Consider the following 47,594-nt stretch of genomic DNA (forward strand, 5'->3'; position numbering starts at 1 on the left):
GTCGACGAACGTCACCATCTGCGTCTTGTTGGCCAGCTCCAGACCATCGATGATCTTGGCGGTCGCGCCATCGCCGAGCGCAGCGAGACGCTCGATGGCTTTCTCGGCTTCCGGCGTATCGTGATGACGCAGGGTAATAAGCTGGTTGACCAGTTTATCCGCGCGCAGACCGCTAAAAAGTTTCATCGACACCTTCAAAAGTCGGAGCTGTGTGACGCGTGGCGAGTGTCAGCGCTCGCCGCGCGCTCCCTGGAGGACCGCAAGCGCGGCCGACTGTCCATAATCTCGCGTAATAGTAACAAATATATCAACTTCTTATGGCATCGAATGTGATATTTTTTGACCTAGCGCACAGGTCGACGAGCCGCTGTCGCCGCCATGCTGGCCAGCAGGTCGCAAGGCGCGTATAACAGGTCGCCGAGTGGCCGGTGCATTTAGACCGGTTTAAGCCGTTATCGCCCGTTTTTGCTCTTTCTGGAGGTGTGCATACGCATGGAATCGTCATTGGAAACCTGGCGAGCGCCCCTGCTCGAACTCACGCTGGCACCGTTCGATGAGCCACTGTCGAGTTTGGCCACCGTGTCGGTCAATCAGACCGCTGAGGCGCCGAGGCTGGCGATTGAGTTTGGCGTACCGGTGGCGCGAAGTGAGGCGGCGCTGCGCGAGCAGATTGCCGAGAGTCTCCCCGCCCTCGATCAGTCTCAGCTCGATCTGTCCTTCCAAATCAAAACGCACGCCGTGCGGCGCAATCTCAAGCCGCTGGGCGACATTCGCAATATTATCGCTGTCGCCTCGGCCAAGGGCGGAGTGGGCAAGTCGACAACGACGATTAATCTTGCGCTGGCGTTAGCCAGCGAGGGTGCCCGGGTCGGCGTGCTGGATGCCGATATCTACGGCCCGAGCGTACCGCGCATGTTGGGCGTTGCCGACAGTCGGCCGCGCAGTGACGACGGCAAAATCATTCAACCGGTCGAAGGGCATGGGCTCAAGTGCATGTCCATCGGCTTTTTGGTCGATGAAGATCAGCCGATGGTCTGGCGCGGTCCAATGGTGACGCAGGCGCTGAGGCAGCTTTTGAACGACACGGCCTGGGGTGAGCTGGACTATCTCATCGTTGACATGCCCCCCGGGACGGGCGACATCCAACTCACGCTGTCGCAGCAGGTGCCGGTCAGCGGCGCGATAATTGTCACGACACCACAGGACATCGCGCTGCTGGACGCGCGCAAGGGGCTGAAGATGTTCGAAAAGGTGGAAGTGCCGGTGCTCGGCGTGATTGAGAATATGAGTGGTTATTTGTGCCCCAAATGCGGACATGAGGCTGACATTTTTGGGTCGGGTGGCGGTGAGCTCATGGCGCATGCGGATTCGGTGCCGTTTTTAGGTGCGGTGCCGCTCGATATTCGCATTCGTCAAGAGCTCGACGCGGGCCACCCGACGCTGATTCAAGACCCCGATGGGGAATTGGCCACTCGCTATCGACACATGGCGCTCAAAGCGGCGGCGAAACTTCGCGCGGGTGGCACCGATTACAGTCGGCTGTTTCCCAATATCGTGGTGGAGAACAGCTAGTTCCGCCGTTCGCGGCTCGATCGGTGCGTCGCCGGCACGTTCAATTTGCGCATCAAGTTAGTGTAAGATCGCGGCGGTTCGGTTACCACGCGGACCGATGCGTAATACCGGGTGTGGGATGATCTTTTCTTAACGAGGACACAGTGTGACCATTAAAGCTGACCGCTGGATACGCGATATGGCCGAGAATCACGGCATGATCGACCCCTTCGAACCGGGTCAAATTCGCACTGTCAACGATCAAAAGGTGATTTCGTATGGCACGTCGAGCTATGGCTATGACGTGCGCTGTGCGGAAGAATTTAAGATCTTTACGAATATCAATTCGGCAATTGTCGATCCGAAATCATTTGATTCGAGCAGTTTCGTCGATATGAACAGCAGCGAATGCATCATTCCACCGAATTCATTCGCCCTGGCCCGCACCGTGGAGTATTTTCGTATACCGCGTAACGTGTTGACAATTTGTCTTGGCAAATCGACGTATGCGCGCTGTGGCATCATCGTGAACGTCACACCCCTGGAGCCGGAATGGGAAGGCCACGTAACGCTCGAATTTTCCAACACCACGCCGCTGCCGGCGCGTATTTATGCGAACGAGGGTGTGGCGCAGATGTTGTTTTTTGAGTCAGACGAAGAGTGTGAGACGTCCTATGCCGACCGTGCGGGTAAGTATCAAGGACAAAAAGGGGTGACGCTGCCGCGGGGTTAGTCCCACTCTGACAGGCCTCGAAGACGGCGTGCGGGCGTGGATCGGGCGCCGGCCTAGCGCTCTGTTGGCGCTTGATTGTCGTCGTTGACCGTATCGATCTCCGCCGGCGTTTTTTCCGGTGTCTCGTCACCGTCATCGACGGTGTTCTGGCTAGACGAATGACCGCCACTCACAGCGTCGGCCACGCCAGATTGAATCCGTGTCGCCGTGAGCACCGTACGGGGTTTGTCGTTTTTAAACTGCGCCATTTTCACGGTCGCGAAATCATGCTCTTTGGCAAGCCAAATGTGATAATGACGGGACGACCCCTCGCGCTGTTGTTTAATCTTGATGGTGTGAAAGCGGCCAGCGGGCGTATCCAGCAGCTCTTCACCCAGCGGCGTATAGCGATAGACTTTGATCGCGTCGCGATCGAGAAGCCGGTAGGTCTCGCGCATAGCGTTTTCGCCTAGGTCGCGCATGAGTAGCGCTTGTAACGCCAGCCGATCCGCCAGAGGGTGATCAAGTTCTAACTCAAACGTTTCCTCCTTGTATCGGCTCACTGCGCGACCGACTTCCCAATCAAATTCGATCGCACGGTTGCGCTTACCTGAGCTTGAACCATCGTCAAACTCGTAATCGATACCCCGCATGTCGTTGTCGCCGGTAAATTCAAAACGCGAATGCTCAATTACCGGCGCACGTCTTAATAGTGCGGCGAAGCCACGTGGGTGCGTGGTTGACGACATGGAAAACGAATCGCGGTTGATGCGCGTGAGCATGACGGTCGACTCGGCAACGCGCGCGCCGGAGTAATGAACGTCGTACACCGCAATAAACGGGGTGGGGCGGTCACCCGCTAGGGTTGATGCGGCGACAAACAGCGTGAGAATGAGCAGAATGTGGCGCTTGGGATCAATCATCGCGAATCCATGAGTTTGTTTGCTCGTCGACGCGGCCACGCAATGGTACGTCCAGCGCCACGTCATCGAGCCAGGCTCTTCCTTCCTTTTGCCGCAGTCGCCCGTGTGCAAACCAGTCAATGACCGTGGGGTAAAGCACTCGCTCGGCGCGCTGAACGCGCGTGGATAACGACGCGGGCGTATCGTCATTTTCTACCGTCACGACCGCCTGTGCAATCAAAGGGCCGCCATCGAGCACGTCATTGACAAAATGAACCGTGCTGCCGTGTTCCGAACGTTGGTCGGCTAACGCCCGCGCATAGGTATCCAGTCCTGGATAAAGCGGTAGCAGTGAGGGGTGAATATTGAGAAGTCGGCCATCGAATGCGCGCACAAAGTCGGGACTGACAATGCGCATAAAGCCGGCCAACACCACCAGGTCCGGATCGGTGCGTTCAACCGCCTCGAGCAGAGCCGCATCAAACGCCGGGCGCGAAGCAAACGTGGAATACGGCACGCAATGCGTGGTGATACTGCGTTGGTGAGCGCGCTCAAGACCATAGGCGTCGGGATTATCACTGATCACGTGTGTGATGGCGACGCGTTCGTTGGTGGCGGCCTCGATCGCGGCGAACGTCGTCCCGCCGCCGGATAATAAAATAGTGGTTCGCATCGGAAGCGATGAGGTCAAGTTAAGACTCCAACATCAACGCATCGCCGTTGCGCGCCGCGACTTCTCCGATCTGCCAGGCGTGCTCGCCGGCATCGGTGAGTTGCTGGATGGCATCGTCTGCTCGGTCGCCGGGCACAAAAACAGTCATGCCCACACCGCAGTTGAAGGTGCGCAGCATTTCGTGATGCGCAATGTTGCCGGTATCTTGCAGCCAACGGAAGATATCGGGCATGGCCCAGGTCGATTCATTAATCACGGCGCAGACCGCGTCGGGTAAAACACGCGGAATATTTTCCAGCAAACCACCACCGGTGATGTGCGCCAATCCATGAACCGGCATTGCGCGGAATAAACTGAGTAACGGTTTCACATAGATACGAGTAGGGGCCAATAGCTCGGCGACGGGCGGCGCATCAAGGCCTTCATCACGTGCCATATCGAGAAGCTTGCGAATGAGCGAGTAGCCATTGGAGTGCGGACCACTTGAGCCGAGCGCAATGATCGCATCACCCACGCCAATCTGGCTGCCTGTAATGAGTTGATCCTTTTCCACCGCGCCGACACAAAAACCCGCTAAGTCGTAGTCGTCATTGGCGTACATGCCGGGCAACTCGGCCGTTTCGCCGCCGATTAGCGCCGCGCCGGCAATCTCGCATCCTTTCGCGATACTCGAGATGACCTCACTGGCGGTATCGACGTCAAGATGACCGGCGGCATAGTAATCCAGAAAAAAGAGGGGTTCAGCCCCTTGGACAATCAGGTCGTTGACGCACATGGCAACGAGATCAATGCCCACGCCGCGATGGTCGTTGTGCGCCAAGGCGAGTTTCAGTTTGGTGCCGACCCCGTCGGTGGCGGCGACCAGCACGGGTTGTCGATAGCGCGCCACATCCAGCTCAAAGAGAGCGCCAAAACCGCCGAGACCGGAGAGCACGCCAGGTCGTCGCGTGGCGGCCACGCGCGGTTTAATGCGCTCAATGAGCGCGTTTCCAGCGTCGATGTCGACGCCGGCACTTCGATACGTGACTGGGGTTTTTGTCGTCATGCTGATTGTGGTTTCGCTAGATTGGGTTGAGTGAGGCGTGAGCCGACGGGCGGTTCACGGGTTTATTGGCAAATCCGTTGCGTGCATTGTAGGCGTTTCCAAGCTCGAATTAGCGTTGCCAATGTGCGCCTCGTTGACCCATGTCATGGCGCAGTAAAACGGCAAATCCAGTGCCAGGCAGTGCCTGCTGAGCGCTTTTTTAACGCGCCGCTAGTACCCATCTTCAAATGGCGGGTAGAATGGCGTAATTGTACACTACGCGGTCGCCGCGCGCGGGACCGGGGAGCACGAACTTGTCGTATCCGAAATGCTCGATTGGCCTACGCTGGGCCGTGTGTCTGGTGCTGGCTGTCGTTGGGTCAGCGAGCGTGGCGGCACCCGCGGGCAATCTGTTTGCGGCCGAGGTGCCGATCAGCGAGCGAACGCAGGACGCTCAAAAAGCCGCAATGCGTCAGGCGCTTGCCGTTGTCATGGTCAAAGTCTCTGGTAGCCGGTCGATCGCCCGACAAGCCAATGCACAGTTGATTCTTGACGATGCTCAGGGCTTCGTGCAGCAATATCGCTACACGCCAAACAATACGCTTCTCGTTGCGTTCGATGGGCGCAAGCTTCAAGCCGATATGCGCACTGCGGGACTGCCCGTATGGGGGGCCGATCGGCCTGCCACGCTCGTCTGGCTGGCGATCGATCGCGGTGACGGCGAGCGCCAGCTAATGTCCGCCGCGGATCAGGGCGAGATCCGTACTGAAATCGAAACGCTTGCCGCCGCCCGTGGCATTCCGTTGGTCTGGCCACTGTATGATTCCACTGATCGCGCCCAAGTTGAGGTGGCGGATGTCTGGGGTGGTTTCACGGATAACATTGTGGAGGCATCCCGACGCTACGGAACGGAGGCCGTGTTGGTCGCGCGCATGAGCCAAGGCGCATCCGGTTCACTCTATGGAACATGGGCGCTGAATCTTGAGGGCGAAGCGGATAACTGGCGCGGTAACTTCGAGAACAGCATCAACCGTCTCGCTGATTTTTACGCGCAGCGTTTGGCGGTTTCGGCGGCGGATGGGCCCGCCACGCGTGTGCCGATGACGATCAGTAACCTCACGAGTGCCACCGCGTATGCCGAGGCGATTAATACCGTGCAGAAACTCAGTGCGGTGGAGCGCATCGATGTGGTTCAGGTCATGGGCGATCGCGTGGTGCTAGAGCTCAGTCTGCGCGGCGACGCCAACCAGGTTAGTCGGGCACTCGGCCTCAGTCGATCTTTGCGACCGGATCCGGACAGTGCCGGTACGCTCGCGTATCGCTTCGGTCGCTGATGCTCAAACATATCCCAAATCTGTTATGTGTGGCCCGGATTTTTTTGGTGCTGCCGCTGCTCATGCTCATGTTGGAGGGCGAGTACTTTTGGGCGTTCGTTATTTTTGCGGTGGCCGGCATTACCGACGGACTCGATGGGTTTTTGGCGCGACGCTTCAATTGGCGCTCTCAGCTTGGCGCAATCCTAGATCCGATTGCCGACAAGTTTCTGATGGTGTCTGTTTTTTTAGTACTGGCCGCGACCGACATGGTACCGGTGTGGCTCGCGCTGCTGGTGATCGGTCGCGATTTGCTCATCGTCACAGGTGTGGTGTGTTACCGCACGCTCATAGGACCGGTGGCGGCGGATGCCTCGATGGTGAGCAAGTTCAACACGCTCGTGCAGCTGGTTTTTGTGCTCGCGGTACTGGCCAACGCGGGCACCGGCGTGCCGCGCGAACTTTGGGTGACGTTTCTCGGCGCCATTGTTGCGGCAACGACCTTGGTCAGTGGACTGGATTATGTGCGCGAAGGCATTGTGCGCGTGTGGGCTAACAACGATTCGGGATTGGAAGGAAAAGGAGAAGCCACGTGAGTGACCAACGACTGATCACACTCGCGCTGATTGCGGCAGGAGGGTGGCTGCTACTGCAACTGGCGCCCATTCTAACGCCGTTTGTTGCCGCTTTTTTGTTGGCGTATCTGGGTGATCCGCTGGTCGATCGACTGGAAACCTACAAACTCAAACGCACTCCTGCGGTGATGGTGACGTTCTGTCTGACGTTTTTGTTTCTCGGCGCGGTGTTTTTTCTTCTTGTCCCAATGGTGAAGAGTCAGGGTTCTGCGCTGGCCTCAAAACTGCCCGAATACGTGCGCTGGATCGAGAGCCATTGGATGCCCACGATCGTGGAGTGGATCGGTGCGAATACCGACGGCGAATCACTGGGCCTGGCGGCGGTTTTAAGCGAATACGGCGATAAGATCGCTCAGGTTCTGACCGGTGCATTGGGCACAGTTGGGCGATCAGGTGGCGCGCTGTTTACCGGTCTGTTCAACATTATTCTTATCCCGGTACTGTCGTTTTACTTGCTTCGAGATTTTGACGTGATCGTGCAAAGAGCCGGGCGCTTAGTGCCGCCGAGTCGGCGCAAGCGGGTATTTTTGATCGCGCGCGAATCGGATGTTGCTCTGAGCAATTTTTTAAAAGGCCAAACGGTGGTCATGCTGGGCCTGGCGGTGATCTGGTCGGTTGGACTGACGATCGTCGGACTGGATCATGCGCTTGCGATCGGTGTGTTGTCCGGAATCTTGAGCTTTGTGCCGTATCTGGGTCCGGCGGTGGGTGTCATTCTCGGTGGCATCTCAGCGCTCGTGCAAGGATCTGATCTGTGGATGTTGGCGGGCGTTGCGGTGGTCTTTGTGGTGTCGCAGGGCATTGAAAATTATTTCCTAACGCCCAAATTCGTCGGTGACCGGATTGGGTTGCATCCCGTTATGGTGATTTTCTCGGTCATGGCGGGTGGGCAACTGTTTGGCTTCTTCGGTGTGCTGCTGGCGCTGCCGGTTGCGGCGGTTGTTACGGTATTCGTGCGGCATTTTTATGAGTGGTATGGCGAGACGCCCGCTGTCGCGACAGACCAACCACCACCCCGTTCCGCGGGGGTGGCAGGGAGTAATACCACTGCCCCCTTTGATGCCGCATCGGGTGCCATCGCCTCGGTCGAGTTACCGAACACCGAGGACGCCGATTTATCGAACGTGACGGAATCGCCGCCGCCGCGTAAGACGGACGCCGATCCTCCCGATGCGTGACCAGCAGTTGCCGCTACGCGTCAAGCTTCCCGACCATGCGGTGTTCGACAATTTTTATGCGGGACCGAATGAGGAGCTGGTCGCGTATCTTTGTGATCAACCGCAAGCGATGACATGGGTATGGGGCGAGCCGTCGACCGGCAAAACCCATTTGCTGCAAGCGTCGGCCGCGCGCTTTTCGCAGTCAGCGTATTTGCCGCTAGCCGACGTGCAGCACTATGGGCCGCGCATACTCAGTGGGTACGGCGCTTTTGATCAAGTGTGTTTGGATGACCTTGATCAGGTGGTAACCGATGACGCCTCGTCTTGGGAAGATGCCTTGTTCGAGCTGTTTCAAGATCTCAGCGAACGCGGCGCGACACTCATCGTGGCGTCACGCGCAGCGCCCCAGAACGTGGCGCTCTCGATGGCGGATTTGAAATCGCGCTTGTTGTCGGGGCCCGTTTATCGCCTACAGGTACTCGATGATGACGAGCGACTCAAAGCGATGCAGCTGCGCGCGTGGCGACGCGGTCTAAAACTGCCGGATGCCACAGGGGAGTATTTGCTCAAGCGCTTGCAACGCGACATGAAGAGTCTCTGTGACTTTTTGGATCATTTGGATACCGCCTCACTGGTGCGTAAAAGCAAGCTTACAGTGGCATTGGTTAAGGCGACGCTCGACGCTCGGCAAGACGCGCATTCAGCGCCTGGAGCACAAATTTAAGAATCGCTAGATAGACGAGCGCCAGGCCGAGCACGACACCGGCCATCACGCGCTCGTCTGCCACGGCAATGTGCGTGATCGCGAACGCGACGTACAGCATGAGCACCAGCGCGGCATAAAAAAACGGCTTGGGTTGCAGCGTCGCCATGCAGGCGAGCGACACGATCAGCGGTACCAGCGACACGCCAATCACGACCACCGGCCAGTCGGCCTGCCAGCCCAATACACTCCAAGTTGTTGCGACGCCGGCAAACAAAACTAGGCCAGCCGCTATCCAATGGATGGGCCTCATGATGAACGACCGGATTGCAGTTTCAGCGCGAGCGTTGCCAGTCGTTTGCCAAGCGCTCGGCAAAGGGCCTTTTCATCGTCGCTCATGTCGCTTTGCGAACTGTAAAAACTGGGTCCATACGGTGTGCCGCCGGTAATCGTTTTCATGAGCGCTTTTTCAGTGTAGGGCAAGCCGGTCATCAGCATGCCGTGATGGAGTAAGGGCAGCATCATCGACATGAGCGTGGTCTCTTGTCCGCCGTGAATGCTTGAGGCGGACGTAAACACTCCCGCGGGTTTATCGATCAGTTCGCCGCTGAGCCACAGTGACGAAGACGTATCAATGAAATACTTAAGAGGCGCCGCCATATTACCGAAACGAGCCGGTGAACCGAGTGCTAACGCACTGCACATGCGAAGGTCGTCGAGCGTGGCGTAGGGCGCGCCGGCGTCTGGAATGGCCGGTTGCGTGTCTTGCGTGTCGAGTGCCGGTGACACGGGGGGGACGGTTCGAAGACGTGCCTCTATACCCTCCATCGATTCGATGCCGCGCGCAATGAGCTGCGCCATCCGTTCTGTGGCGCCAGTGCGAGAATAGTAGAGCACTAAGACAAACGGTGTCATGGCAACAGGCGCTCGATATTCTCGATGGGTCGACCGATACGGGCTTGGTCGTTGACCACAACAATCGGTCGCTGCATTAAGGCCGGTTGCGCGATCAGCAGTGCGATTATGTCTTCGCGCGACAACGACGCCGCATCCCGCTCGAGCGCTTTGAACAAGGGATCCGATGCACGTACCAATGCGATGGCTGGCTCATCGAGTTGGTCGAGTAGACGATTGAGCGCAGCGTCGTTGAGGGGCTGGTTCAGATACTCGACGCAGGTATGCGCCACCCCGCGTTCGGCCAATAACGACTGGACCGCACGCGACTTTGAGCAACGCGGATTGTGGTAGAGCACAACAGACATAGGGATCCTTTTGTGTGAGCCGCTTATTATAGGCCGGAGCTTGACCTAATCGCGACGCGTTTGCTAGTTTGCTCGCATCTAGGTCTAGGCAGGTGGCTGTATGCGCGCTTTGGTGGCGTCAAGGTTTCGTTGGCTCAAAGTTGGGTGGTTGCTCGTGGCGCTCGGTTTGGGTGCGTGTGCAACCAATCCGCCGTACCAGGAAATGAGTGATGCCCGTCAGGCGGTGGCCGCTGCCGAAGAGGCCGGTGCTCGCGAGACAAGTCCCTATCTGTTTCGCCTAGCCAATCGACATCTTAGCAATGCGCGCACCGCGATGAAGGAACGACGGTTTAACGCGGCGCGTAATGAAGCCGTACTGGCTCACCGCAAAGCGACCGAAGCGCTTGACGAGTTGCAAACGTCGGATCGCGATTAGGGCGACGCATTCGCGACATCGCGTTGGCCGGTTTTGCATCGAAAAGGCGACCAACATGACCATTCCCTCTACTCACCAGTGCCGACGAATGCGCGTGACCGGGCGCGTGCAGCGCGTCGCTTTTCGCGCGCACACAGCGCGCGAGGCGCTTAGGCTCGGACTCGTGGGTTCGGCGACAAACCAAACGGATGGCAGTGTTGTCGTGATCGCTCAGGGATTGCCGACGCAACTCGATGCGCTGGTGGCGTGGCTCCATAAGGGGCCTGCGCTCGCGCGTGTCGAGGCGGTGGAGTGTGACACCATTGAAGTGGATCCGACGCTTGACGGTTTTGCGCGTCGATAAGGTCGGTGGACTGTCGGTGCCGCTAGCGCTTGTACCAGCGCTCGCGCAGTCGCTTGAGTACCTTGTCCGAGTACACACGTCGACCAACACTGCCATTGTAGCGCGCCAGTCCTTTGGCCAAATCACCGCGTTCGCGATCGATATACAAGCGCAGTATGGTGCAGCCAAAACGCAAATTGGTGGGCACATCGAACAGGTTGTCGTCCGGCCGCCCAATTTCTTTGAGCCAGAACGGCATGATTTGCATCATGCCGCGGGCACCCGCGTACGACAGCGCATAGCGATCAAAATTACTTTCAATATCGATCACGGCGAGAATCAACTCGGGCGGTAAATCAACGCGGTGTGCTTCCGCGTGAACGAGTTTGAGCAAGTCCAGCCGCTCTTTGTCGTCAGGCATTTTGCGTTTGAGTCGATGGGACATATCGACCAGCCACACTTGCGCGTCGTACTGGTCCTCGAACGTCGAGGAATCGTTGACCGCCTCGCGGAGTAACGCCCGGAACGACTCGTCCGGTCGCTCGGTGGTGGCTGACCACACGGGCAATGTGGCCATCAGCGCCAAACCACACACCAATGCCTTGCGTAGGCATTGGCCGGACGGCGATGGTTGGTGGGCAAGGTAGGTCATATCAGTCCAGGATGGATTTGAGCTCCGTGGCGTCAATATCCCGCGGTTTATCGTCGCTCCGTCCCTTGTACTCGAGCGTGCCGGCATCAAGGCCGCGATCGGTGACAACCAGGCGGTGTGGAATGCCCAATAATTCCATGTCCGCAAACTTGATTCCGGGACGTGCGTCACGGTCGTCCAGCACCACTTCGTACCCGTTTTCAGTAAGTTGTTGATAGAGCGCGTCGGCGGCCTCACGCACGCGTATCGATTTGTGCGCATTCAGCGGCACGATGGCGATTTGAAACGGCGCGAGTGCCTCGGGCCACAAAATGCCCTTATCGTCATGATGTTGCTCAATGGCCGCCGCCATTACTCGGCCGATGCCAATGCCATAACACCCCATCAGCATTGACACATTGCGGCCCTGCTGGTCGAGCACGGTGGCGCCCATTGATTCGGAGTATTTGGCGCCGAGCTGAAAAATATGGCCGACCTCAATGCCGCGCGCAATGCGAAGCGTGCCTTGACCGTCGGGTGACGGATCGCCGTCGATCACGTTACGCAGGTCCGCGGCGCGCGCGAGTGGCAGATCGCGGTCCCAACAAACGTTTGCGTAGTGGTAATCATCCTTGTTTGCGCCGCACACGAAATGGTCCATGGCGAGCACCGCATGATCGGCGATAATATCGATGTCCAATCCGACGGGGCCGACAAAACCTGGGCTGCACCCGGCGGCGCGCGCAAGTGCCTCAGCGCTGGCCAATTTGATCGGCGATACCACACCCTCCAGTTTGGCGGCCTTTACCGTATTCAATTCGTGGTCGCCGCGCACGAGCAGCGCCACCACCGTTTGGTCGACGCCCTCGACGAGCAAGGTTTTGACGCACTGTTCGGGGGCCACCTTCAACAGATCGCACACGGAAGCAATGGTTTTTGTACCGGGCGTTGAGACGTTTTCCATCGGGGCGTCCGCGGGTTGTCTCGCGGTCGCCGGTGGCACCGCCACCGCCATTTCCAGGTTGGCGGCGTAGTCGCTATCGGTGGAGTAGGCGATCACATCTTCGCCCGACGCGGCCAACACCTGAAACTCATGTGACACCGCGCCACCGATGTTGCCGCTGTCGGCCTGCACCGCTCGAAAGCGCAACCCAAGGCGGGTGAAGATCGCGGTGTAAGTGTCGTACAGAACATCGTAGGTGTCTTGCAGCGATGCTTGATCGATGTGAAAAGAATACGCGTCTTTCATAATGAATTCGCGCGCACGCATCACACCGAAACGCGGTCGGGTTTCGTCGCGAAATTTGGTCTGAATTTGGTAGTAGGTGACCGGCAACTGTTTGTAGCTGCGCAGTTCCCGTCGGGCGATATCGGTAATCACTTCTTCATGCGTTGGGCCATAGCAAAAGTCGCGTCCACTGCGGTCGGTCATGCGCAGTAGTTCATCGCCCATGGCGTCCCACCGCTGGCTCTCCTGCCATAATTCCGCGGGCTGAACCGCCGGCATCAGTACCTCAAACGCCCCCGACCGATTCATTTCCTCGCGTACGATGCGTTCGATTTTTTGCAGAACGCGCAAGCCTAGCGGTAACCATGAGTACAAACCGGCCGCGAGCTTGTGGATGAGACCGGCGCGAAGCATCAGCTGGTGGCTGCTGATTTCCGCGTCACTGGGGGTTTCTTTGAGCGTGCCAAGAGGCAATTTCGATAAGCGCATGGTTTCGCCGAGCATTAAGTTAATTGACCAGGGCGTGATTGTAGCGACTGCCAGACTGGCATGCACCTCGCGTGTGAGCGATGTCGCCAAATTGTGCATCAAGAGTTGATTTTGTCCACATCCGGGCGTAGCGTTAGCGCCCCGTCACCCCCGGGCGAGAATGATCCACGAAGGGGGCGGAGCACGGATAAAGAACGCTATACGAGGCTCACACCAACCAGCTCGATCGCTGTCGCGCCATCAACATTGTGAACAGTACGCTCAAAAACCATTACACCTGCCGCGCGGCGTCTGACCGCGCCGCGGCAACCCACGGGATTAACGCGCCGCGTCCGCGCTGATTGGCTATGCGTCAATTTCCGCTCATTGCTCGAGAGGGCTGGCCATTTATTCTGGCGGTGTTGTTGTTGCTGATCGGCTCATTTCGTTTGGGCGGGTTGCCGCTGGTGCTGCCGTGCATGGTTCTGCTGTTGTTATTGGTGCTGTTATTTCGCGATCCCCATCGAGATGTGCCCTCGAAGCCGCTGGCGGTTGTCTCTCCTGTAGACGGTCGCATCTTGTCGGTGGAACCGACTGATAAAGGGGTGCTTCAGCGTGAGTCGATTCGTATCGTGATCCGGATATTCGCGGTGGGGGCCTACACAGCCCGCAGTCCGACCGAAGGCAAAGTGCTCAATCTCATCGACAATCTGACCGATGGGTCGAGACTATTGGGAGTGGGTGGGCTTTGGGTGCGCACCGATGAGCGTGACGATGTCGTCGTCCTCATGAAGGGGCGAAGAGGCTGGTCTCGCCCCGTCTCGTTTGTCGGTTATGGTGAGCGTCTCGGTCAGGGGCAACGCTTTGCGTTTATGCGGTTGGCGCGACAGGCTGAAATCTATGTGCCAATTAACAGCAAACTGCAGGTTAAGCAGGGTGATCGGGTTCGTGCCGGATCAGATATACTCTCAATGTTCGTTCATAAATAACTATAAAATATAGATAAAATAGTTCTATAATTGACGTTAAGTGCCGTTTTCACACCGGCTGTGGCATTATTCGCTCTCGCCTAGGAACGACTATGAAACGCAAGCATTCTCAACGCGCATCGCGGCGCCCAGCCCGCCGGGGGCGCGGCATTTATTTACTGCCCAATCTGTTTACGACGGCCGCATTGTTCGCTGGCTTTTTTGCCGTCATTGTCGCGATGCAGGGCGACTTCCAGTCGGCGGCGATCGGCATTCTCGTCGCGATGTTTCTCGATGGCCTGGACGGGCGTGTGGCGCGATTGACGAACACGGCCACCGATTTTGGCAAGGAATACGACAGCATGTCGGACATGGTGTCATTTGGTCTTGCTCCCGCACTTGTGGTGTATCAGTGGGCCGCGCAGATGATGGCGGGCATGCCGTCGGCGTGGGGTCGCCTCGGCTGGCTGGCCGCCTTTTTCTATACCGTGGCGGCGGCGCTGCGTCTCGCGCGATTCAATAGCAACACCGACACCACCAGCGGGCACTATTTTCAGGGCCTGCCTAGTCCCTCGGCGGCGGGTTTGGTCGGAAGCTCTCTATGGCTCGCTACGGATTTAGGGTTTGAGGGGCCCATCGTGCTGGCCGGCGCGTATGCACTGACCATTTTTGCCGGTGGCTGTATGGTCAGTAATTTCCCGTATCGCAGTTTCAAAGATTACAACCTGGTTAATCGGGTCGGATTTCGGCATCTGTTGTTGATACCGGTGTTGTTTATTGTGATTGCCGCTGATCCGCCGCTCACACTGACCGGCATTTTCATGCTTTACGCCATTTCCGGACCGCTGCTCTACCTCTGGAAACGCATGCGTGGCATGCCGCTCGATTTACCAGCGGTTTCGTGGTTTCGCCGGGACTTGGAGCCTGGGAATGACAGTGATGGTGTGGACAATGATGACGACCGCACTGGCACCGTCTGACGCGGAACGATGAGTCACGACGCGCGCTCGGCCGAACGTATTCGGCGTCTGCAGCTAATGGGGATAGCCGTATGGCAGGACCGAGAGCGGATTCAGTCGATCGCCGATACGGACGCCGCCGAGCCGATTGTGGTGGCCTCGCTGGACGACAAGGCCGCGCGCCCACCATCGTCTCGCCCGCCGCCCGTTCCGTCGATGGCGACAGCCAACGCTCCCGTGTCGACAATCGATTGGCGAACATTAGACTGGCAGCAGCTTCGAGCGGCGGCCGCCGGCTCAGCGTGTGGTCAGTGCGGCAGTCGCTACGATGCGGTGTTGGGATCAGGCAATGCGTCCGCCCGCATCATGATCATCGACGAAGCAGGTGGCAGTGATGGCACGCACCGCGGTGCGGCCGCGGATGGGCAAGCAGGGCGGTTATTTGGCGCGATGCTTCAGGCGATAGGTGTGCAGACGGCCGATGTGTTTTTTGCCCAAATGCTTGATTGCGCGCAGTCGGGCGCCGACGCGGAGGCGGCCTCGACCTGTCGCGCCTTAGTCGACCGACAAATCGCCTTGGTCCAACCGGATTTACTCATCACATTGGGCCGGCTGGCGACGCAACAACTTCTTAAGACTAAAAAATCGTTGGGTCGATTGCGGGGCCAGATTCACCAATATGGTGATGCGCAAATACCGCTTGTCGCAACCTATCATCCGGCTTATCTTCTGCGCTCACCCGCGCAGAAGCGCAAGGCCTGGGAAGACCTTCTTATGAGTCAGACAATTATCGCGTCGAGCACGACGGAGCCGGCATCGTGAGCGCTGCGATGGACAGTCCTGCGCTGCACGTTCGTCCGATGACTGAGTCTGATGTGCCGCGGGTAATGGAAATTGAAGCGGATGGCTATGACTTTCCTTGGACGCCTGCGATTTTTCTGGATTGCCTGTCCGCCGGCTACCACTGCTCGGTCTTAACCTGCGATGAGGTCGTGGTGGCCTACGCCATTGTGACGGTGGCGGCGGGTGAGGCGCATTTATTAAACGTGTGCGTTCACAGTGAGCGCCGAGGCCAAGGTTGTGGCAGCCTTTTGCTCAGCCATCTGATCATGCGGGCACGTCAAGCCGGCGCCGACGATTTGTTTCTGGAGGTGCGCCCGTCCAATCGTCGCGCGCTAGCGCTGTATCAACGCTACGGTTTTCGCAACATCGGAACGCGACCGAGCTACTATCGCGCGATTGATGGGCGCGAAGACGCCCTGGTGCTGACGCGCGCACTGAGCGACGACGAGCCGTCCGTCTTCACGTCACTCAGTGCCACCGGCCGACACGCGCACTAATTTTTTCCGCTTTACGCATCCACGCTCGCGCTCCTTGGACACCCCATGACCCATCCTGTACTCGAAGAGGAAGTGAATCGGCGTCGCACGTTCGCCATCATTTCTCACCCTGACGCTGGTAAAACCACGCTGACCGAAAAGCTCTTGTTGTTCGGCGGCGCCATCAACATGGCTGGCACAGTCAAAGGCCGCAAAGCACAGCGTCATGCGACGTCCGACTGGATGGCGCTTGAGCAGCAACGCGGCATTTCAGTGACGTCGTCGGTCATGCAATTTCCCTATGGCGAGACGGTCGTTAATCTGCTCGATACGCCCGGTCACGAGGATTTTTCCGAAGACACCTACCGGACGTTGACCGCCGTGGATTCGGCGCTCATGGTGATCGACTGCGCAAAAGGTGTTGAGGAACGAACGGTTAAATTGATGGACGTGTGTCGACTGCGAGACACGCCGATCATGACGTTTATCAATAAACTCGACCGTGAGGGGCGAGAGCCGCTAGAACTGCTCGATGAGGTCGAGAGTGTGCTGAATATCGATTGCGCACCCATTACCTGGCCGATCGGTATGGGTCGCGAACTCAAAGGCGTGTATCACCTGCAAAACGATGCCGTGTATCTCTACGAGCCGGGCGCCAAAGGCGAGCAGGGCAACACGCGCGTGATTGCGGGTCTGGAATCTGCCGAAACCAAGGCGGCGCTTGGTGATTGGGCCGAGCGCGTGGCCGACGAAGTCGAGTTGGTGCGGGGCGCGAGTCATGAGTTTGACCGCGATGCGTATCTTGCCGGTCAACAGACGCCCGTGTTATTTGGATCGGCTATTCAGAATTTTGGTGTACGCGAGTTATTGGATACGTTTACCGAACACGCGCCCAGCCCGTTGGGGCGAAGTGCTGGTTCTCGCACTGTGGCGCCCAACGAAACCAAACTATCGGGATTTATATTCAAGGTTCAGGCCAATATGGATCCAGCACATCGTGACCGCATTGCGTTTATGCGCCTGTGCTCAGGTAGCTACAGTCCGGGTATGAAGCTGCATAACGTGCGCACCGGTAAAGTCGTGCGCGTATCGGATGCGCTGACCTTTCTTGCTGCAGACCGGCAGCACGCCGAAATCGCCTACGCCGGCGATATTCTGGGTCTTCATAACCACGGTACGATCAATATCGGCGATACGTTTACCCAAGGCGAACGGCTGGCTTACGAAGGCATTCCCAGTTTCGCCCCCGAGCTCTTTCGACGTGCGGTGCTCAAAGATCCGCTCAAGTCCAAGGCACTCAACACGGGGCTGGCCCAGTTGTGCGAAGAGGGGGCAACCCAGCTGTATCGGCCTCTTGTGCGCAACGAGCTAATTTTGGGTGCGGTCGGCGTGCTGCAATTTGATGTCGTGGCACACCGTCTTCAGCACGAATACAACGTGCAATGTCAGTTCGAGGCGGTCAATGTCGCGACTGCGCGTTGGGTGGAGTGCGAGGATGAAAAAATGTTCAAGCAGTTCAAGGAACGTTGCGCCGACAACCTGAGCCTCGATCATGGGGGTGATCTGGTTTACATCGCCCCCACACGAGTGAATTTGGATTTGGCGATCGAGCGCTGGCCGGATGTCCGTTTTTTGGCCACACGAGAGTTCAAGTTGTTTGACGATTGACGCGTTTGCGGCGTCTAAACCGAGGCAGCGCTGCCAACAGAGCGCTCATGTCACGCAGCCCGTCCTGAACCGGCGATCGACCGTATCGAACGTCGAGATAAAGCCGACAAAACCGTTCGATGTAGACGGCAAGGTCGGGATGCGCGGCACCGGCGCGCACCGCATAGTGGCGCGCATCTTCGGTTGGGCGCGCTTCGATGCCAAGGCGCTCGAGGCGTGATTGAAACCGGCGGTAAAGTCGTTGTGCCGGATCGATGTGGCGAGTCTCACCGGCGTGTCGCAACCACAGCGCGAGCATCAAAAGGGTGAGTGTGACGCAGACGGTCAGTACAATCACTAGGCTGGTGAGATCGCGGTCTTTGAGGCCAAGTTTTCGCAGCAGCGACCACTGCCGTTCATCCGAGTAGCCCAATACCCAGTTGTTCCAGTTGGCGTTAATGGCGTCCATGGCCTGCCGCAGTCCGGTCATTACGCCGGAGCTGCTCATCATGAGCGTCGGTAAGAACTCGCCATCTGGCAAGGCTTCGGTGATGCCTTGCTCGACACGCTCAGGCGCGACCGCTGCCGTCGGGTCTATGCGTACCCAACCGCGATCTTCAAGCCACACCTCGGCCCACGCGTGGGCATCGGATTGGCGCACGGTGAGGTGTCCGGTGAGCGTATTGATTTCACCACCCATGTAGCCGGTCACCACGCGTGCGGGGATCCCGGCGTAACGCATCAGCAACGTAAACGACGAGGCGTAGTGTTCGCAAAAGCCGCGTCGTCGGTCAAATAGAAAGCGGTCGATGGTGCGTGTGCCGTCGATCCGCGCATCGGTCAGCGAATACACGAACGGCTCCTGGTTATAGTGGTCGAGCGCCGCCTGGACAATGGCCTGTGGCTGCTTGTGTTGCGCGCGCCAGGATTCCGCTAGCCGTTGAGTTTGCGGGTTGTCTGTCGAGGCGGTATGCAAATTCAGCGCTCGCTGCGACGCATCCAGCTGCGCCGCGAAGGCGTAATCAGGGTGTGAGGTCAGTGAAAAGCGCAACCGCTCCGTCACGACTTTGCGCGACACGAGTTCGCCTGTGGTTTCGAATTCACTAAAGCGCGGCAGCGACTGTGGATTGGCAAATTCCAGTCCCAAAAGCCAGTTTGATTGATGGGGCTCTAGAACCATGGTGTAGTCGATTCCGGGTCCGTACAGCTGCACGTCGGAGGGCACGGTTTGCACCGTTCGCGGTGTCCATTCCCCGCCTTTTAGCGTCTCGAGCACCGGACCGCGCCAGTACAGCTGATGACGCGGTGGTGGCGGGTCGTCAAAGTAAACACGAAAGGCGATTTCGCTTGATTCCAATAGGTCGCTGATGCTGCCTGGTGACATGCTGTTGGACAAGCCAGTCGTGCCTGTATCAGTACTTGGTAGGGCCCAAAACGGACCGGGAATTCGGGGGAACAGTACGAATAAAATGAGCAGGAGCGGTACGGCGTGTAGCACGATTCGCCCTGCTTTTTTTGCGGCCCGCACGGGTTGCTCGGGCGTCGAGTCGCGATTGACCTGCACGAGCGTCGTGGCGCCAAACCAGACGAGCAAAATGGCAATGGCGGTGCTGGCGAGCGATTGATCGAACAAAAAGGCGGCCAGAATCATAAAAAACGACATGAACACCAGTACCAGCAAATCGCGCGCCGTGACCGTCTCGAGCAGTTTCATTGCCGCCATGACCAGCAGTAATGAGCTGCCCGGTTCAATGCCATTAAACGTGCCGAACGTGGCGTACACAACCAACGCCGCGCCGATCGTCAGCGCAAAACGAATCACGGCGTGCGGAATGCTGCCTTCCCGGCGACGCAGCCACCAGCGCCAGAGTACGGTGCCGAGCAACAGCAGAACGGGCCACACCGGCAGGTGAACAATAAAAGGCAAGCTGGCTACGCTAAGAAAGCACAACGTCCAATTGAGTTTGATGGCGTCGATCTTTGGGCTAAGCCGACGTTGGTCGCGCAGTGTCAGTCGTCGTTTGGCCATCACGACGACGCCACGCCGTACAAGGCGAGCGCTTTTAGGCAGCGATTTCGATGGGCCGCACCCGTGTCAGGTCGGTGTTCGGTACCGGGTAGTCGAAGGCCGTAGTTGAGTTGGCGTTCATCTGCGTCCATTACCCATACGCACAGCTGCGAGAGCCGCTCTTCTGGGTCATGAGCGGCGACCGCCGACCAGTCGAGCCACAATTCGACACCGGCACTTCCCTCAAACGACTTGCTGTGTAGTTGGCCGGTTCGCGCATAGTGCTTCCACGCTACGCGATTGAGCGGATCGCCGCGCTGGTAGCTGCGCAATTCCGCAAAGTCTTCGTCGCCCGCGCCGGGTGTCGACGACGATTCGTCGCCGTAACCGGTGCCGGGAAACGGCTGGTCACCGATGGGTTCTGGGTAGACCAATAATTTGGCATCCCAGTAAATCCAGGTCCACGTCCGAAACAGTCCAGCTGGATAGCGTGAGCGAATGCTTAGGCGCGGCAAGGTGTGCACACCGCGTGTGATGGCAGGAACATTGAGCGTCACACACGTGCTTTGCTGAGGCTCGACATTGACGGCGCGCTCATCGGTGTGCTCAAGATGGGCCACGATGTCGGAACGCGTGTGTGTCAGCGTGTTGTGCAAGGCCACGTGAACCTTCGCGTGTTGTTTTGCGAACACCGGTGCGGGCACTTGGTAGGTCACCGACAGGCCCAGTAGATTACGATGACAGTGATGCATGGTGACCAGCATGATACTGCCAAGAAAAAAAGACAGACCCAGGCCCATGCTGTTGTTGTAGTTCATCGAGCCTAGCAGCATGACCAGCAACATCAATGCAAACACCAAGCCTGAGCGAGAAGGTAAGATATAGAGTCGGTTGTTGCCGAGCTTTACCGGGCTACGTTGAACACCGTGGCGTCGTCGCGCCCAGGCGTTCAGTCTTGGTGCAAAGAAGCCGGATTTGGCTGACATGCGGAGGCGAGCTCGATTATGGGATGGGTACCGCGCCGAGCAAGTACTCTGCGGCGCTGGTCGTGTCAAGATCGGCCGAAGTGCGCAGCGTCAGCCGATGATCCACCACTGGCCCCATCACATCTTGCACATCTTGTGGTATCACGGCGTCGCGATGATCGACCATCGCCCAGGCGCGGGCGGCGTGAAGCAGCATTAACGACGCACGCGGTGAAATACCGTTTAGAATCGTGCCATCCACACGCGAGAATTCGACCAGATTCTGCACGTAGTCCAGTAACGGCTCCGCGACGTGCACATCGTGCACTCGGCGTTGCAGTTCACTGAGCCGATGCGCATCCAGCACGGCATTCAATGTGGCAAGCGCGGCGCGACGATCCCCGCCAGTGAGCAGCTCGCGCTCGAATGCTCGATCGGGATAGCCCAGGCTTAGTCGCATTAAAAAACGATCCATTTGCGATTCGGGTAGCGGATAGGTACCGACCTGCTCCGATGGGTTCTGCGTCGCGATAACAAAAAACGGAGCAGGCAAGGTGTGTGTAACGCCGTCGATACTGATCTGTCGTTCTTCCATTGCCTCAAGCAGTGCGCTTTGGGTTTTGGGTGTGGCTCGATTGACTTCGTCGCCCAGAACAACCTGGCTGAACAACGGCCCTTTGTGCAGCTCAAATTCACCGGTGTCCTGTTTGAGAATCGACACGCCAATCACATCTGATGGCAGCATGTCTGACGTAAATTGGATGCGGGTGAAGTGAAGCCCAAGGGTCGCCGCCAGCGCGTGTGCCAACGTGGTCTTGCCAACGCCGGGCACATCTTCAATCAGCAAGTGGCCATTGGCTAACAAGCACGACAGAGCTAGGCGCAATTCGTGCGGTTTGCCGAGTACGACCTGGTCGAGTGTGTTGAGCACACGATCGATGGCCTTGTGGGAATTAAGTTCGGGCGGCGCCGATACGCTGAGCTGGCTCATAGACATCCTTTGACGGGCAAATTACGCATGCTTATTCACAGACTCGTCGCGTCGCGTTTAGTTGCGCACGACAAGTACGTCGTCAAATGTGACGGTAGGCGCGGCCGCGACACGCGGTCGACCGAACCACGCCGCGCCATTGGAACGGCAGCGTGTCGGTCAGAGCGAGTCTACCGTCGCGATCTGAGTGTCGAGCTGCTCGATGGCCAACGTGAGCTCGGAAACGCGTTGTCGCACGGTTTCCACCACCTCGGCTGGGGCATTATTGACGAACTTTTCATTGCCGAGTTTATTCTGATTTTGGGTCAAATCCTTGCGCAGCTTCTCAATTTGGCGGTTCAATCTCGCCTTTTCGGCGTCCGGATCGATCAATCCGGCCATCGGCACCAACACCTTCATATTGCCGAGCAGCGCCGTCGAGGCGGCTGGTGGCTCCTCCTCCAGTACCGTAATGCTCTCCAGGCGCGCCAAACTGATCAGCAAATTGCTGTGTTTCTCGATGCGCTCACGATCTGAGGCGGACGCGTTTTGACACAGAACCGGCACAGGTTTGCCCGGCGAAAGGTCCATTTCCCCACGAATATTTCGAATGCCAACGATGAAGCCCTTGACCCACTCGATGTCGTGTTCGGCCGCGTCGTCACGTGGCCAGTCGCCGGTCTCGGGATAGCTGGCGTTGATAATCGAACCGTTCGCTTGGGGTTGTACGCGTGCCCAAATTTCAGCGGTGATAAACGGCATCACGGGATGTGCGAGTCGAAGCACCGTTTCGAGAACCTGTACCAGCGTATAGCGCGCAGCCTGCTGGGCCCCCGTATCCTCGTCGTTTTGCAGGACAGGCTTAGTGAGTTCGAGATACCAGTCGCAATACTCGTGCCAGATAAACTCATAGAGCGTTTTGGCAGCGAGGTCGAAGCGATACGATTCCATGTGACTGCGCACGTCGGCGATGGCGGCACTCAGACGTGACTGAATCCATCGATCAGCGAGCCCCACGGCGTCACCATTCATGGGTTGGTCTTCGCAATTCATGAGCACAAAACGCGACGCGTTCCACAGCTTATTGCAAAAATTTCGATAGCCTTCCACCCGCGCTAAGTCAAAGCGAATGTCGCGACCGGTTGTCGCCAGCGCTGCGAACGTAAACCGCACCGCGTCGGTACCGAACGCGGGAATGCCGTCGGGAAACTGCTTGCGCGTCGATTTTTCCACGCGCTTTTTCATGTGGGGTTGCATCATCGATGCAGTGCGTTTGGCGACGAGCGATTCAAGGTCAATGCCATCGATCAGATCAAGTGGATCGAGCACGTTACCTTTTGACTTTGACATCTTGTCGCCGTTTTCATCTTTGACCAGACCATGTATGTACACTTCATGAAACGGTACGTCGTCCATGAATTTGATGCCCATCATGATCATGCGCGCGACCCAGAAGAAAATGATGTCAAACCCGGTGACCAACACTGCGCCGGGATAGTATGACTTGAGGGAGTCTGTGTGTTCGGGCCAACCTTGCGTGGAGAACGGCCACAGCGCCGAAGAGAACCACGTGTCCAATACGTCTTCGTCCTGACGTAATGAGATGCTGTCATTGAGACCGTGGCGCGCCCGTACATCCGCTTCGTCGGTTCCCACGTAGACGGCGTCGTTGTCGTCGTACCAAGCGGGAATTCGATGGCCCCACCAAAGCTGACGACTGATACACCAATCCTGAATGTTGCGCATCCATTCGTAGTAGGTTTTGTCCCAGTTTTGTGGCACAAATCGAATGTTACCGCGCTCGACCGCGTCGATAGCCGGCTTGGCCAACGGTTCGATTTTCACGTACCACTGGTCGGTGAGATACGGCTCAACCACACTGTTACTGCGATCCCCGCGGGGAACCATCATGCGATGGTCTTTCACCGAATCGAGAAGACCGAGCTCGTCGAGTGCCTTCACTGCGCTCGTGCGCGCTTCTTCGCGAGGCAATCCGACAAACGCGACTGGCGCGTTGTCGTTCATGGCGGCATCGTCGGTCAGAATGTTGATTTGCGGTAGGTTGTGGCGCAGGCCGACCTCGTAGTCATTGAAGTCGTGCGCGGGAGTAATCTTCACACAGCCTGAACCAAATTCAGGGTCGACATAGTCATCGGCGATGATCGGAATCTGACGACCGGTGAGCGGTAGCTCGACGTGCTTGCCCACCAGATGGGCAAACCGTTCATCCTCCGGATGCACCGCCACGGCCGAATCGCCAAACATCGTTTCTGGACGCGTGGTGGCGACGATTAGGTGCGTGGGGTCGCCTTCTTGGGCGTCGACGAGCGGATAACGCAAATGCCAAATCGAGCCTTGCTCTTCTTCGGAGAGCACCTCCAGATCAGACAGCGCAGTGTGCAAAACTGGGTCCCAATTGACGAGGCGCTTCCCTCGGTAAATGAGCCCTTCATTATACAGGTCGATAAACACTTTCTTGACCGCTTCGGAGCAGCCTTCGTCCATGGTAAATCGATCGCGTTCCCAGTCCACCGACGCACCCATACGCCGTAGCTGCTGACTTATCGTGCCACCCGATTCGGCTTTCCACTCCCAGACTTTGTCGACAAAAGCTTCGCGTCCCAAGTCGTGTCGCGTTTGTCCTTGCTCATTGATCTGTCGTTCCACCACCATTTGTGTCGCGATACCGGCATGGTCTGTGCCCGGTTGCCAAAGCGTGTCGCGACCCAGCATACGGTGGTAGCGGGTGAGCATGTCCATGATCGTGTCTTGGAAGGCGTGCCCCATGTGCAGCGAGCCGGTCACATTCGGCGGAGGGATCATGATGGCGTAGGGTTCACCTTCGCCCGACGGGCGAAAGCAGCCATCCTGTTCCCACTGTGAATACAGACGTTGCTCAATGGCGCTGGGATCGTAGGATTTATCCATAGTGCTGTGAATTAGTGACCTTGCGATTAACGAATGTGGCGCGCGATTACAAGTTGTGACTATTTAGGTTGTAGCCGCGGTCCCGATAAAATTTGAAACGCTCACGTGCCGCGCCGCGCGTATTGGCGTCGCCACCGACGATTTCCATCACGCGATCATAGCGTGAAAAAAAATCGGGTACGGTGTTGGTTAAGTTGATCAAGATATCGGTGTTGGCACGTGGTTCCTGCCCATGCCCAATCTTGACCGGTACGAGCGAGTCGTGTTGATTGGTGATGTCGTCGTCTGCCAACGCATGCGGGATGAAACTACCATCACGAAACGTCCACATGTGCGCGTCGAGTGATTGTGCGGCCGATTTTGATTCGGTGTGGACATGGACAGTTTGTCCATGCGCGTGCGCTTTTTCGGCCAGTCGACACACAACCGTAAGCCGCGCCGCATCCGATTCGTCGGCGATCACATAAAAATCAACGCGGGTCATGGCGGCGGGGCGCTTATCCTTTATTCAAGATGTAATTGACAAGCAGCCCGACAGGACGACCGGTCGCGCCTTTTTGCGCGCCGGTTTTCCAAGCGCTGCCCGCAATGTCCAGGTGCGCCCAGTTTTGGTCTTTCATGAAACGCCACAAGAAGCAGGCTGCCGTCACCGCGCCGGCCGGTCGGCCACCGACATTGGCAAAATCAGCAAAATTGCTCGACAGGCGCGATTGATATTCCTCTGTAACGGGCATGCGCCATGCGGTGTCGCCCGCTTCTACGCCAGATTGAATCAGGTCGTTGGCGAGGCCATCGTTGGGTGACATGAGCCCCGAGAAATGTTCGCCCAGCGCGATGACACACGCACCGGTTAACGTTGCTACGTCGATAATCGCTTTGGGCTTAAATTTCTTGGTGTAGGTGAGCGCGTCACACAGAATCAATCGGCCCTCTGCGTCGGTGTTGAGGATCTCTACAGTGTGGCCCGCCATGGTCGTGACGATATCGCCGGGACGACTCGCATTGCCGCTCGGCATGTTTTCACACGCCGCAACCACCGCGACAAGATTGAGATTGGGTTGCAGCATGGCGACCGATTTGAATGCGCCGATGACGGCGGCCGCGCCGCACATATCGAATTTCATTTCATCCATGGTGGCGGGCGGCTTGAGTGAAATACCACCCGTGTCAAACGTGATGCCCTTGCCGACCAGCGCAACAGGCGCTTCTTTTGCGGCCGCGCCTTTGTAGCGCATCACAATCAGGCGGGGTGGTGTGTCGGCACCCTGTGTCACAGAAATAAACGCACCCATGCCCATGCGTTTGAGGTCTTTCATGCCCATAACCTGCACCGACACGTTCTTGTAGTCGCGTGCAAACTGACGTGAGGTTTTTGCTAGGTAGTCTGGTGTGCACACGTTGGCGGGCAGATTACCCAGGTCTTTGGTCAGGGCTACGCCCTTAGCGACGGCGTCAGCGGTTTTGAATTCGGCCTTGGCTTTGTTGCAGGCGGCGCGGGAGGAAAAGCCAAACACGATCTTGTTGATCTTCGACGGACGCGTGCGCGCCTTGCTCGACTTTAGCTGATTGAAGCGATAGACCGCGCGATGAACCGCAGCGATGGAGGCGCTGGTGACACGCGCTGGTTCGTCGAATCGTTCACTGTTGCTACCGAGGTTGAGTGCCACAGACTTAACGCTCGTGTTGGCCAGTGCCCGGATGGCCGATTCGGTGGCCCGCTCCAGCTGTTTGATGCAAAACTCGTTCTTGGGACCGAGGCCAACGACCAGCACGCGCCGGGCTTTGACTCCTTTGAGGTCGCGAAGAAGGGTGCTCGCACCAGGATTCGACGGCAGATCGCCGGCCTTGGCGAGCTTGCTTAAGTAGCCGCCCGACGCCTCATCGATCGCCGAGGCGGCGCTGTTCAGTCCACGCTTGGTGTAAGCGCCGACGATGACACAATCCGCTGATTGTCGCGCCGCGCTGCTGCCGCTTGCGTTGTACTGCATGGTGTTCACTCCCTGGTTCGATTGGTGGTGCGTGCGGTGGCGGGCTGGTTACCGGGTAGAGGCGGGTGTTAGGGCTCGCTTCGGCCGGCACCGTCATCGCGCGGCGAGACGTAAATTTTACGCTGTCAGACTCGCCAAACCGACGTACAATGGGGGCTGAGTTTACCGGAATCCGGCGGTTAAGGCGATGCGACAGTGAGCGATACAGATTGTGCGAATTCTTGACCGCTACATCCTCAAAGAGGTCGGGCAGACCTGGTTGGCGGTGACCGGTGTGTTGCTGGTGATTTTGGTCGGTAATCAGTTTGCGCGGATTCTCGGGGATGCGGCGGCGGGCGAGCTACCGCGCGATGCGGTGGCCACGCTTCTGGGCCTCACGTCGCTCAATTACCTCACCATTTTGGTGCCCGTCGGTCTGTTTCTCAGCATCATGCTGGCGATGGGGCGACTTTACAAAGACTCCGAGATGGCGGCCATCGTGGCATGCGGTGTGGGGCCTCGCATGCTGTATCGACCACTGGCCATTTTCGCGCTACTCGTGGCTGGGCTGCTGGCGGTGCTGTCGCTGGAGGGCGCGCCCTGGGCCATGCGTCAGATCCATACACTCAAAGAAGTCGCCCAGCAGGAAGCCGAAGTGGGTGCACTCGCCGCCGGACGTTTTCGAAGTACGGGGTTCGGTGTGGTGTTTTATGCGCAGAGCGCGACGGCCGACGGACGCCTGAAGGATGTCTTTCTCGAACATCGACGTGGCGACGTGGTGGAAGTGGTGGTAGCCGAATACGCGGAGCAGCTTCGCGATCCGGAACGCAACCTGCGTTTGATGGTGTTGTACGACGGGGTGCGCTTCGAGGGCGTACCAGGAGAGCCCAGTTTCCGCACCACCGAGTTTCGTGAACATGGCATTCCCATTCAGCTCGATGAAGCCTCTTCGGCGCTGGATGATATTGAGGCGCAACCCACCTCAATGCTGCTCGCCGCGAACACACGTGAGGCGCGCGCCGAACTTCAATGGCGATTGTCGGCCCCCGTATCGGCGTTGATGCTCGTTCTTTTGGCACTGCCCCTGTCGCGCACCACGCCGCGACGCGGACGCTACGGCAAACTGGCTATCGCCATTCTTGTTTACATTGTGTATTCCAACTTGCTCGGTGCCGCGCGAGTATGGCTCGAGCAGGAACGTGTTCCAGCATTCTTAGGACTGTGGTGGGTCCATCTACTGATCTTCGGTTTTGCGTTGTACCTGCTTCATCGTAATTTCGGCGCCGCCTCGGTGCGCTCGTCTGCGGCCAAAGGAGGCGATGATGACGCTGATTGATCGCCATCTGTTTGTCGCCATCATTCAAACCACGATGCTGATATTGGGTGTGCTGCTGGCGTTGTCAACGTTTGTTGGTTTTGCCGGTCAGGTAGACAATGTCGGCACCGGTTCGTATTCGCTGCCGGATGCGCTGACCTACGTGGCGTTGACGATCCCGCAGCAGGCGTACGAGTTGTTACCGGTTGCCGCGCTCATGGGCGCGCTGTTGGGGTTGGGTGCGTTAGCGTCGAACAGTGAACTGATTGTGATTCGTGCGGCGGGCGTTTCGGTGTGGCGCCTTGCGTGGTCGGTAGTTGGCGCGGGCGTGGCGCTCGCACTTTTGGCGCTCATTCTTGGCGAGCTGATTGGACCACCTGCGGAGCAATACGCCAAAACGCAGCGCGCCCAAAAGTTGCACAAACAGTTGAGTTTCGCTGGCGGTCAGAGTGGCTGGATTAAGGACGGCAATGTGATCGTGAACATTGGCGAATTGCTGGAAGGTGGTCGGGCAGGCGCTATTGGCATCTATCAGTTCGACCCGGAGGGGCGGCTAATGGGCATTGCGGCGGCCAGTTCCGCAAACGTGACCGATGACGCCACCTGGCATCTTGAGAACTATCGGGAGACGCGCTTTACCCAAGACGGCGTGTTCGCGCGTAAGCAGCGAATGGAACGACGCGATTCGACGTTGAGTCCTGAGTTACTCAAACTGTCGGTCGTCGACCCCGATCAATTCAGCGCGCATCGCCTCAATCAGTATGTGAATCATCTTCGCGCGAACAATCTGGATTCGGATCGGTATGAAATCGCGTTTTGGTCGCGTATTGCCAACGTGGTGTCGGTCATACTGATGTGTTTGTTGGCTGTCCCGTTTGTGTTTGGTTCGCTTCGAAGTGTGGGGGCAGGCACCCGTGGCATTGTCGGCATTCTGTTCGGAATTGCCTATTATCTCGCGTCGAAATTGCTCGCTAATTCTGGGACGGTGTACGGCCTCGATCCAGCTCTCACGGCTTGGCTACCGACGATCGCACTGACGGTGGTTACGCTCATCCTACTGCAGCGAGTGCGATGATTGACCGCTCCGGCGCGCGGTGATCATAGTGATTATTGGTGTCGGACCAGCACGATGCGCGATCGGCTCAAACGATCGTGCACGGCCAGACGCTCGCGATCGACAAGGCTCCACAACCAGCCCAGGCCAAACGGCAGTAAGCCCAGCGCCGCGGTGATGCCGCGAACGAGGAGCTGTGCGTATCCCGGTGGTGTGCCGTTATGACTCACGAGTTTAATTTTCCATGCACGCATCCCCAGGGTTTGCCCGCCTTTGCGCCAAAACAATAGAAAGAACCCTCCCACCACGAGCACCAAGTAGAGTTGAAACCACCGATTGCCCGCGTCGAACGCTTCGCCGTCATTGAGGGGCAGCAGCAGCGCGGTTGCGATCATCAACAACGCCGCCACAATCAGTGAGTCATACAGCAGGGCCGCCAGCCGCCGCCAAAACGGTGCATTCGGTAAATCAATCCACGGGTTGTGACGGGTCGTGGCGCCAGTCTGATCAACCATTGGGTTTCAGTTTGTTGGCTTTGGCCAGCAGCTTTTTCTGATAGCGCGACTGCACAATATCGGTCAGCACCAGTACCGCCACCACAAAATAGAACGTGGCCTTAGTCATCGGCATGATTTCGGCGCCAAACAGTTTGAGGTGAGCAAGGTGCGCGCCTTCTGTGAGGAGCATGATGCCAACCACCAGCAAAATGAACAGACCCAGTACTTCGAACATGCGATTTTTTTGCAAGAAGTCCGAGACGCGGTCGGCCAGCGCGATCATCAAAATGCCGCCAATAATGATTGCAGTCGCCATCACGGCAAAGACCTTGGTGAGCGCCATCGCGCTCAAGATGGAGTCGAACGAAAACACCAAATTCATGATGACGATGTAGAAAATGATGACGTTCGGAGAAGTCGGCTTGCGATCCACCTCGTGGGACTCCTCGAGCAGCATCATATGGAAGATTTCCTTCACCGCCGTGTACAAAATGAACACGCCGCCGATCAAGACGATGATCGCGTGGAGATTGAACACGCCTTCGGCGACGCCTTTAACGTCCAACGAGAACACGGGATTTTGAAAGTAATCGATGACTTTGAGCAACAAAAACAACAGACCGATGCGAAACACAACCGCCAATATGATGCCCATTCGGCGAACAGAGGCCTGTTTGTCAGCGGGTGCGCGCTTTGACTCGAGCGAGATGTACAGAAGATTGTCAAAGCCGAGTACTGCCTGCAGCAGTGTCAGCATCAGGAGTGTGAATAGATTATCCAGCGTGAATAACTCGGCCATGTCGCCCTCACAATGTGCCAAAAACGGCCGCCATTCTACCAGCACCGGCGCGTGCTTCGACACCGACGACGTGAACAAAGGCAACACTGTCGGCGGATCGTTGTAAGATCCTGGGCAACAATCGGGCAGTCGACCGGCCTCGGGTGGCGTCAACGGGCCTTCCAGCACGTCTCTGAGGTGCGAATTGCTGTTGATTAACCCATTAAAAAACAATATATTACGAAATGTCAGCACGCCTGTGAGACGGCGTGTTTTTCGGCCATCGGGCCGATGGTATGATCGCGCCGCCGATCCGTTACTGTAAGAGACCTTCACTTGAGTCCACCCGCAAAGGCGAATAAGCGCCAGCCCGTCATCATCGAGCGCAGTGATCATCCTGTGTCTCGTTCGACGATTAGCGAACCCGCGCTTAAAGTGCTTTACCGTCTAAAGAACAGCGGCCACCAGGCATTCTTGGTGGGCGGTGCTGTGCGTGATCTGATGCTGGGTATTCAACCGAAAGACTTTGATGTCGCCACCGATGCGACGCCAGAGGAAGTGCACAGCCTCTTTCGTAACAGTCGGCTGATTGGCCGTCGCTTTCGCTTGGTGCATGTCCGCTTCGGTCGCGAGATTATCGAGGTAGCAACGTTTCGCGGCGACGCTTCTTCGCACGACGACGATGATCGCAAACGGGACAATACCGGCCGCATCTTGCGTGATAATGTCTATGGTGACATCGACGATGACGTTTGGCGCCGCGATTTCACCGTGAATGCGCTGTACTACAATATTGCCGATTTCTCGGTATGGGACTACGTGGGCGGCGCAAAGGATGTCCGCCAAAAACGACTTAAGCTCATCGGTGATCCACTGGTGCGCTACCAGGAAGATCCGGTGCGTATGCTGCGCGCGGTTCGGTTCGCGGCGAAACTCGGGTTTGATATTGCGCCTGGCTCCGAAAAACCGCTCACCGAACTGGGTCACCTGCTCGACAATGTGCCGCCGGCGCGGATTGCCGATGAGGCGATCAAGCTGTTCTTGGGTGGCCATGCGTCCGCAACACTGAAACTACTGCGTCGATACGACCTGTTTCGAGTGCTTTACGATCAGACTGAGCAGTTTTTAACCGATCCGGAGCAGACGGCAGCGGCGGAACAAGCATTGGCCTTGTTTTATGCGGCAACGCGCAACACGGATGAACGCATCGCGGCGGACAAACCGGTCACGCCAGCCTTTCTAATCGCGGTTTTTCTTTGGCCTGTCGTCAACGAAAAGATGCTAGCGCTTCGGGCAGACGGGAAAGGACCGATCCAAAGCGTGATCATGGCGTGCGATGCGGTTGTCAATCAGCAGCAGTCTTCGATGGCTGTAGCTAGGCGCGTGATCTTGCCTGTTAAAGAAATGCTCACCATGCAAATTCGGCTTCGTCATCGACGGGGCGTGCGGGCATTGAGGTTACTCGATCACCCGCGATTCCGAGCGGCCTATGATCTCTTAGTACTTCGCGCCGAAGTGGGGGAAGAACCCCAGGAACTCGCGGACTGGTGGACGCATATCCAGACGCAGTCGGAGGCCAAGCGCAAGGAGCTTGTGGGTATGAATCAAACGGGGCGGCGTAACACCAAAAAATCGTCGCGTCGTCGTCGACCGCGACGTAAGAAAAAGCAGAACGATTGAGAGACGCAGTCTGGCAACCGGTTTTTATCGGCATCGGGAGTAATCTCGATGGTCCACGTGAGCACGTTGCCAAAGCGTTTGTTGAGTTGGGTGAGGTCTCGGCCACCTGTGTGGTGTCACGATCACCGTGTTTCTACTCCGATCCTGTGGGCCCGCCCGGTCAGCCGGACTATGTCAACGCGGTGGTTGGTTTGCTCACGCAGCTTGAACCCGAGGCGCTGCTCGATGCGCTGCATGAGGTTGAGCAGCGTCATGATCGCCGGCGCGATGGCGAACGGTGGGGCGCGCGTACGCTCGATCTGGATATCTTGGCGTTTGGCAACCAAGTAATTCGGTCGGCGCGACTCACCGTGCCGCACCCGGAGCTAAGCCGTCGCGCCTTTGTGCTCGTGCCGTGGCGCGCGATTGCGCCGGATTTTATGGTGCCGGACAACGGTCGTGTGGCGACGCTTGCTCAACAAGTGGATCACGGTACACTTCGGCGTATCAACGACGAGACGCCGCGCGGAGTGGCATGACCAAAGCGATTAGACGTGTCGATGCTAAATACGCATTTTAAGTACATTGCCATTGAAGGTCCAATCGGCGTTGGCAAAACGTCGTTGGCGCGACGGTTGGCGGACACGTATGACTGCGATCTGGTGCTTGAGGAGCCGCAGGATAATCCCTTTCTCGAGCGGTTTTACCAGGACCGGCAGAGCAATGCGTTGGCCACGCAGCTTCACTTTTTGTTTCAACGCTCTCGCCAGTGCCAGCAGATGCGCCAAGCCGATATGTTCGACCCGGTACGCGTGTCCGATTTCATGCTCGACAAGGATCAACTGTTCGCGCAGCTGACCTTAGACAATGAAGAGTACAAGCTGTACGAGTTGGTCTACGAGCGGTTAGCGATCGACGCGCCACAGCCGGATCTTGTGATTTACTTGCAGGCAACCGTCGACACGTTACTCAAGCGAATTGCCACGCGAGGCATCGAGTATGAACAAACGATCGAGTCGACCTATCTACGCGACCTGAGCGATTTGTACACACGCTTTTTTCATCAATACGATCGCGGACCACTGCTGATTGTTAACACCGAGGAGGCCGATTTTGTGAACAGTGATCATGATTACGATCAACTGCTCGAGCAACTTCAAGGCCTCACCAGTGGGCGTCGCTATTTCAACGCGTTTAAGCCCGAATCCTAACTCAGCGACGACACGCTTGACCCACCAGTGGGGAGTTTGTAGCGTAGCGCTGCCCTTATAACGGAAGCTGTCATGTATACCCATCTACAAAGCAAAGCCCGCGAAGAACCGCCGGTGACCTTGAGCACACTTCGGCAGATGAAGGCCGATCGTGAAAAGATCGCCTGCATCACCGCGTATGACGCAAGCTTTGCCACTGTGGTCGACAATGCCGGCGTCGATCTTGTGCTGGTCGGCGACTCGCTTGGCATGGTGATCCAAGGGCACGACACGACGATCCCGGTGAGCATGGACGATATGATTTATCACTGTCAGTCGACGCTGCGTGGACTGTATCGACCGTTTCTGGTGGCGGACTTGCCCTTTATGAGTTACGCCACACCCGATCAGGCCGCCGCGAATTCCGCGCGGCTCATGCAGGAGGGCAAGGCCAGCATGGTCAAGCTGGAGGGTGGTGCACCGCAGCTGCATGTTGTCGAGCATCTGGCCAAGTGCGATATCCCGATTTGCGCGCACATTGGTCTGACGCCGCAGTCGGTTCACAAACTCGGTGGTTTTCGCGTGCAAGGACGAGCAGAAGACGAGGCCGCTGAAATGGTGCAAGCGGCGAAAGATCTGGAGTCAGCGGGTGCCGACATGGTCTTACTTGAGTGTATTCCAAACGAACTGACCGCCCGCATTTATGAGGCGGTGAGTGTGCCCGTCATCGGCATTGGCGCGGGTCCGGATGTCGACGGTCAAATTTTGGTGCTGTACGACGTGCTGGATATCACGCCGGGTCGCAAACCGCGTTTTTCCCATAATTTCTTAGCGGGTAGAGAGTCGGTCAATGCCGCGATCAAGGCGTATGTCGATGACGTCAAATCGGGCGCTTACCCGGCTCCAGAGCATTGTTTTGTCTGATCCGCTCATTGTTCATCACCGCATCGCCGAGATCGCCGCACTGAGCCAAGAGTGGCGAGCGCAACGGCTGCGCGTTGGGTTTGTGCCGACCATGGGCAATCTGCACGACGGCCACATGGATTTGTTTCGAACCCTTGCTCCACATTGCGATCGCATTGTGTGCAGTATTTTTGCGAACCCACTTCAGTTTGGTGAAGGCGAGGATTTTGCGGCCTATCCTCGCACGTTCGAGGCCGATCAGCGCCGATTGGTGGACATTGGCTGCGACGCGTTGTTCGCGCCGACGGTCGATGAGATGTACGGACCGCTGGGGATGTCGCACACAAAGGTGTCGGTGAAGCACTTGAACAATCGCTATTGCGGCGCATACCGTGAAGGGCACTTTATCGGTGTCGCCACGGTCGTCAACAAGCTGTTTAATATCGTGTTGCCGCATGTCGCGGTGTTTGGTGAGAAAGACTTTCAACAGCTCGCGGTGATTCGGCAGATGGTCCGCGATCTCAGCATGAGCGTCGAGATCTTGGGCTCGCCGACCTATCGTGAAGACAGCGGTCTTGCGTATAGCTCCCGCAACCAATATTTAACACAGGAAGAAAAGCATACGGCCGCCCATCTGTACGCGGTGCTGGTGGCGGTCCGCGACGCGTTGGCGGCGGCGCCCGTCGAGTCGCGACAGTCTGTCGCCGCGCGCGGCATCCAAGCAGGGCTTGACGTACTCACTCGACATGGGTTCACACCGGATTATCTGGAGGTGGCGGATGCGCAGACGCTGGAACCGTTTGACGCGCAGTCATCGCAGGTGGTGATTCTGGCCGCAGCCCGACTCGGCCGAGCACGTTTGATCGATAACCTTCAGCTCGCGCTGTAATTCACTTGGCGTGCGCTAAACGCTGACGCGATTGCGACCGAGTCTTTTTGCGCGGTACAACGCTTCATCCGCGCGTTGAATGAGCGTTTCGAGCGTGTCCTTAGCCAACAATTCGCTCATGCCGATGGAGACCGTCACCGCATGTCCCGCCGGATGTACGCGATCGATGCGTCGCATGATGCCGTCGCGCACGCGCTGACCAACCTGTTCTGCATTCTTCAAGCTCGTGTCCGGTAGCAAAACCGCGAATTCGTCTCCGCCAAACCGAGCCACAAGATCCGTGGGGCGAAAGAGATCGCGAATCGCACCGGCGACCGTTTGTAATAACGCGTCCCCTTTTTGATGGCCAAACGTGTCGTTAAATTGCTTGAAATGATCGAGATCGAGAATCGCCATGCACACGGCGCGATCGTCGCGCTGCGCGCGCTGAATCTTGCGCGTAAACATGACCTGCATCCAGTAACGATTGTGCAGATCGGTCAGCGCGTCGGTGATGGCATTGCGTCTAAATTGTTCGATGATGTCGCTGCGACTCACAATGTGATCGTTGTCAAAACGGATGCGACTGGACAAGATTTCCAGCAAATTGCGGGCAACGCCATGTGAACCGCCGATCAGCGCCCACACGGTGTCCGTATCCATCGCCAACAACGTACACGGTTCGTGTGCCTCGACGTAGGCCGATGGTGGGGCGTCTTCGATGATTGCCATCTCGCCAATGCACTGACCTTTTTCCAACACGGTAAGCGGTGTGTCGATGGTCTCTTCGAGCCGCACCGCGACGGCGCCATCGAGGATGATATACAGATGACGATCGCAGGATGACGGATCGATCACACGCGTGCCTTGGGCGAGTGTGCGTATTTGACAGTGTTCAAGATGCACACCGATGGCTTCGGGTCCAACGCCACGAAACAACGCCGCATGCGTGAGCGCCTGGTCAATATCGCGGGCGTCGGCGGCGCGCCACTCCGAACCTGTTGGCGGCATTACGAGTCGATCAGGAGGCGTTTTCGCGCCTCATCGAGACCGGCTTTATCGTCCGGAGTTAGGGTAGGGTAGGCGAGCGGCATTGTTTCCAGTGTCGACAATAATATTTCGGCGACCCGGGCGCGCATGCATTTTTTGTTGTCGGCAGGAATGGCGTACCACGGTGCCCACGGTCGCGAGGTGGCGTTGAGCGCCTGCTCGTAGGCCGCCATGTATGCCGGCCAATGCGCGCTCTCATCCAGATCTGCGTGAGAGAACTTCCAGTTCTTTTCCTGCGTGTCGATGCGGCTTAGAAAGCGGCGATGCTGCTCTTCTTGCGACACATTAAGCCAAAATTTGAGGATCACGGTGCCATTACGTGACAAGTGTTTTTCATGATCTCGGATAGACTCATACCGGTCTTCCCATATCGTCTCTGGCACATGCGGCAGTCTTTGGTAGCCAAGGATCTCAGGATGCACCTTAACCACCAACACTTCTTCGTAATAGCTGCGATTAAAAATACCGATGCGGCCGCGTTCCGGTAGGTTGATGGCCGAGCGCCACAGAAAGTCATGGTCCAGCTCGAGCTTGGAAGGCTTTTTAAAGGAAAATACCTGACAGCCCGTCGGATCAATGCCGGTCATGACCGCGCGGATGGTGCTGTCTTTACCGGCTGCATCCATCGCCTGGAAAACCAGGAGTAGCGAGAATTTGTCCTGAGCCAGTAGTTTGCGCTGTAGCTTACTGATGCGTTTAATGCTCTTGCGCAAGCTCGTTTTGGCGTCCGCGTCGCATCGGTCATCCAGTGTGGGTCGCTCGTCGAGACGAAACGTGCCGTCAAACGGCACCAGAAAATTGTTTTTTATCGGCTCAATCATGCTCTCTCCTCATGGGTATTGTGCCCATTCCCCTGATGCTGTGCCAGCGCCCAATGAATGTGCTCACGTACCACTTCATCGGGAAAGTCAATGCGCGCTTGCAGCGCGCGAACAGTCTCGGGTGTGGTTGGCGCATTGCCAAGCGCCACCGAGAGATTGCGCAACCAGCCGCGATAACCTGTGCGACGGATGGCGCTGCCGCGCGTGTTGAGGTCGAAATCATCTTCACTCCACGCAAACAACTCAATTAGCGTGGCGCTGTCGAGTTGATGTCGAGGCGCGAAGTCGCCAGGCGTCTCGGAGCGCGCAAATTTGTTCCATGGGCAAAATAGCTGGCAGTCGTCGCACCCGTAGATTCGATTGCCCATGGCTTTGCGAAACTCCAACGGGATTGCCGCTTTGTTTTCAATGGTCAAATACGATATGCAGCGCCGTGCATCGACTTGATAGGGCGCCACAATCGCTTGGGTGGGACACACATCTAGACAGGTCGTGCAGGTGCCACAGTGGTTGGTAGCCGGCTTATCGATCGGCAGCAGAAGATTGGTGAACAGCTCGCCGAGGAAGAACCAAGAGCCGCCCTTAGCGTTGATTAGATTAGTGTGTTTGCCAATCCAACCCAAGCCCGCGTCGCGCGCGAGCGCTTTTTCTAATACCGGTGCGCTGTCGACAAATACCCGTTGCTGTAGCGGCGCCAGGTCGCGCGCGGAGTGGGGCGGTGGATCAATCTTGCGTTCTAAGCAGATTCCCTTGATCCGCTCAGCCAGTTTCTTTAACCGCTTGCGCAGAACTTTGTGATAGTCCCGACCTAGTGCGTAGCGTGAGACGTAGGCGTGATGGGGGCGCTTGAGGGCGTTAATGCCGTCCACCGCATGCTCGTCAGTGTAATCACAGCGCACAGAAATTACCCTCAGCGTACCGGGTAACAACTCAGTTGGTCGGCTGCGTTTGGTGCCGTGCGCGGCCATATAGTCCATCGAGCCGTGGTAGCGATTTGCGAGCCATCGTTTCAAAAAGGCTTCGTCTTCTTTAAGATCGACAGCGCTAATACCGACGTCCTGAAAGCCCAGCTCTCTGCCCCAGTGTTTGATGTCCTGGGCGAGCTGAGACAGGTCATGTGATGTGCGTGCGTCGGTCATGATCAGCAGAGTATAAGCGAGCCTATGGATTCACGACGACTTTCGATCTTCTCCACGGCCGATGTGCGCGCCATCGACCGGCGCGCCATCGAGCAGCACGTCGACGGTTATACGCTGATGACCCGGGCGGCGGCGGCGAGCCTGGACGTGCTGGTTGCAGGCTTTTCCCGTGTGCGGCGGGTGATCGTGCTGTGCGGTGTCGGAAATAATGCGGGTGACGGTTTCGTCTTCGCGCGTTTGGCCATGGCCGACCCGCGCACACGCGGTTGGCTGTTGGAAGTGGTGGCGTGGGGTGGCGTCGACCGGTTGACGGGCGATGCGGCAACAGCATGGCACGACTTCGAGAAAAACGGTGGCACGCTGGCCACCTTCGACCCGCATTCCGTGCACACCGATGACGTGGTCGTGGATGCATTATTGGGGACCGGATTAGATCGACCGCTGACCGCTTCGTGGCTTGAGCTGATTCAAACGCTTAACGACCGTCGACCGCGCGTGTTGAGTCTCGATGTGCCGAGTGGCCTCTGTAGTGACTCGGGCCAACCTCGACCGGCGGCACTTCACGCAACGCATACCGCGACGTTTATCGCGCCCAAACCGGGTCTGTTTGCCGGACAGGGTGCGCGCTTTTGTGGTCAGGTGTCGTGCCATGACCTTGCCGTGCCCGCCGAGCTATTTCATGGGAAGGAGCCCAAAGGCACCCTCATTGAGGCGCGTGCCGTTCATCGCGTGTTGGCTCGCCGATCTCACGATGCGCATAAAGGTGAATTCGGGCGTGTTCTGATCATCGGTGGCCATATCGGCATGGGCGGCGCAGTCATGTTAAGCGCGTTGGCGGCGTTGCGTAGCGGTGCAGGTATGGTGACGGTTGCGTGTCATCCGGATAACCGTCATGTCACCGCCGCACAGCCCGAGATAATGTGCCGAGCGGTGGCCGATGTGGCCGACGTGCACCCGTTAATCGAACACGCGGACGTGGTGGCAATCGGGCCGGGTCTTGGTCGCGACACGTGGGGTGAGGCATTGCTCGATAGCGCATTGACCCGCGCACCGAGACTGGTGATCGATGCCGATGCATTGAGGCTGCTCGCGACACGTTCGCGTCCGTTTTCACATCCGGCTTGTGTACTCACGCCACACCCCGGTGAGGCGGCTGCGCTTCTGGGTACCACCACCGACGCGGTTCAATCCGATCGACTTCATGCGGCTTCTCAGCTTGTGGAGCGGTTTCCGTCGGTGTGCGTGCTCAAGGGTGCGTCGTCGATCGTATTGGAGCCGGATGCGCTGCCGGCCTTTTGCAGTCTTGGCAATCCCGGCATGGCCACGGCGGGCAGTGGCGATGTGCTGACCGGTATTATGGCGGGCATCTGGGCACAAGGCCGAGCAGTACAAACCGCACACGCGGTCGCCGCGGCATCGGTGTTTGTGCACGCTTCCGCCGGCGATAAGGCCGCTGTCGATGGCGAACGGGGGCTGATCGCCAGCGATATCATTGATCGGATTGCATCATGCGTGAACTGACCCTCAATACGTGGTTGGCTGACGAGCAGGCTACGCGTCGTGCGGGTGCGCAGCTGGCCGAAACGCTCGTGCAGGTGGCGCATGACCGGGCGCTCACGGTGTTCGTGCGCGGCAATCTTGGTGCGGGAAAGAGCACGCTGGTGCGCGGTTTCCTGTCGGCGCTGGGTGTATCGGGCGTGATGCCCAGTCCCACGTATTCACTGGTCGAGCCCTATGAGGTGGCTGATCTTCGGCTGTTTCATATGGATGCCTATCGAATGGGGGATGCCGTTGAGCTCGACTACTTAGGTCTCGACGACCTGGACGAGCCGGGCACGATGCTGCTGGTCGAGTGGCCGGATCACGTTCGAGACGCGTTGCCAGCACCGGCCCTGGAAATTGAGTTGGAGGTGGCTCCCGACCCGAACATCGATGCTCATGGCGATCACGGCGAGGCCCCTACCGGAACACGATCGGTCGCGTCGTCGGGCACGCCCGTGTCCGATGACACTGACATGCTGCGCAGCGGCATTGGTCGTCAGCTCACCCTTCGCTCCAGGCTGCTGCCAGGCTCGCTTTGGGCTCAGCTTGAGCGCGCGATAAACTGACGGCATTCTACTCGAGTGACCACATTAGAAAAAGTTCCTATCTAATTAAAAAATATATAGATGTTTTGATTTTTCAGTCGAATCAAGTATGCTTACTCTGTAATGTTCCATGGCTTAAAAATCCGCGTGTTCCCGCTCTGGTTGTGCCTGTTTTTGGCGCCGATGGCGTCGGCGGCCGTCGAGCTCGAAACCATGCGCATTGTGCAGTCGCCAAGCCACACCCAGCTTGTGGTGCAATTGAGCGGACCGGTCAAGCACTCGCTGTTCGACTTGGATAGGCCAGCGCGAGTCGTACTGGATCTTGAACGCACCCGGCTTGAAGCGCCGACCGTGCCGCCCGCGGCGGGCTTCATCAAAAAGGTGCGTACCGGTAAGCCCGACAAGCAGACTCTTCGCGTGGTGCTGGATTTAACTGAATCGGTCAAGATGCGCAGCTTTCAGCGCACGCCCGAAGAGGGCAATCGGCACGAGTTGGTCGTAGAGCTTTATTCTGGCGCGACCCGTGAGCCGGTCAAAACAGCGGCGCAGTCGACCCATGGTCGAGACGTGATCGTTGCGATCGACCCGGGACACGGCGGCATCGATCCGGGCGCGCTGGGTAAAAAAGGCACACGCGAAAAGGATGTGGTGCTGGCGATCTCGCGGCGGTTGCAAAAAGCGATTTCAAAACACCCCGGTTTTAAAGCGGTATTGATCCGCGACAAAGACGAGTTTCTCCGTCACCGCGATCGCATGCGCATTGCACGTGAAAAACGGGCCGACCTATTTGTTTCAATTCATGCCGATGCCTTCAAAGATGCCCGCGCACACGGCTCGACGGTATACGTACTGTCCGAACGCGGGGCGAGCAGTGAAGCGGCCCGCTGGCTTGCTGAGCGGGAAAACGCCGCCGATCTGATGGGAGGCGTGTCACTGGGTGACAAGGATGATGTGCTGGCGTCGGTGCTGCTCGATTTGTCGCAGACTGCGACGCTCGATATGAGCATCGAGGCGGGCAATCATGTGGTGAAAGAACTTGGCAAAGTCGGGCGCGTGCGTCGAGTTAAAGTGCAGCACGCTGGCTTTTTGGTTCTGAAGAGCCCGGATATCCCCTCGATTCTTGTTGAGACTGCCTTTATTTCCAATCCGAATGAAGAGCGGCGCTTACGTCAAGCGGAGTCTCAGCAGGCTTGGGCGGACGCGATCACAGATGGGGTTGTCAAGTATTTTCATGCCAATCCGCCCACGGGCACACTCGTCGCCGAGCGGCAGCGTCTTGATCGACCACAGGAGATTGCCTACACCATCGCGCGCGGTGACACGCTGTCCGGTATTGCCGATCGCTTCAATGTTCGCCTTCGATCACTTCGCAAAGTGAACAACATTCGCGGTGATCGAATCCGCGTAGGCCAGGTTATTCGTATTCCCGGCAGTTCCTGATTGCTCCACGGATTTTCCACAGTTATCGTGGCCGCGCTCGGCGGCGGGGATGTTTTTACGCGCTTTAAATAGGTATATTGCGGTCCAGTTTCTCAGGTACTGCTATGCCAATTCTCGCGCTCCCTGACCATCTCGTTAACCAAATCGCGGCGGGCGAAGTCGTCGAGCGGCCCGCGTCCGTTTTAAAAGAGCTGATGGAAAATGCGTTGGACGCGGGTGCCACGCATGTCAGTGTGGACGTTGTCGAGGGTGGGATCAAACGCCTCAAGGTGCGTGACGATGGTAGTGGTATCGCTCCGGATGAATTACCGATGGCGGTCGCGCGACATGCGACGAGTAAAATTGCCACACTCGATGATTTGATTAACGTGTCGTCGTTGGGGTTTCGCGGTGAAGCTTTGCCGAGTATCGCCTCGGTATCGCGTTTGAATATTGCTTCTCGCACGTCTGATTATGATCATGGTTTTGAAATCAGTGTGCGCAACGGGGAATGCAGTGATCCAGCGCCGTTGCCACACCCTGCGGGCACCACGATTGACGTGCAGGATCTGTTTTATAACGTACCAGCACGCCGCAAGTTTCTTCGCACAGTCAAAACAGAATACTCACACATTGAGCAGGTGTTTACTCGCGTTGCGCTGAGCAATTTTCCCGTGGCATTCACATTGACTCATAATGGACGTGTGACGCGTAATTTGCCGATGGCCACTACGCGCGAGGCGATGGAGAAACGACTCGCAACGCTGATCGGTGACGAGTTTGTTGAGCAGTGTTTTCACATTGAGAATCACTCGTCAACACTGCGGCTTTCGGGGTGGATCGCTGTGCCCACGTTTTCGCGCAGCCAAGCCGATCGTCAGTACTTTTTTCTTAATGGCCGCATGATTCGCGACAAGGTGATCAGTCATGCAGTACGGCTCGGTTATCAGGACGTATTGTTTCATGGGCGTCATCCGGCGTATGTGTTGTCGTTAACGCTCGATCCGTCAAAAGTGGATGTCAATGCGCACCCAACCAAAATGGAAGTACGGTTTCGCGATAGTCGGGCCGTGCACGAATTCGTGTTTCGAACCGTTGAGCAGGCCCTGTCGAAAACACGTCCCGGGTCGGGTGTTGATCCTGTTCAAGCAAATCCGCGTGCACTCACCCATGATGTGAGTGGTATGGCCTACACCACTGGCGCGTTGTCGCTGCGTCCAGGCGGCTCGGTAGCGGACTCGCGCGACTTCTATCGGCAGATGACCAGCGCCGACATCGCGAACGCCATTGGCGATGAACGCGCGTCGGGGGAACGGCGCTCGCCCGCCGTGCTGGATGCGGATGACGATATGCCGCTGGGCGTCGCGCTAGCCCAATTACACGCGATTTATATTTTAGCCCAGAACCAACAAGGCTTAGTGGTGGTCGACATGCACGCAGCGCACGAACGTATTACGTATGAACGGCTCAAGAAGCAGCACGAGCAAGGTGGTGTCGCCTCGCAAGCCTTGCTCTTCCCGTTGTCGGTTTCGGTGTCCTTGCAAGAAGCCGATTTTGTCGAAAACGAATTGCTGGAGTTTAAGTCGCTCGGCTTTGACATCGATCGATCCGGCCCGGAACAGGTGACCCTGCGAGCTGTGCCGCTTGTGTTGGAGGGCAGTAACGCCGAAGCGCTTGTGCGCGATGTGCTTGCCGATTTGGTTGCAGAAGGGTCAAGCGGTCGGCTGCGTCAGGAGATTAATGACGTGTTATCGACGATGGCCTGTCACGGTTCTGTGCGCGCCAACAGGAAGCTCACGATCGACGAGATGAACGCCCTGTTGCGCACGATGGAGGAGACCGAGCGGGCTGATCAATGTAATCACGGCCGGCCTACCTGGACGCAGCTGAGCATCCACGATCTGGACCGTTTGTTTTTGCGCGGTCGATAAACGACATGCGTCACCTACCGGTTGTGTTTGTGATGGGGCCGACGGCCTCAGGCAAAACATCGCTCGCGATGGAGCTTGTGCAACGATTGGATGCCGACATCATCAGCGTTGACTCGGCGATGATCTATCGCACAATGGACATCGGGACCGCTAAGCCCACAGCGGATGAATTGGCCCGCGCGCCACACGCGCTGATTGATCTATTGGATCCTTCGCAATCGTGGTCGGTGGGCGAATTTTGCGCCTCCGCCCAGTCGCTCATCGAACGCAGTCATCGCCAAGGGCGTGTTCCGCTGCTCACGGGTGGCACGATGATGTATTTTCGGGCGTTTGAGTCTGGGCTCAATGCGCTGCCGCAGGCCGATGCCGATACTCGCGCACAGATCAATCAACAGGCCGACACGGTCGGGTGGCCAGCCTTGCATGCCGAACTCGAGCGCCTTGATCCAGAGGCCGCAGCCCGGATCCACCCTAATGATGCACAGCGCATTCAGCGAGCGCTGGAGGTGTTTAGGGTGAGCGGTCGCCCGATCAGTGCAATACACAATGAAACGACTCACCCACTGCCGTATCCCGTGCTCAAATTTGCGCTGTCAGTCGGTGAACGATCGACCCTGCACGAGCGGATTCATCAGCGCTTTGATCAGATGATCGAGTTGGGGTTTGTGGATGAGGTGGCGTCTCTCCACGCCCGAGGCGATCTTCACGCCGATCTGCCATCGATCCGTTGCGTGGGTTACCGACAGCTGTGGGCCTACTTGGAGGGTGACATCGGTTTGGCAGACGCGATAACGCGCGGTAAGACCGCGACGCGTCAATTGGCCAAGCGCCAGCTTACTTGGTTGCGCAGCTCGCGCGACCTTACTACGGTCGATCCGCTGAGTCCTAGCGCTGCGCAGACCGTGGCGGAAGTTATCCAAGCCGCCGTGGGTTAAGCGAGACCGAGTCGGTTAATCCAAGAATACGATACCGTGATACCGCCCGCCACGGCGCCATGAACCTCGCCAGAAAATCCCCCTTACACGTTCGACTCAGGCCGTGCGATGCGGACAGACGCCTCTGCCGGTTCGACACGGACCGTTCGACGCGGACAGTTCGACGTGGACAGGCACACCGTTCGACTCAGACGGTCGGGCCGGTTCGACCTGGACAGGCACGCCGTTCGTCTCGGATAGGCATGCCCGCCTGTCGTGAGGTCAGATGACACCACGTTGGACTCATGTTGGATTCACAGTGGACGGATTCACATTGGACAGTCACTCGGTGTCGAACACGCGATGACCAGCCCGGGTCGAACAGCTTGGACAGTCACACACTCTTGTCACCAATACGCTGAGGTCGCCCGCCGGACAGTCACATCGAAGTGCCAAGCGCTTAGCAATGGATAGTCATCTCGCGAGCACCGGGAATACGCTACGTGATCTGCGGAGACTAGACCGAAGGTCTCTGAGTGCGGTCAAGTTTTAAGGTGCGGTGCTATCTGACTAAGTGGATACCCTGAACTTGAGCGCATCGGTATCGCGGTTGTCTGTACAACGTAGCGCTCGCGACTGGCGAGGCGGTCAACAACAACAAAACACGGAAGATGAATTCAAATGCGGTTCAATTGCCGTGGTTTGGCCGAAATTAAATACATTTCGTCCGATTCGATTAATGCGTCGTGGTGTGTCCAGATTTGTCCGTTATTTTGCGAAAAACACTGGTGTTGCGGGGCATGCCCTATGCTAGACTTCCAGCGTGGGGTTCATGGATGAGCTGCAACCACCGCGGACTAAAAAACCAAATTCCAATAACACGACTTATAAGAAAGCCTCCAAAGGAGAATCCCATGGCAAAAGGGCAATCCCTTCAGGACCCATTTTTGAACGCGCTTCGACGCGAAAAAATTCCGGTATCTATTTATCTGGTGAACGGCATTAAATTGCAGGGGCAAATCGACTCGTTCGATCAATTTGTTGTTTTGCTTAAAAATAGCGTAAGCCAGATGGTCTACAAACACGCCATTTCAACGGTGGTTCCGGCGCGGAATGTGCGTCTGGGTTCGGACGACGGCGACGCGGATGCGCAAAGCGGCGACTGACGTCGTTCGGCGGGTTTTCGATAGAGGGTGAATGATTGTTTGAACGCCCGGGCGTCGGTAATCGCGCCGTTCTAGTGAATGTGGGTCTAGAAGCCCCCCTCGAAGACCGCGAAATCACTGAATTTCAAGATCTTGCCACAGCGGCAGGCGCGGAGTGCGTGGGCCATGTCGACACGTTACGGAAGCGGCCCGATCCTCGTTATTTCGTCGGTACGGGTAAGGTTGACGAGATTGTTGAGCAGATCCGGCGCGGAAACGCGGATTTGGTGCTGTTTAATCAAGGCCTGACCCCCGCGCAAGAGCGCAACTTAGAGCGGCGGTTTCGCTGTCGGGTACTCGATCGAAGCGGGCTCATTCTGGACATTTTTGCCCAGCGAGCCCGCAGCCATGAGGGTAAGCTCCAGGTTGAGCTGGCTCAGTTGAGGCATTTATCGACCCGCTTGGTTAGAGGGTGGACACACCTTGAGCGACAAAAAGGTGGCATTGGCTTGCGCGGTCCAGGTGAAACGCAGCTGGAAACCGACCGACGCCTCATCGGGGCGAGGATTAAATCGCTTAATGATCGACTCGCCCGCGTGGGCAAACGACGCGCCCAGAATCGGCGCAACCGGCAGCGGGCGGGCGTGCCGGTGGTGTCGCTCGTGGGGTATACCAACGCCGGTAAATCGACCTTGTTCAACCGGCTTACAGATGCTGGGATTTATGTTGCAGATCAGTTGTTTGCGACGCTCGATCCCACTTTGCGGCGCGTCGAACCGGCACAGGGGTCACCCTTTGTTCTCGCGGATACAGTCGGGTTTGTTGAGAGTTTGCCGCATGAGCTAGTAGCGGCGTTTCGGTCTACCCTCGAGGAGACGCTCGATGCGACGCTCCTACTTCATGTGGTCGACGCGAGCGACCCTGAGCGGCGCGAACGCATCTCTCAGGTAAACGGCGTGCTGCGTGATATAGGTGCTGAAGATATCCCTCAACAGATTGTTTTCAATAAAATTGACTTGTTAAATGAGACGGACGTCCCCATGACAGACCCAGAGCAGGGCGTGGTGTGGGTGTCCGCCGAGCGGGGCGATGGTATTGATGGCCTGCTGGGCCGCATCGATCATGAGCTGCGTGGCAAGCGACGGCAGGGTTGGATGCAGATTGCCGGAAGCGAGGGACGGCTACGGGCCGCTCTTTATGAATTGAAAGCCGTTCTGGATGAGCAGACACTTGAGAACGGCGATTTAGTACTCAGTCTTGATCTCGATGAACAATCTATTCGTCGAATACAGCGGGAACAGGCTGTAGTATTACCAGTCCAACTCGGGGCGACACCCGCGTTGGCCACACTTCACACTACGACAAGGCATTAACCCTTATGGCATGGAACGAACCTGGCAAAGATAACGATCCCTGGAAGCGGCCTGGCAATAACAATCAGCGCCCTCCTGAGCTCGATGAGGTAGTCAAAAAGTTGCAGAAACGATTTGGCTCGGTGCTTGGCGGTAATGGCGGTGGCTCCGGCGGCGATGTGCCACCGGTCCCAGGTGTTGTCAAAGCACTGATCGCGTTCGGTCTGTTGTTGGCAATTGCTGCCGCATCGGCATTTCGCGTGGATGCTGGCGCCATAGGGGTGGTACAGCGGTTTGGTGAATTTGTAAAAGAGGCTCAGCCAGGTCTTAATTGGCGTGTCCCAGTGATCGACACCGTCACGATTGTGCGCGTAGACCTGTCTCAAGAGTTTGATACGCAAAACGAGATGCTAACCGGTGACGCCAACATCATTAATGTAAGCCTTAACGTGCAATATCGACACGCCACAGCCAAAGACTATGTCTTCAATGTTCGAGCGCCGGATGAAACACTACAGTACGTGACGGACGCCGCCATTCGTGCGGTCGTGGGTAAATACAAACTTGAGGATATCCAGCGCGACAAGCGAGACCAGGTCGCGTCGGAAACCAAAGACCTGCTTCAAGGCAACTTAGACCGGTATGGCAGGAGGATTAGTTGATTGCTCTTCCTGTTGCTGCCGGTTTCTTTCTGCCAAATCCTCTTCGACACTTGTCTTAAGTTGCTCCACCTCCTCCTGTA

48 protein-coding genes are annotated in these 47,594 nt (G+C 57.4%); 28 read left to right on the forward strand and 20 right to left on the reverse strand.

Going from position 1 to position 47,594, the window contains the following annotated elements; translation table 11 throughout:
• Positions 1–186: hypothetical protein (locus AAF465_12815; GenBank protein ID MEM7083604.1), on the reverse strand; the 186-nt coding region annotated here is incomplete at its 3' end.
• Positions 187–492: 306 nt separating this feature from the next.
• On the opposite strand from AAF465_12815, the gene apbC reads away from it, so the two are divergent.
• The gene (gene apbC / locus AAF465_12820; protein ID MEM7083605.1) at positions 493–1,572 is read left to right on the forward strand and encodes an iron-sulfur cluster carrier protein ApbC; all 1,080 of its coding nucleotides are present in this window, start codon (positions 493–495) and stop codon (positions 1,570–1,572) included.
• 145 nt (positions 1,573–1,717) lie between these two features.
• A complete protein-coding gene (gene dcd, locus AAF465_12825) occupies positions 1,718–2,284 on the forward strand; it encodes a dCTP deaminase (protein MEM7083606.1) in 567 nt (188 codons plus the stop codon).
• Between the two features lie 53 nt (positions 2,285–2,337).
• Here the strand turns inward: dcd and AAF465_12830 are convergent, their stop codons facing one another.
• The 3 genes from AAF465_12830 to purM are packed head-to-tail and all read right to left on the reverse strand — an operon-like array spanning position 2,338 to position 4,883.
• Positions 2,338–3,186: a DUF3108 domain-containing protein gene (locus AAF465_12830; protein MEM7083607.1), complete on the reverse strand. Its 849-nt coding sequence runs from the start codon at positions 3,184–3,186 to the stop codon at positions 2,338–2,340.
• The gene (purN, locus tag AAF465_12835; protein MEM7083608.1) at positions 3,179–3,856 is read right to left on the reverse strand and encodes a phosphoribosylglycinamide formyltransferase; all 678 of its coding nucleotides are present in this window, start codon (positions 3,854–3,856) and stop codon (positions 3,179–3,181) included. Before purN ends, AAF465_12830 begins: the two co-directional genes overlap by 8 nt.
• 1 nt (position 3,857) lies before the next feature.
• Positions 3,858–4,883 (reverse strand): phosphoribosylformylglycinamidine cyclo-ligase, encoded by a 1,026-nt coding sequence (purM, locus tag AAF465_12840; protein MEM7083609.1) that lies wholly within the window; start codon positions 4,881–4,883, stop codon positions 3,858–3,860.
• 293 nt (positions 4,884–5,176) lie between these two features.
• Here purM and AAF465_12845 point away from each other — a divergent pair, with 293 nt between their 5' ends.
• The 4 genes from AAF465_12845 to hda are packed head-to-tail and all read left to right on the forward strand — an operon-like array spanning position 5,177 to position 8,694.
• Positions 5,177–6,196 (forward strand): DUF2066 domain-containing protein, encoded by a 1,020-nt coding sequence (locus AAF465_12845; GenBank protein MEM7083610.1) that lies wholly within the window; start codon positions 5,177–5,179, stop codon positions 6,194–6,196.
• Positions 6,196–6,771 carry a CDP-diacylglycerol--glycerol-3-phosphate 3-phosphatidyltransferase gene (pgsA, locus tag AAF465_12850; GenBank protein ID MEM7083611.1) on the forward strand — a complete coding sequence of 192 codons (576 nt, stop codon included), beginning with the start codon at positions 6,196–6,198 and terminating at the stop codon, positions 6,769–6,771. Before AAF465_12845 ends, pgsA begins: the two co-directional genes overlap by 1 nt.
• Positions 6,768–7,988 (forward strand): AI-2E family transporter, encoded by a 1,221-nt coding sequence (locus AAF465_12855; GenBank protein ID MEM7083612.1) that lies wholly within the window; start codon positions 6,768–6,770, stop codon positions 7,986–7,988. Before pgsA ends, AAF465_12855 begins: the two co-directional genes overlap by 4 nt.
• A complete protein-coding gene (hda, locus tag AAF465_12860; GenBank protein ID MEM7083613.1) occupies positions 7,981–8,694 on the forward strand; it encodes a DnaA regulatory inactivator Hda in 714 nt (237 codons plus the stop codon). The genes AAF465_12855 and hda overlap by 8 nt, the downstream gene beginning before the upstream one ends.
• On the opposite strand, the gene AAF465_12865 is transcribed toward hda, so the two are convergent.
• The 3 genes from AAF465_12865 to AAF465_12875 are packed head-to-tail and all read right to left on the reverse strand — an operon-like array spanning position 8,636 to position 9,935.
• Complete coding sequence (locus AAF465_12865) at positions 8,636–8,986, reverse strand: hypothetical protein (protein ID MEM7083614.1); 351 nt, start codon at positions 8,984–8,986, stop codon at positions 8,636–8,638. The genes hda and AAF465_12865 overlap by 59 nt on opposite strands.
• Positions 8,983–9,588, reverse strand: a complete 606-nt coding sequence (gene wrbA, locus AAF465_12870; protein ID MEM7083615.1) for an NAD(P)H:quinone oxidoreductase — start codon at positions 9,586–9,588, stop codon at positions 8,983–8,985. The genes AAF465_12865 and wrbA overlap by 4 nt, the downstream gene beginning before the upstream one ends.
• Complete coding sequence (locus AAF465_12875) at positions 9,585–9,935, reverse strand: ArsC/Spx/MgsR family protein (GenBank protein ID MEM7083616.1); 351 nt, start codon at positions 9,933–9,935, stop codon at positions 9,585–9,587. The genes wrbA and AAF465_12875 overlap by 4 nt, the downstream gene beginning before the upstream one ends.
• Positions 9,936–10,035: 100 nt before the next feature.
• On the opposite strand from AAF465_12875, the gene AAF465_12880 reads away from it, so the two are divergent.
• Positions 10,036–10,350: a DUF4398 domain-containing protein gene (locus tag AAF465_12880; GenBank protein MEM7083617.1), complete on the forward strand. Its 315-nt coding sequence runs from the start codon at positions 10,036–10,038 to the stop codon at positions 10,348–10,350.
• Positions 10,351–10,405: 55 nt separating this feature from the next.
• Positions 10,406–10,693 carry an acylphosphatase gene (locus AAF465_12885; protein MEM7083618.1) on the forward strand — a complete coding sequence of 96 codons (288 nt, stop codon included), beginning with the start codon at positions 10,406–10,408 and terminating at the stop codon, positions 10,691–10,693.
• Positions 10,694–10,715: 22 nt separating this feature from the next.
• Here AAF465_12885 and AAF465_12890 read toward each other — a convergent pair whose 3' ends face one another.
• Entirely contained in the window at positions 10,716–11,324 is a 609-nt protein-coding gene (locus AAF465_12890) for a lytic transglycosylase domain-containing protein (protein MEM7083619.1), read from the reverse strand.
• Between the two features lies 1 nt (position 11,325).
• Positions 11,326–13,020, reverse strand: a complete 1,695-nt coding sequence (locus AAF465_12895; protein ID MEM7083620.1) for a proline--tRNA ligase — start codon at positions 13,018–13,020, stop codon at positions 11,326–11,328.
• A gap of 347 nt (positions 13,021–13,367) precedes the next feature.
• On the opposite strand from AAF465_12895, the gene AAF465_12900 reads away from it, so the two are divergent.
• The 5 genes from AAF465_12900 (at position 13,368) to AAF465_12920 (ending at position 17,913) form a co-directional block, all read left to right on the forward strand.
• Positions 13,368–13,988: a hypothetical protein gene (locus AAF465_12900; protein ID MEM7083621.1), complete on the forward strand. Its 621-nt coding sequence runs from the start codon at positions 13,368–13,370 to the stop codon at positions 13,986–13,988.
• 92 nt (positions 13,989–14,080) lie between these two features.
• Entirely contained in the window at positions 14,081–14,947 is an 867-nt protein-coding gene (locus AAF465_12905; protein MEM7083622.1) for a phosphatidylcholine/phosphatidylserine synthase, read from the forward strand.
• A 9-nt stretch (positions 14,948–14,956) separates the two neighbouring features.
• Positions 14,957–15,748 carry a uracil-DNA glycosylase gene (locus AAF465_12910; protein MEM7083623.1) on the forward strand — a complete coding sequence of 264 codons (792 nt, stop codon included), beginning with the start codon at positions 14,957–14,959 and terminating at the stop codon, positions 15,746–15,748.
• Positions 15,745–16,266 (forward strand): ribosomal protein S18-alanine N-acetyltransferase, encoded by a 522-nt coding sequence (gene rimI / locus AAF465_12915; GenBank protein MEM7083624.1) that lies wholly within the window; start codon positions 15,745–15,747, stop codon positions 16,264–16,266. Before AAF465_12910 ends, rimI begins: the two co-directional genes overlap by 4 nt.
• A gap of 45 nt (positions 16,267–16,311) precedes the next feature.
• Positions 16,312–17,913: a peptide chain release factor 3 gene (locus AAF465_12920; protein ID MEM7083625.1), complete on the forward strand. Its 1,602-nt coding sequence runs from the start codon at positions 16,312–16,314 to the stop codon at positions 17,911–17,913.
• Here the strand turns inward: AAF465_12920 and AAF465_12925 are convergent.
• The 6 genes from AAF465_12925 to AAF465_12950 all read right to left on the reverse strand — a co-directional run bounded on the left by AAF465_12925 (position 17,894) and on the right by AAF465_12950 (position 26,751).
• Entirely contained in the window at positions 17,894–19,921 is a 2,028-nt protein-coding gene (locus AAF465_12925) for a DUF3488 and transglutaminase-like domain-containing protein (GenBank protein ID MEM7083626.1), read from the reverse strand. The two genes, AAF465_12920 and AAF465_12925, sit on opposite strands and share 20 nt — an antisense overlap.
• Positions 19,921–20,886 (reverse strand): DUF58 domain-containing protein, encoded by a 966-nt coding sequence (locus AAF465_12930; protein MEM7083627.1) that lies wholly within the window; start codon positions 20,884–20,886, stop codon positions 19,921–19,923. Before AAF465_12930 ends, AAF465_12925 begins: the two co-directional genes overlap by 1 nt.
• A 16-nt stretch (positions 20,887–20,902) precedes the next feature.
• Positions 20,903–21,856, reverse strand: coding sequence for a MoxR family ATPase (locus AAF465_12935; GenBank protein ID MEM7083628.1), 954 nt, complete (start codon positions 21,854–21,856; stop codon positions 20,903–20,905).
• A gap of 159 nt (positions 21,857–22,015) precedes the next feature.
• Entirely contained in the window at positions 22,016–24,763 is a 2,748-nt protein-coding gene (locus tag AAF465_12940; protein MEM7083629.1) for a valine--tRNA ligase, read from the reverse strand.
• A 46-nt stretch (positions 24,764–24,809) separates the two neighbouring features.
• Positions 24,810–25,247 carry a DNA polymerase III subunit chi gene (locus AAF465_12945; protein MEM7083630.1) on the reverse strand — a complete coding sequence of 146 codons (438 nt, stop codon included), beginning with the start codon at positions 25,245–25,247 and terminating at the stop codon, positions 24,810–24,812.
• 13 nt (positions 25,248–25,260) lie between these two features.
• Complete coding sequence (locus tag AAF465_12950) at positions 25,261–26,751, reverse strand: leucyl aminopeptidase (GenBank protein MEM7083631.1); 1,491 nt, start codon at positions 26,749–26,751, stop codon at positions 25,261–25,263.
• 211 nt (positions 26,752–26,962) lie between these two features.
• Here AAF465_12950 and lptF point away from each other — a divergent pair, with 211 nt between their 5' ends.
• Positions 26,963–28,066, forward strand: coding sequence for an LPS export ABC transporter permease LptF (lptF, locus tag AAF465_12955; GenBank protein ID MEM7083632.1), 1,104 nt, complete (start codon positions 26,963–26,965; stop codon positions 28,064–28,066).
• Positions 28,053–29,120: an LPS export ABC transporter permease LptG gene (gene lptG / locus AAF465_12960; GenBank protein MEM7083633.1), complete on the forward strand. Its 1,068-nt coding sequence runs from the start codon at positions 28,053–28,055 to the stop codon at positions 29,118–29,120. The genes lptF and lptG overlap by 14 nt, the downstream gene beginning before the upstream one ends.
• 32 nt (positions 29,121–29,152) lie before the next feature.
• On the opposite strand, the gene AAF465_12965 is transcribed toward lptG, so the two are convergent.
• On the reverse strand, positions 29,153–29,614 hold the full coding sequence (locus tag AAF465_12965; GenBank protein ID MEM7083634.1) for an RDD family protein: 462 nt from the start codon (positions 29,612–29,614) through the stop codon (positions 29,153–29,155).
• Positions 29,607–30,395, reverse strand: a complete 789-nt coding sequence (locus AAF465_12970; GenBank protein MEM7083635.1) for a tellurium resistance protein TerC — start codon at positions 30,393–30,395, stop codon at positions 29,607–29,609. Before AAF465_12970 ends, AAF465_12965 begins: the two co-directional genes overlap by 8 nt.
• Before the next feature lie 315 nt (positions 30,396–30,710).
• On the opposite strand from AAF465_12970, the gene pcnB reads away from it, so the two are divergent.
• From pcnB to panC, 5 genes are all read left to right on the forward strand, one after another.
• Positions 30,711–32,054, forward strand: coding sequence for a polynucleotide adenylyltransferase PcnB (gene pcnB, locus AAF465_12975; protein MEM7083636.1), 1,344 nt, complete (start codon positions 30,711–30,713; stop codon positions 32,052–32,054).
• A complete protein-coding gene (folK, locus tag AAF465_12980) occupies positions 32,051–32,572 on the forward strand; it encodes a 2-amino-4-hydroxy-6-hydroxymethyldihydropteridine diphosphokinase (protein ID MEM7083637.1) in 522 nt (173 codons plus the stop codon). Before pcnB ends, folK begins: the two co-directional genes overlap by 4 nt.
• Positions 32,573–32,593: 21 nt before the next feature.
• Positions 32,594–33,244, forward strand: a complete 651-nt coding sequence (locus tag AAF465_12985) for a deoxynucleoside kinase (GenBank protein MEM7083638.1) — start codon at positions 32,594–32,596, stop codon at positions 33,242–33,244.
• A gap of 72 nt (positions 33,245–33,316) precedes the next feature.
• Complete coding sequence (gene panB / locus AAF465_12990; GenBank protein ID MEM7083639.1) at positions 33,317–34,147, forward strand: 3-methyl-2-oxobutanoate hydroxymethyltransferase; 831 nt, start codon at positions 33,317–33,319, stop codon at positions 34,145–34,147.
• Positions 34,098–35,015, forward strand: a complete 918-nt coding sequence (gene panC, locus AAF465_12995; protein ID MEM7083640.1) for a pantoate--beta-alanine ligase — start codon at positions 34,098–34,100, stop codon at positions 35,013–35,015. Before panB ends, panC begins: the two co-directional genes overlap by 50 nt.
• A 15-nt stretch (positions 35,016–35,030) precedes the next feature.
• Here panC and AAF465_13000 read toward each other — a convergent pair whose 3' ends face one another.
• From AAF465_13000 to queG, 3 genes are read right to left on the reverse strand one after another with little or no spacing between them, the layout of a single operon-like run.
• Positions 35,031–36,005: a GGDEF domain-containing protein gene (locus AAF465_13000; protein ID MEM7083641.1), complete on the reverse strand. Its 975-nt coding sequence runs from the start codon at positions 36,003–36,005 to the stop codon at positions 35,031–35,033.
• Positions 36,005–36,865, reverse strand: coding sequence for a PPK2 family polyphosphate kinase (locus tag AAF465_13005; protein ID MEM7083642.1), 861 nt, complete (start codon positions 36,863–36,865; stop codon positions 36,005–36,007). The genes AAF465_13000 and AAF465_13005 overlap by 1 nt, the downstream gene beginning before the upstream one ends.
• Positions 36,862–38,004, reverse strand: coding sequence for a tRNA epoxyqueuosine(34) reductase QueG (queG, locus tag AAF465_13010; protein MEM7083643.1), 1,143 nt, complete (start codon positions 38,002–38,004; stop codon positions 36,862–36,864). The genes AAF465_13005 and queG overlap by 4 nt, the downstream gene beginning before the upstream one ends.
• A 24-nt stretch (positions 38,005–38,028) precedes the next feature.
• Between queG and AAF465_13015 the strand changes: the two genes are divergently transcribed.
• The 8 genes from AAF465_13015 to AAF465_13050 all read left to right on the forward strand — a co-directional run bounded on the left by AAF465_13015 (position 38,029) and on the right by AAF465_13050 (position 47,514).
• The gene (locus AAF465_13015; protein ID MEM7083644.1) at positions 38,029–39,525 is read left to right on the forward strand and encodes an NAD(P)H-hydrate dehydratase; all 1,497 of its coding nucleotides are present in this window, start codon (positions 38,029–38,031) and stop codon (positions 39,523–39,525) included.
• Positions 39,513–40,112, forward strand: a complete 600-nt coding sequence (gene tsaE, locus AAF465_13020) for a tRNA (adenosine(37)-N6)-threonylcarbamoyltransferase complex ATPase subunit type 1 TsaE (protein MEM7083645.1) — start codon at positions 39,513–39,515, stop codon at positions 40,110–40,112. The genes AAF465_13015 and tsaE overlap by 13 nt, the downstream gene beginning before the upstream one ends.
• 102 nt (positions 40,113–40,214) lie before the next feature.
• Positions 40,215–41,531: an N-acetylmuramoyl-L-alanine amidase gene (locus AAF465_13025; protein ID MEM7083646.1), complete on the forward strand. Its 1,317-nt coding sequence runs from the start codon at positions 40,215–40,217 to the stop codon at positions 41,529–41,531.
• 104 nt (positions 41,532–41,635) lie between these two features.
• The gene (gene mutL / locus AAF465_13030) at positions 41,636–43,441 is read left to right on the forward strand and encodes a DNA mismatch repair endonuclease MutL (protein MEM7083647.1); all 1,806 of its coding nucleotides are present in this window, start codon (positions 41,636–41,638) and stop codon (positions 43,439–43,441) included.
• Positions 43,442–43,446: 5 nt separating this feature from the next.
• Positions 43,447–44,376, forward strand: a complete 930-nt coding sequence (gene miaA / locus AAF465_13035; protein MEM7083648.1) for a tRNA (adenosine(37)-N6)-dimethylallyltransferase MiaA — start codon at positions 43,447–43,449, stop codon at positions 44,374–44,376.
• 893 nt (positions 44,377–45,269) lie between these two features.
• Positions 45,270–45,521, forward strand: coding sequence for an RNA chaperone Hfq (hfq, locus tag AAF465_13040; protein MEM7083649.1), 252 nt, complete (start codon positions 45,270–45,272; stop codon positions 45,519–45,521).
• Between the two features lie 35 nt (positions 45,522–45,556).
• Positions 45,557–46,873, forward strand: a complete 1,317-nt coding sequence (gene hflX / locus AAF465_13045; protein MEM7083650.1) for a ribosome rescue GTPase HflX — start codon at positions 45,557–45,559, stop codon at positions 46,871–46,873.
• A 5-nt stretch (positions 46,874–46,878) separates the two neighbouring features.
• Positions 46,879–47,514 carry a protease modulator HflK gene (locus tag AAF465_13050; protein MEM7083651.1) on the forward strand — a complete coding sequence of 212 codons (636 nt, stop codon included), beginning with the start codon at positions 46,879–46,881 and terminating at the stop codon, positions 47,512–47,514.
• Positions 47,515–47,594 lie beyond the last annotated feature (80 nt).

The sequence above is a fragment of the Pseudomonadota bacterium genome, from assembly GCA_039028935.1.
In the GTDB taxonomy this organism is placed as follows: Bacteria; Pseudomonadota; Gammaproteobacteria; order Steroidobacterales; family SZUA-146; genus SZUA-146.

Bases quoted from the DNA above. Each gene is read 5' to 3' on its own strand.
- apbC (MEM7083605.1), top strand. From the start codon at position 493: ATGGAATCGTCATTGGAAACCTGGCGAGCGCCCCTGCTCGAACTCACG.
- AAF465_12830 (MEM7083607.1), bottom strand. From the start codon at position 3,186: ATGATTGATCCCAAGCGCCACATTCTGCTCATTCTCACGCTGTTTGTC.
- purM (MEM7083609.1), bottom strand. From the start codon at position 4,883: ATGACGACAAAAACCCCAGTCACGTATCGAAGTGCCGGCGTCGACATC.
- pgsA (MEM7083611.1), top strand. From the start codon at position 6,196: ATGCTCAAACATATCCCAAATCTGTTATGTGTGGCCCGGATTTTTTTG.
- hda (MEM7083613.1), top strand. From the start codon at position 7,981: ATGCGTGACCAGCAGTTGCCGCTACGCGTCAAGCTTCCCGACCATGCG.
- AAF465_12865 (MEM7083614.1), bottom strand. From the start codon at position 8,986: ATGAGGCCCATCCATTGGATAGCGGCTGGCCTAGTTTTGTTTGCCGGC.
- wrbA (MEM7083615.1), bottom strand. From the start codon at position 9,588: ATGACACCGTTTGTCTTAGTGCTCTACTATTCTCGCACTGGCGCCACA.
- AAF465_12875 (MEM7083616.1), bottom strand. From the start codon at position 9,935: ATGTCTGTTGTGCTCTACCACAATCCGCGTTGCTCAAAGTCGCGTGCG.
- AAF465_12880 (MEM7083617.1), top strand. From the start codon at position 10,036: ATGCGCGCTTTGGTGGCGTCAAGGTTTCGTTGGCTCAAAGTTGGGTGG.
- AAF465_12885 (MEM7083618.1), top strand. From the start codon at position 10,406: ATGACCATTCCCTCTACTCACCAGTGCCGACGAATGCGCGTGACCGGG.
- AAF465_12890 (MEM7083619.1), bottom strand. From the start codon at position 11,324: ATGACCTACCTTGCCCACCAACCATCGCCGTCCGGCCAATGCCTACGC.
- AAF465_12895 (MEM7083620.1), bottom strand. From the start codon at position 13,020: ATGCGCTTATCGAAATTGCCTCTTGGCACGCTCAAAGAAACCCCCAGT.
- AAF465_12900 (MEM7083621.1), top strand. From the start codon at position 13,368: ATGCGTCAATTTCCGCTCATTGCTCGAGAGGGCTGGCCATTTATTCTG.
- AAF465_12905 (MEM7083622.1), top strand. From the start codon at position 14,081: ATGAAACGCAAGCATTCTCAACGCGCATCGCGGCGCCCAGCCCGCCGG.
- AAF465_12910 (MEM7083623.1), top strand. From the start codon at position 14,957: ATGAGTCACGACGCGCGCTCGGCCGAACGTATTCGGCGTCTGCAGCTA.
- AAF465_12920 (MEM7083625.1), top strand. From the start codon at position 16,312: ATGACCCATCCTGTACTCGAAGAGGAAGTGAATCGGCGTCGCACGTTC.
- AAF465_12925 (MEM7083626.1), bottom strand. From the start codon at position 19,921: ATGGCCAAACGACGACTGACACTGCGCGACCAACGTCGGCTTAGCCCA.
- AAF465_12930 (MEM7083627.1), bottom strand. From the start codon at position 20,886: ATGTCAGCCAAATCCGGCTTCTTTGCACCAAGACTGAACGCCTGGGCG.
- AAF465_12935 (MEM7083628.1), bottom strand. From the start codon at position 21,856: ATGAGCCAGCTCAGCGTATCGGCGCCGCCCGAACTTAATTCCCACAAG.
- AAF465_12940 (MEM7083629.1), bottom strand. From the start codon at position 24,763: ATGGATAAATCCTACGATCCCAGCGCCATTGAGCAACGTCTGTATTCA.
- AAF465_12945 (MEM7083630.1), bottom strand. From the start codon at position 25,247: ATGACCCGCGTTGATTTTTATGTGATCGCCGACGAATCGGATGCGGCG.
- AAF465_12950 (MEM7083631.1), bottom strand. From the start codon at position 26,751: ATGCAGTACAACGCAAGCGGCAGCAGCGCGGCGCGACAATCAGCGGAT.
- lptG (MEM7083633.1), top strand. From the start codon at position 28,053: ATGACGCTGATTGATCGCCATCTGTTTGTCGCCATCATTCAAACCACG.
- AAF465_12965 (MEM7083634.1), bottom strand. From the start codon at position 29,614: ATGGTTGATCAGACTGGCGCCACGACCCGTCACAACCCGTGGATTGAT.
- AAF465_12970 (MEM7083635.1), bottom strand. From the start codon at position 30,395: ATGGCCGAGTTATTCACGCTGGATAATCTATTCACACTCCTGATGCTG.
- AAF465_12985 (MEM7083638.1), top strand. From the start codon at position 32,594: ATGCTAAATACGCATTTTAAGTACATTGCCATTGAAGGTCCAATCGGC.
- panB (MEM7083639.1), top strand. From the start codon at position 33,317: ATGTATACCCATCTACAAAGCAAAGCCCGCGAAGAACCGCCGGTGACC.
- panC (MEM7083640.1), top strand. From the start codon at position 34,098: ATGACGTCAAATCGGGCGCTTACCCGGCTCCAGAGCATTGTTTTGTCT.
- AAF465_13000 (MEM7083641.1), bottom strand. From the start codon at position 36,005: ATGCCGCCAACAGGTTCGGAGTGGCGCGCCGCCGACGCCCGCGATATT.
- AAF465_13005 (MEM7083642.1), bottom strand. From the start codon at position 36,865: ATGATTGAGCCGATAAAAAACAATTTTCTGGTGCCGTTTGACGGCACG.
- queG (MEM7083643.1), bottom strand. From the start codon at position 38,004: ATGACCGACGCACGCACATCACATGACCTGTCTCAGCTCGCCCAGGAC.
- AAF465_13015 (MEM7083644.1), top strand. From the start codon at position 38,029: ATGGATTCACGACGACTTTCGATCTTCTCCACGGCCGATGTGCGCGCC.
- tsaE (MEM7083645.1), top strand. From the start codon at position 39,513: ATGCGTGAACTGACCCTCAATACGTGGTTGGCTGACGAGCAGGCTACG.
- AAF465_13025 (MEM7083646.1), top strand. From the start codon at position 40,215: ATGTTCCATGGCTTAAAAATCCGCGTGTTCCCGCTCTGGTTGTGCCTG.
- mutL (MEM7083647.1), top strand. From the start codon at position 41,636: ATGCCAATTCTCGCGCTCCCTGACCATCTCGTTAACCAAATCGCGGCG.
- miaA (MEM7083648.1), top strand. From the start codon at position 43,447: ATGCGTCACCTACCGGTTGTGTTTGTGATGGGGCCGACGGCCTCAGGC.
- hfq (MEM7083649.1), top strand. From the start codon at position 45,270: ATGGCAAAAGGGCAATCCCTTCAGGACCCATTTTTGAACGCGCTTCGA.
- AAF465_13050 (MEM7083651.1), top strand. From the start codon at position 46,879: ATGGCATGGAACGAACCTGGCAAAGATAACGATCCCTGGAAGCGGCCT.